Source organism: Pseudomonas sp. RIT-To-2 (assembly GCF_029623465.1).
Classification (GTDB): domain Bacteria; phylum Pseudomonadota; class Gammaproteobacteria; order Pseudomonadales; family Pseudomonadaceae; genus Aquipseudomonas; species Aquipseudomonas silvicola.
Genome location: NZ_JAPYKM010000005.1, coordinates 1 through 54245, shown reverse-complemented (window position 1 = coordinate 54245; position 54245 = coordinate 1). Strand labels below are relative to the sequence as shown.

At 62.3% G+C, this 54245-nt stretch carries 56 protein-coding genes and 1 pseudogene (1 of these 57 running past the window's edge); 33 read left to right on the top strand and 24 right to left on the bottom strand.

Annotation, left to right across the window (positions count from 1 at the left end; genetic code table 11):
* A protein-coding gene (trpB, locus tag QBK88_RS06215) for a tryptophan synthase subunit beta (protein WP_277961365.1) crosses the window boundary here: on the bottom strand, positions 1-1064 show its 5' portion. The gene continues 160 nt to the left of window position 1, outside the view; the window shows 1064 of its 1224 coding nt (coding positions 1-1064); it begins with the start codon at positions 1062-1064; its stop codon lies beyond the left edge, outside the window.
* 112 nt (positions 1065-1176) lie between these two features.
* Between trpB and QBK88_RS06210 the strand changes: the two genes are divergently transcribed.
* Positions 1177-2073 (top strand): LysR family transcriptional regulator, encoded by an 897-nt coding sequence (locus QBK88_RS06210; RefSeq protein WP_277961364.1) that lies wholly within the window; start codon positions 1177-1179, stop codon positions 2071-2073.
* On the opposite strand, the gene QBK88_RS06205 is transcribed toward QBK88_RS06210, so the two are convergent.
* Positions 2070-2393 (bottom strand): DUF883 family protein, encoded by a 324-nt coding sequence (locus QBK88_RS06205; protein ID WP_158153037.1) that lies wholly within the window; start codon positions 2391-2393, stop codon positions 2070-2072. The two genes, QBK88_RS06210 and QBK88_RS06205, sit on opposite strands and share 4 nt — an antisense overlap.
* Positions 2394-2542: 149 nt before the next feature.
* Between QBK88_RS06205 and QBK88_RS06200 the strand changes: the two genes are divergently transcribed.
* The gene (locus QBK88_RS06200; RefSeq protein ID WP_158153038.1) at positions 2543-2758 is read left to right on the top strand and encodes a dodecin; all 216 of its coding nucleotides are present in this window, start codon (positions 2543-2545) and stop codon (positions 2756-2758) included.
* A 120-nt stretch (positions 2759-2878) separates the two neighbouring features.
* Complete coding sequence (locus QBK88_RS06195; RefSeq protein ID WP_158153039.1) at positions 2879-3103, top strand: DUF1161 domain-containing protein; 225 nt, start codon at positions 2879-2881, stop codon at positions 3101-3103.
* A 50-nt stretch (positions 3104-3153) separates the two neighbouring features.
* Here QBK88_RS06195 and QBK88_RS06190 read toward each other — a convergent pair whose 3' ends face one another.
* Positions 3154-4155, bottom strand: coding sequence for an LLM class flavin-dependent oxidoreductase (locus QBK88_RS06190; RefSeq protein ID WP_277961363.1), 1002 nt, complete (start codon positions 4153-4155; stop codon positions 3154-3156).
* Between the two features lie 208 nt (positions 4156-4363).
* Here QBK88_RS06190 and QBK88_RS06185 point away from each other — a divergent pair, with 208 nt between their 5' ends.
* Together QBK88_RS06185 and QBK88_RS06180 are read left to right on the top strand one after the other, a co-directional pair.
* Positions 4364-4792: an OsmC family protein gene (locus QBK88_RS06185; protein WP_158153041.1), complete on the top strand. Its 429-nt coding sequence runs from the start codon at positions 4364-4366 to the stop codon at positions 4790-4792.
* Positions 4793-4915: 123 nt separating this feature from the next.
* Positions 4916-5152, top strand: a complete 237-nt coding sequence (locus QBK88_RS06180; protein ID WP_445764900.1) for a DUF1161 domain-containing protein — start codon at positions 4916-4918, stop codon at positions 5150-5152.
* Here QBK88_RS06180 and QBK88_RS06175 read toward each other — a convergent pair.
* On the bottom strand, positions 5149-5562 hold the full coding sequence (locus tag QBK88_RS06175) for a PA0061/PA0062 family lipoprotein (protein WP_277961362.1): 414 nt from the start codon (positions 5560-5562) through the stop codon (positions 5149-5151). The genes QBK88_RS06180 and QBK88_RS06175 overlap by 4 nt on opposite strands.
* A gap of 129 nt (positions 5563-5691) precedes the next feature.
* Positions 5692-6105, bottom strand: coding sequence for a PA0061/PA0062 family lipoprotein (locus tag QBK88_RS06170; RefSeq protein ID WP_277961361.1), 414 nt, complete (start codon positions 6103-6105; stop codon positions 5692-5694).
* Between the two features lie 59 nt (positions 6106-6164).
* Between QBK88_RS06170 and QBK88_RS06165 the strand changes: the two genes are divergently transcribed.
* Positions 6165-7247: an aminopeptidase gene (locus QBK88_RS06165; protein WP_277961360.1), complete on the top strand. Its 1083-nt coding sequence runs from the start codon at positions 6165-6167 to the stop codon at positions 7245-7247.
* 15 nt (positions 7248-7262) lie between these two features.
* Here QBK88_RS06165 and QBK88_RS06160 read toward each other — a convergent pair whose 3' ends face one another.
* Positions 7263-7910, bottom strand: coding sequence for an HAD family hydrolase (locus QBK88_RS06160; RefSeq protein WP_277961359.1), 648 nt, complete (start codon positions 7908-7910; stop codon positions 7263-7265).
* 14 nt (positions 7911-7924) lie between these two features.
* The gene (locus QBK88_RS06155) at positions 7925-8488 is read right to left on the bottom strand and encodes a gamma carbonic anhydrase family protein (protein ID WP_158153047.1); all 564 of its coding nucleotides are present in this window, start codon (positions 8486-8488) and stop codon (positions 7925-7927) included.
* A gap of 89 nt (positions 8489-8577) precedes the next feature.
* Between QBK88_RS06155 and prlC the strand changes: the two genes are divergently transcribed.
* Positions 8578-10629: an oligopeptidase A gene (gene prlC / locus QBK88_RS06150; RefSeq protein ID WP_277961358.1), complete on the top strand. Its 2052-nt coding sequence runs from the start codon at positions 8578-8580 to the stop codon at positions 10627-10629.
* Positions 10626-10907, top strand: coding sequence for a YheV family putative zinc ribbon protein (locus QBK88_RS06145; RefSeq protein WP_268146666.1), 282 nt, complete (start codon positions 10626-10628; stop codon positions 10905-10907). The genes prlC and QBK88_RS06145 overlap by 4 nt, the downstream gene beginning before the upstream one ends.
* Here the strand turns inward: QBK88_RS06145 and QBK88_RS06140 are convergent.
* Positions 10904-11536, bottom strand: a complete 633-nt coding sequence (locus QBK88_RS06140; RefSeq protein WP_277961357.1) for a phosphatase domain-containing protein — start codon at positions 11534-11536, stop codon at positions 10904-10906. The genes QBK88_RS06145 and QBK88_RS06140 overlap by 4 nt on opposite strands.
* A 320-nt stretch (positions 11537-11856) precedes the next feature.
* On the opposite strand from QBK88_RS06140, the gene QBK88_RS06135 reads away from it, so the two are divergent.
* From QBK88_RS06135 to QBK88_RS06125, 3 genes are read left to right on the top strand one after another with little or no spacing between them, the layout of a single operon-like run.
* On the top strand, positions 11857-12594 hold the full coding sequence (locus tag QBK88_RS06135; protein ID WP_277961356.1) for a gluconate 2-dehydrogenase subunit 3 family protein: 738 nt from the start codon (positions 11857-11859) through the stop codon (positions 12592-12594).
* 2 nt (positions 12595-12596) lie between these two features.
* Positions 12597-14381 carry a GMC family oxidoreductase gene (locus tag QBK88_RS06130; RefSeq protein ID WP_277961355.1) on the top strand — a complete coding sequence of 595 codons (1785 nt, stop codon included), beginning with the start codon at positions 12597-12599 and terminating at the stop codon, positions 14379-14381.
* Between the two features lie 12 nt (positions 14382-14393).
* Positions 14394-15695, top strand: coding sequence for a cytochrome c (locus QBK88_RS06125; RefSeq protein ID WP_277961354.1), 1302 nt, complete (start codon positions 14394-14396; stop codon positions 15693-15695).
* Between the two features lie 50 nt (positions 15696-15745).
* Here the strand turns inward: QBK88_RS06125 and QBK88_RS06120 are convergent, their stop codons facing one another.
* The gene (locus QBK88_RS06120) at positions 15746-16048 is read right to left on the bottom strand and encodes a hypothetical protein (RefSeq protein ID WP_277961353.1); all 303 of its coding nucleotides are present in this window, start codon (positions 16046-16048) and stop codon (positions 15746-15748) included.
* Between the two features lie 155 nt (positions 16049-16203).
* Between QBK88_RS06120 and QBK88_RS06115 the strand changes: the two genes are divergently transcribed.
* Positions 16204-17262, top strand: coding sequence for a PA0069 family radical SAM protein (locus QBK88_RS06115; protein WP_277961352.1), 1059 nt, complete (start codon positions 16204-16206; stop codon positions 17260-17262).
* A 62-nt stretch (positions 17263-17324) separates the two neighbouring features.
* On the opposite strand, the gene QBK88_RS06110 is transcribed toward QBK88_RS06115, so the two are convergent.
* Complete coding sequence (locus QBK88_RS06110) at positions 17325-17624, bottom strand: hypothetical protein (RefSeq protein WP_277961351.1); 300 nt, start codon at positions 17622-17624, stop codon at positions 17325-17327.
* A gap of 598 nt (positions 17625-18222) precedes the next feature.
* On the opposite strand from QBK88_RS06110, the gene QBK88_RS06105 reads away from it, so the two are divergent.
* Both QBK88_RS06105 and QBK88_RS06100 read left to right on the top strand, forming a co-directional pair.
* Positions 18223-18942 carry a carbonic anhydrase gene (locus tag QBK88_RS06105; protein ID WP_158153058.1) on the top strand — a complete coding sequence of 240 codons (720 nt, stop codon included), beginning with the start codon at positions 18223-18225 and terminating at the stop codon, positions 18940-18942.
* Positions 18943-19138: 196 nt separating this feature from the next.
* Positions 19139-20668 carry a SulP family inorganic anion transporter gene (locus QBK88_RS06100; protein WP_277961350.1) on the top strand — a complete coding sequence of 510 codons (1530 nt, stop codon included), beginning with the start codon at positions 19139-19141 and terminating at the stop codon, positions 20666-20668.
* 131 nt (positions 20669-20799) lie between these two features.
* Here the strand turns inward: QBK88_RS06100 and QBK88_RS06095 are convergent, their stop codons facing one another.
* On the bottom strand, positions 20800-21438 hold the full coding sequence (locus tag QBK88_RS06095; protein WP_277961349.1) for a hypothetical protein: 639 nt from the start codon (positions 21436-21438) through the stop codon (positions 20800-20802).
* 319 nt (positions 21439-21757) lie between these two features.
* Between QBK88_RS06095 and coxB the strand changes: the two genes are divergently transcribed.
* Genes coxB through QBK88_RS06075 form a run of 4 tightly spaced genes read left to right on the top strand, consistent with a single transcriptional unit; the run spans position 21758 to position 25977 of the window.
* Positions 21758-22885: a cytochrome c oxidase subunit II gene (gene coxB, locus QBK88_RS06090; RefSeq protein ID WP_277961348.1), complete on the top strand. Its 1128-nt coding sequence runs from the start codon at positions 21758-21760 to the stop codon at positions 22883-22885.
* Positions 22886-22918: 33 nt separating this feature from the next.
* Complete coding sequence (gene ctaD / locus QBK88_RS06085) at positions 22919-24511, top strand: cytochrome c oxidase subunit I (RefSeq protein WP_158153062.1); 1593 nt, start codon at positions 22919-22921, stop codon at positions 24509-24511.
* A complete protein-coding gene (locus QBK88_RS06080) occupies positions 24508-25053 on the top strand; it encodes a cytochrome c oxidase assembly protein (RefSeq protein WP_277961347.1) in 546 nt (181 codons plus the stop codon). The genes ctaD and QBK88_RS06080 overlap by 4 nt, the downstream gene beginning before the upstream one ends.
* 36 nt (positions 25054-25089) lie before the next feature.
* On the top strand, positions 25090-25977 hold the full coding sequence (locus tag QBK88_RS06075) for a cytochrome c oxidase subunit 3 (protein WP_277961346.1): 888 nt from the start codon (positions 25090-25092) through the stop codon (positions 25975-25977).
* Here QBK88_RS06075 and QBK88_RS06070 read toward each other — a convergent pair whose 3' ends face one another.
* Entirely contained in the window at positions 25978-26181 is a 204-nt protein-coding gene (locus QBK88_RS06070) for a twin transmembrane helix small protein (protein ID WP_268146639.1), read from the bottom strand.
* 24 nt (positions 26182-26205) lie between these two features.
* On the opposite strand from QBK88_RS06070, the gene QBK88_RS06065 reads away from it, so the two are divergent.
* From QBK88_RS06065 to QBK88_RS06045, 5 genes are read left to right on the top strand one after another with little or no spacing between them, the layout of a single operon-like run.
* A complete protein-coding gene (locus tag QBK88_RS06065) occupies positions 26206-26961 on the top strand; it encodes an SURF1 family protein (protein WP_277961345.1) in 756 nt (251 codons plus the stop codon).
* Positions 26927-27517, top strand: a complete 591-nt coding sequence (locus tag QBK88_RS06060; RefSeq protein ID WP_277961344.1) for a hypothetical protein — start codon at positions 26927-26929, stop codon at positions 27515-27517. Before QBK88_RS06065 ends, QBK88_RS06060 begins: the two co-directional genes overlap by 35 nt.
* Positions 27518-27530: 13 nt before the next feature.
* Complete coding sequence (locus QBK88_RS06055; protein ID WP_445764899.1) at positions 27531-28580, top strand: COX15/CtaA family protein; 1050 nt, start codon at positions 27531-27533, stop codon at positions 28578-28580.
* 16 nt (positions 28581-28596) lie between these two features.
* Positions 28597-29493 carry a heme o synthase gene (gene cyoE / locus QBK88_RS06050; RefSeq protein WP_158153069.1) on the top strand — a complete coding sequence of 299 codons (897 nt, stop codon included), beginning with the start codon at positions 28597-28599 and terminating at the stop codon, positions 29491-29493.
* The gene (locus tag QBK88_RS06045) at positions 29490-30122 is read left to right on the top strand and encodes an SCO family protein (RefSeq protein WP_277961343.1); all 633 of its coding nucleotides are present in this window, start codon (positions 29490-29492) and stop codon (positions 30120-30122) included. Before cyoE ends, QBK88_RS06045 begins: the two co-directional genes overlap by 4 nt.
* Before the next feature lie 69 nt (positions 30123-30191).
* Here the strand turns inward: QBK88_RS06045 and QBK88_RS06040 are convergent, their stop codons facing one another.
* The 3 genes from QBK88_RS06040 to QBK88_RS06030 all read right to left on the bottom strand — a co-directional run bounded on the left by QBK88_RS06040 (position 30192) and on the right by QBK88_RS06030 (position 32719).
* On the bottom strand, positions 30192-30965 hold the full coding sequence (locus QBK88_RS06040; RefSeq protein ID WP_277961342.1) for a MetQ/NlpA family ABC transporter substrate-binding protein: 774 nt from the start codon (positions 30963-30965) through the stop codon (positions 30192-30194).
* 75 nt (positions 30966-31040) lie between these two features.
* A complete protein-coding gene (locus tag QBK88_RS06035; protein WP_158153072.1) occupies positions 31041-31712 on the bottom strand; it encodes a methionine ABC transporter permease in 672 nt (223 codons plus the stop codon).
* Complete coding sequence (locus QBK88_RS06030; RefSeq protein WP_277961341.1) at positions 31712-32719, bottom strand: methionine ABC transporter ATP-binding protein; 1008 nt, start codon at positions 32717-32719, stop codon at positions 31712-31714. Before QBK88_RS06030 ends, QBK88_RS06035 begins: the two co-directional genes overlap by 1 nt.
* 266 nt (positions 32720-32985) lie before the next feature.
* On the opposite strand from QBK88_RS06030, the gene katE reads away from it, so the two are divergent.
* Positions 32986-35124, top strand: coding sequence for a catalase HPII (gene katE / locus QBK88_RS06025; RefSeq protein ID WP_277961340.1), 2139 nt, complete (start codon positions 32986-32988; stop codon positions 35122-35124).
* Positions 35125-35172: 48 nt separating this feature from the next.
* Here katE and QBK88_RS06020 read toward each other — a convergent pair whose 3' ends face one another.
* The 4 genes from QBK88_RS06020 to zur form a co-directional block, all read right to left on the bottom strand.
* A complete protein-coding gene (locus tag QBK88_RS06020; RefSeq protein WP_277961339.1) occupies positions 35173-35886 on the bottom strand; it encodes a PA5502 family lipoprotein in 714 nt (237 codons plus the stop codon).
* Positions 35887-35972: 86 nt separating this feature from the next.
* Positions 35973-36755 carry a zinc ABC transporter permease subunit ZnuB gene (gene znuB, locus QBK88_RS06015; RefSeq protein WP_268146627.1) on the bottom strand — a complete coding sequence of 261 codons (783 nt, stop codon included), beginning with the start codon at positions 36753-36755 and terminating at the stop codon, positions 35973-35975.
* Positions 36748-37539 carry a zinc ABC transporter ATP-binding protein ZnuC gene (gene znuC, locus QBK88_RS06010; RefSeq protein ID WP_277961338.1) on the bottom strand — a complete coding sequence of 264 codons (792 nt, stop codon included), beginning with the start codon at positions 37537-37539 and terminating at the stop codon, positions 36748-36750. Before znuC ends, znuB begins: the two co-directional genes overlap by 8 nt.
* Entirely contained in the window at positions 37539-38021 is a 483-nt protein-coding gene (gene zur / locus QBK88_RS06005) for a zinc uptake transcriptional repressor Zur (protein ID WP_268146624.1), read from the bottom strand. Before zur ends, znuC begins: the two co-directional genes overlap by 1 nt.
* A 57-nt stretch (positions 38022-38078) precedes the next feature.
* On the opposite strand from zur, the gene QBK88_RS06000 reads away from it, so the two are divergent.
* Positions 38079-39011, top strand: coding sequence for a metal ABC transporter solute-binding protein, Zn/Mn family (locus QBK88_RS06000; RefSeq protein WP_277961337.1), 933 nt, complete (start codon positions 38079-38081; stop codon positions 39009-39011).
* 28 nt (positions 39012-39039) lie between these two features.
* Here QBK88_RS06000 and QBK88_RS05995 read toward each other — a convergent pair whose 3' ends face one another.
* Both QBK88_RS05995 and QBK88_RS05990 read right to left on the bottom strand, forming a co-directional pair.
* On the bottom strand, positions 39040-39990 hold the full coding sequence (locus QBK88_RS05995) for a homoserine kinase (RefSeq protein ID WP_277961336.1): 951 nt from the start codon (positions 39988-39990) through the stop codon (positions 39040-39042).
* Between the two features lie 57 nt (positions 39991-40047).
* Positions 40048-40338 (bottom strand): DUF2782 domain-containing protein, encoded by a 291-nt coding sequence (locus QBK88_RS05990; RefSeq protein WP_277961335.1) that lies wholly within the window; start codon positions 40336-40338, stop codon positions 40048-40050.
* 74 nt (positions 40339-40412) lie between these two features.
* Here QBK88_RS05990 and polA point away from each other — a divergent pair, with 74 nt between their 5' ends.
* Positions 40413-43178 (top strand): DNA polymerase I, encoded by a 2766-nt coding sequence (gene polA, locus QBK88_RS05985; protein ID WP_277961334.1) that lies wholly within the window; start codon positions 40413-40415, stop codon positions 43176-43178.
* Between the two features lie 352 nt (positions 43179-43530).
* On the opposite strand, the gene yihA is transcribed toward polA, so the two are convergent.
* On the bottom strand, positions 43531-44163 hold the full coding sequence (yihA, locus tag QBK88_RS05980; RefSeq protein WP_277961333.1) for a ribosome biogenesis GTP-binding protein YihA/YsxC: 633 nt from the start codon (positions 44161-44163) through the stop codon (positions 43531-43533).
* Between the two features lie 155 nt (positions 44164-44318).
* On the opposite strand from yihA, the pseudogene QBK88_RS30840 reads away from it, so the two are divergent.
* From QBK88_RS30840 to QBK88_RS05950, 7 genes and pseudogenes are all read left to right on the top strand, one after another.
* Positions 44319-44453, top strand: a pseudogene (locus QBK88_RS30840) (hypothetical protein); the annotation flags it as partial.
* Between the two features lie 18 nt (positions 44454-44471).
* Positions 44472-45077 carry a c-type cytochrome gene (locus QBK88_RS05975; protein WP_277961332.1) on the top strand — a complete coding sequence of 202 codons (606 nt, stop codon included), beginning with the start codon at positions 44472-44474 and terminating at the stop codon, positions 45075-45077.
* 156 nt (positions 45078-45233) lie between these two features.
* On the top strand, positions 45234-45884 hold the full coding sequence (locus QBK88_RS05970) for a thiol:disulfide interchange protein DsbA/DsbL (protein ID WP_277961331.1): 651 nt from the start codon (positions 45234-45236) through the stop codon (positions 45882-45884).
* A 14-nt stretch (positions 45885-45898) separates the two neighbouring features.
* On the top strand, positions 45899-46777 hold the full coding sequence (locus tag QBK88_RS05965) for an endonuclease/exonuclease/phosphatase family protein (protein ID WP_277961330.1): 879 nt from the start codon (positions 45899-45901) through the stop codon (positions 46775-46777).
* Positions 46774-48798: a GGDEF domain-containing protein gene (locus tag QBK88_RS05960; protein WP_277961329.1), complete on the top strand. Its 2025-nt coding sequence runs from the start codon at positions 46774-46776 to the stop codon at positions 48796-48798. Before QBK88_RS05965 ends, QBK88_RS05960 begins: the two co-directional genes overlap by 4 nt.
* 103 nt (positions 48799-48901) lie before the next feature.
* The gene (locus tag QBK88_RS05955; RefSeq protein WP_277961328.1) at positions 48902-49678 is read left to right on the top strand and encodes an N-acetylmuramoyl-L-alanine amidase; all 777 of its coding nucleotides are present in this window, start codon (positions 48902-48904) and stop codon (positions 49676-49678) included.
* A gap of 74 nt (positions 49679-49752) precedes the next feature.
* Positions 49753-51372, top strand: coding sequence for an EAL domain-containing protein (locus QBK88_RS05950; protein WP_268146608.1), 1620 nt, complete (start codon positions 49753-49755; stop codon positions 51370-51372).
* A gap of 23 nt (positions 51373-51395) precedes the next feature.
* Here the strand turns inward: QBK88_RS05950 and QBK88_RS05945 are convergent, their stop codons facing one another.
* Together QBK88_RS05945 and QBK88_RS05940 are read right to left on the bottom strand one after the other, a co-directional pair.
* Positions 51396-53180 (bottom strand): KinB sensor domain-containing domain, encoded by a 1785-nt coding sequence (locus QBK88_RS05945; protein WP_277961327.1) that lies wholly within the window; start codon positions 53178-53180, stop codon positions 51396-51398.
* Positions 53177-54245: sigma-54-dependent transcriptional regulator (locus QBK88_RS05940; protein ID WP_277961326.1), on the bottom strand; the 1069-nt coding region annotated here is incomplete at its 5' end. The genes QBK88_RS05945 and QBK88_RS05940, both read right to left, overlap by 4 nt.

Below are 54245 nucleotides of genomic sequence, written 5' to 3'. Positions count from 1 at the left end.
GGGATGATGCCTTCCAGGCGGCAGGTGGTGTGGAACGCGGCCAGGGCTTCGTCATCGGTGATGCTGACGTAGTTGACGCGTTTGATCTCGTGCAACCAGGCGTGCTCGGGGCCGATGCCGGGGTAGTCCAGGCCAGCGGAAATGGAGTGGGCGTCGGTGATCTGGCCGTCGGCGTCCTGCAGCAGGTAGGTACGGTTGCCGTGCAGCACACCCGGTACGCCGCCGTTGAGGCTGGCAGCATGCTTGTCGGTGTCCACGCCGTGGCCAGCCGCTTCCACGCCGAAGATTTCCACGCTGGCGTCGTCCAGGAACGGGTGGAACAGGCCCATGGCGTTGGAGCCACCGCCCACGCAGGCCACGAGGCTGTCGGGCAGGCGCCCTTCCTTGGCATGCAGCTGCTCGCGGGTTTCCTTGCCGATGATCGACTGGAAGTCGCGGACCATGGCGGGGTACGGGTGTGGGCCGGCCACGGTGCCGATCAGGTAGAAAGTGTCCTCGACATTGGTAACCCAGTCGCGCAGCGCTTCGTTCATGGCGTCTTTCAGGGTGCCGGTGCCCGCGGTAACCGGGACGATCTCGGCGCCCAGCAGGCGCATGCGGAACACGTTGGCCTGCTGGCGCTCGATGTCGGTGGCGCCCATGTAGATCACGCACGGCAGGCCGAAGCGCGCGGCCACGGTGGCGGTGGCCACGCCGTGCATGCCGGCGCCGGTCTCGGCGATCAGGCGTTTCTTGCCCATGCGCTTGGCCAGCAACACTTGGCCAATGCAGTTGTTCACTTTGTGCGCGCCGGTATGGTTCAGCTCTTCACGTTTGAAGTAGATCTTGGCGCCGCCACAGTGTTCAGTCAGGCGTTCGGCGAAATACAGCGGGTTCGGGCGGCCGATGTAGTCGCGCTGGAAGTAGGCCAGTTGCTCGAGGAATTCGGGGTCGGCCTTGGCAGCCTCGTATTCGCGGGCCAGGTCCAGCACCAGCGGCATCAGGGTTTCAGCCACGTAGCGGCCGCCGAAGGCGCCAAACAGGCCGTTGGCGTCGGGGCCGCTGCGGAAGTTGGTCTGGGTCATGGGTCGCTCCAGTGAACAGGAATGGGCTTGCTATGAATCTACTGTAACCACGGCACGCGTTGAAAAAAACCGATAAGATTGCTGCAACCTGTCAGGAAAACTCACACGTACCATGAGCCGTGACCTGCCCCCGCTGAACGCCCTGCGCGCGTTCGAAGCTACCGCCCGGTTGAATAGTGTCAGCCGTGCGGCCGAACAATTGCACGTGACCCACGGGGCCATCAGCCGTCAGTTGAAGGTGCTGGAAGAGCACTTGGGGGTCAGCCTGTTCGTCAAGGAAGGGCGCGGCCTCAAACTCACAGATGCAGGCCAGCGCCTGCGTGACGCCAGCGGTGACGCCTTCGAGCGCCTGCGCAGCGCTTGTGCCGAGATCAGCCAGGGCGCCGGCGATGCACCGTTCGTGCTGGGCTGCTCAGGCAGCCTGCTGGCGCGCTGGTTCATTCCCCGATTGGGACGGCTGAACGCCGACCTGCCAGACTTGCGCCTGCACTTGTCCGCCGCTGAGGGCGACCTGGACCCGCGGCGCCCTGGCCTTGACGCTTGGCTGGTGTTCGCCGAACCGCCGTGGCCGGCCGATATGCAGGTGCATGAACTGGCGATCGAGCGCATCGGCCCGGTGCTGAGCCCGCGCTACGCACGCTTCGATAGTCTGGAGGGTGTGGCGGCACAAGGGCTGGTGGGGCAACCGCTGCTGCACACCACCTCGCGGCCACAAGCGTGGCCCAACTGGGCGCGGCACAACGGCATAGATCCCGGCCAATTGAGCTACGGCCAGGGTTTCGAGCATCTTTATTATTTGCTGGAAGCGGCCGTGGCAGGCCTGGGCATTGCGATCGCGCCGGAACCGCTGGTGGTCGACGACGTGCGGGCCGGTCGCCTGGCGGCGCCGTGGGGTTTCAGTGAAACCGCGGCGCGCCTGGCGCTCTGGGTGCCCCGGCGCGCCACGGATGGGCGCGCCCGGCAACTGGCGCACTGGCTCACGACTGAGCTGGCGCGCCAGGCAGATTAGTTGCCGCGCTTGACCAGCAGGTAGCCTGCCAGCAGGCCCAGCACGCCCACGGCGACGCCGGCGGTGGTCCAGGGGTGTTCTTGCGCGTAATCGCGGGTGGCGACGCCGGTCTCGCGGGTTTTCACCTTCACGTCTTCGTAAACGTCGCTGAGCAGGTGGCGCGAGTGTTTCAGGGCGTTTTCAGCGTTGGCGCGCAGGCTTTTCAGGGTTTTGCGCGACTCGTCGGATGCGTCGTCCTTCAAGCTCTCCAGCGATTTGAGCAGACTTTCGATTTCCGCTTCCATGCTTTGCAACGAGGCCTTGCGAAGTGAAGTAGCCATTGGTGTCTCTCCTGCGTGGTGAGTGTGCGTGTAAGTTTCCGACTGCAACGCTTTCGGAAAGTGCAGTGCGTGTGAACTTTTGCTGCCCTAATCGGCACAGAGCTAAAAGGCCACCTACGCTCAAGACCACTATCGAAAGGAGATTCACCATGACTGATCATCGCACCTACAAGCTCATTGAACTGGTTGGTTCTTCGGCGACCAGCATCGAAGAAGCGATCAACAACGCCCTGGCCGAGGCCGGCAAGACCGTCAAGCACCTGGAGTGGTTCGAAGTGCTGGAAACCCGCGGGCACATCGAGAACAACAAGGCGGCGCATTTCCAGGTGACCCTGAAGGTTGGCTTCCGAATCGAAAATAGCTGACAGCGTTTACGGAACGGTCTGACTGGCCGAATTGCCAGTATTCCGCTACAAACAGTGCTGGGGGACGCCCGGTAATGTTACCGGGCGCTTTGCTTCAAATCTGACCAGGGAACGTGACCGATGAAGAGAGTTTTGTTGGCAGCAGGTTTGTTGTGCATGGCAGGTTCGGCGCTGGCGGCGGGAAAGTCGTGCGACGAGCTGAAATCGGAGATTGCCGCGAAAATCGACGCCAAGGGCGCCCACGGCTATTCGCTGGAGGTGGTCGACAAGGGCGCCTCGGCGGATGGCAAGGTTGTCGGCACCTGCGAGGCGGGCAGGAAGGAAATCGTCTACAAGCGCGGCTAAGCGCTGTGTAGTACTGGTTTGTGGGAGCTGGCACGCCAGCTCCCGCAGTTTCAGCCCTTGGCGAGCTGTGCCAGCAGTTCGTAGGAATGCAGCCGGTCGGCGTGTTCGTACAGGTCGCAGGTAAAGATCAACTCATCTGCCTGGGTCTGCTCCAGCAATACATCCAGTTTGGCGCGAATCTTCTGTGGGCTACCGATCATGGCCAGGCCCAGGAAATCGGCGACCGCGGCTTTTTCGTGGGGCAGCCAGCGGCCTTCCATGGTGTCGACTGGCGGTTGCTGCACCAGGCTCTGGCCACGCATCAGGTTGAGAATGCGCTGGTACACAGAGGTGGCCAGGTAATCGGCCTGCTCGTCCGTATCCGCAGCCACCAGTGGCACGCCCAGCATCACGTAAGGCTTGTCGAGTACGTCCGATGGCTTGAAGTGGTTGCGGTATACCCGAATGGCTTCATGCATGTAGCGCGGCGCGAAATGCGAGGCGAAGGCGTAGGGCAAGCCGTACATGCCGGCCAGCTGGGCGCTGAACAGGCTGGAGCCCAGCAGCCAGATCGGCACATGAGTGCCCGTGCCCGGTACGGCGATCACTTTTTGATCAGGGGTGCGCGGGCCCAGGTAGCTCATCAGCTCCAGGACGTCATCGGGGAAGTCGTCGGCGCTGCCCGAACGTTCACGGCGCAGGGCGCGGGCGGTCATCTGGTCTGAGCCCGGCGCGCGGCCCAGGCCCAGGTCGATGCGGCCGGGGTACAGGCTTTCCAGGGTGCCGAACTGTTCGGCGATCACCAGCGGCGCATGGTTGGGCAGCATTACGCCGCCGGAGCCCACACGAATCGTGGACGTGCCACCGGCCAGGTAGCCCAGCAGTACTGAAGTGGCGGAACTGGCGATGCCGTCCATGTTGTGGTGCTCGGCCACCCAAAAGCGGTTGTAGCCGAATTTTTCCAGGTGCTGGGCCAGGTCCAGCGAGTTGCGCAGCGAATGGGCGGGGCCCTTGTCGGCGCGCACGGGCACCAGGTCCAGGGCGGAAATCTTGATATCGGAGAGTCGTTTCATGGGGGGTAGTGTCCTCGGCAGTCGACTGGAAGGCTGGTGCATGCACGCAAGTCCATGGGGTCCGCACCACCCTGCCCTTTAACCAACAATATGGTCATATTGAGAAACTTCAATGCGTGATTGTCAATCCGTGTGAACTTGCAGGCTTGCCAACCCCTCCTAACCTCTGTGACTGCGCGAACCTTCGCGTGCAACCCGAGGAGGCATCATGAAGAAGACAGCATCAGCCGTTTGGCAAGGCGGCCTGAAAGACGGCAAAGGCCAGATTTCTACTGAAAGCGGCGCCCTCAAGAGCAACCCCTACGGCTTCAACACACGGTTCGAAGGCCAGCCAGGAACCAACCCGGAAGAGCTGATAGGCGCGGCTCATGCGGGTTGTTTCTCCATGGCCCTGTCGATGATTCTGGGCGGTGCCAACCTCACCGCTGACCGTATCGACACCATTGCCGAGGTCACCCTGGACAAGGTGGGTGACGGCTTTGAAATCACTGCCGTGCACCTGATCCTGAAAGCCAAGGTGCCGGGCGCCAGCGAAGAGCAGTTCAAGGAATTGGCCAACAAGGCCAAGGAAGGCTGCCCAGTCTCCAAGGTGCTCAAGGGCGCCAAGATCAGCCTGGACGCCACGCTGGTCAGCTAGGAGCAGCGCTGGAACAGCAAAGGGCATTCGTGGTCGAATGCCTGGGTGCCGTTTGTCTGGTCACCCCGCGGGCATTGCCCAGGGTGACCATCCCCCCCTCCTGTGCACCCCAAGGAAGCTATCATGATCAAGCGACTGATATTGACCCTCGCCTGCTGTGCTGCGGCTACCAGCGCTCTGGCTGCGCCCAAGCCCTGCGAAGAACTGAAGGCCGAAATCGAAGCCAAGATCCAGGCCCAGGGCGTCACTTCCTACACCCTCGAAATTGTCAGCAACGACGAAGTCCACGACAAGAACATGGTCGTCGGCTCGTGCGAAGGCGGCAGCAAGAAAATCATCTACCAGAAGAACGACCGTTAAAACAAACAGTTGATGTCGCGGTCCTCGGCCACCACCTTGCGGTTCTGGTCGTACAGCCGTGCGCTAGGGGTAATGCCCAGCGTGCGGGTTTCCAGCAGGTATCGCTGGCCCGGCTGAAAGCCGTCGTAGCGGACGCTGAGGTAGCAAGTGCGTTCGTCCGGCTCGGCCATCATCAGCCGACCCGCGTAAATCTCGAAGTCATACCGCACCATCAGTTCATGGCTGCCCGGGGTCACCTGGAAATAGCGGCCATCGTTCAGCCGTACGCCGTCAAGGCGCTCCGCCATGACTACCTTGCCGCCGAGCATGGTCATGTCAACCCACGCTTGCTGAGGATTTTTCGCCGGCAACGGGGTGGTGCTGCAGCCGGCCAGGGTGGTGAGTACAGCGACAGCAAGGGCGCGGTGCATTGAGGGGCTCCAACGGGGCATAGGCTTCTAGGCTCTGTACGAAATGCATCCCAACGCTGCGTTGAAAACAGGCTCGGCCTTCGCTGGAATACATTTCATACAGACCCTAGCATACCCCTAACCAGCCACTTACGTAGCCTGGCAGCCCGCCGGTTGAGCCTTGCCTACAACGTAGCGCTGCTGATCGTAGAGCTTTGCCCAAGGCTGGAAACCCAGGCTGCCGGCTTCCAGTTGGTAACGCTGGCCGGCGTTGAAATCCTTGAAGGTCAATTTCATTCTGCAGTCGCGCCACAGGGGCTGGGCCACCGGGCCAATGTTGGTGGGTGCCACCGGAAACTGAAAAGTTACCCACAATTCATGGGCGCCGGGCTGCACTTCGAAGTAACGTGGGTCCGCCCAGTCGTGGTTGTCGACCTTCACCGCATGCAGCGAGTTATCCTTGCCCGCCTTGAGGTCGACCCACGCCTGGTGCGGGTCGGGATCGGGCAAGGTGGAACAACCGGCCACGGTCGCCAGACCGCAGACAAGTAACATGGCACGCATGGCAAAACTCCTGATGGCAAGGATGGCCGGCTGGTCCCACAGAAGGATGCCCCCGACAGATGATTGATGTTCTTCTTCTACTGCGCTCACGCTTTGGGTCACTCGACCGCAAAATCGGGGCCTTGGTTCCCGTGTTGGCCGGTTTGCTGCTCAACGGTTGTTCGACCTACTACGGGCAGTTGCTGGATGGCCAGGTGCAATTGCTGCGGGCTCGCGAACCCGTCAGCCAAGTGGTGGCCGACCCGGCCAGGGACGCCAGGCTGCGTGAACAGCTACGCCAGTCCCAGGCCGCCCGAGACTTTGCCAGCAGCCACCTGCACCTTCCGGATAACCGCAGCTACCGGCTGTACGCTGATGTGAAACGCTCATCAGTGGTATGGAATGTGTTTGCCACGCCGGAGTTTTCCCTCGACCCGCAAACCCACTGCTTCCCCATCGCGGGGTGCGTGGCGTATCGCGGGTATTACAGCCTGAGTGGCGCGCGGGGTGAAGCAGCGCTGCAGAAGCAGGCCGGCATGGACGTCTACATCGGCGGCGTGGATGCCTATTCGACCCTGGGCTGGTTCGATGACCCGATCATCAACACCATGATGGACCGGGGTGATGAGCGCCTGGCGACGCTGATCTTCCATGAGCTGGCGCACCAGCGTTTCTATGTGCAGAACGACACCGAGTTCAACGAGTCCTACGCCACCTTCGTCGAACAGGAAGGGACCCGGCAATGGCGCGCCTACCAGGGCTTGCCACCGGCAGATCAAGATATGGCCAAGCAGGTCCATCAGTTCACCCAGCTGGTGCTGGATACCCGGGAGCAACTCAAGGCCATCTACGCCCAGCCACTTGCGCCTGCGGCCATGCGCCAGGCCAAGCAGCAGGCATTCGAGCGGATGCGCGCGCAGTATCGGCAACTGCGAGACAGCCAGTGGGATGGAGACAAGCGCTATGACGCCTGGGTGAACGCACCGATGAACAACGCCAAGCTGTTGCCATTCGGGCTGTATGACCAGTGGGTACCGTCGTTCGCCGCGCTGTTCAGCCAGGTGCACGGCGATTGGCCAAGCTTCTTCAAGGCGGTGGAACGGCTGGGCAAGTTGCCCGCCGATCAGCGCAAAGCCGCGCTGGTGAAGCTGGCGTCGCGCTGATCCCTGGCAGCGGCTTCAGCGCATAAAGGCGCGGTGCAATTCGGCCAAGGTATCGAAGTGGTACGTCGGTGCTTCGGCCTCCAGCTCTTCACGGCTGCCGAAGCCATACCCTACCGCTACCACATCCAGGCCATTGGCCTTGGCGCCGATCAGGTCATGCTTGCGGTCGCCGATCATCAGGGTCTGCGCCGGGTCCAGGCCTTCTTCCTTGAGCAGGTGGGCCAGCAACTCGACCTTGTTGGTGCGGGTACCGTCCAGTTCACTGCCATAGATCACCTTGAAGTGCTTGGCGAAGTCGAAATGCCGGGCAATCTCGCGGGCGAATTCCCACGGTTTCGAGGTGGCCACGTACAGGTGCCGCCCTTGGGCCACCAGGGTTTCCAACAGCTCGATGACGCCTTCGAACACTTCGTTTTCGTACAGGCCGGTGACCTTGAAGCGCTCACGGTAGAAATTCACCGCTTGCCAGGCCTTTGCTTCATCAAAACCGTAGAACTGCATGAACGCCTGCAGCAGGGGCGGGCCAATGAAATGCTCCAGCTTGCGCAGATCGGGTTCGATGATGCCCAGCTTTTCCAGCGCGTACTGGATGGAACGAGTGATGCCTTCCCGTGGGTCGGTGAGCGTGCCGTCCAGGTCGAAGAGGATGTTCTGATAATGCATGGGGGCTTCCGAATTCAGTCGGTGGAGAGCGGGTTGGGGCTGGCGAAACCGGCGTCCAGATGCTGGTCTTTCAGTTTCACGTAGTTGGCGGCGGTGTAGGTGAAAAAACTGCGCTCCTTGTCTGTCAGCGGCCGGGCCTGCTTGACCGGGCTGCCAACGTAGAGAAAGCCGCTTTCCAGGCGCTTGCCCGGTGGCACCAGGCTCCCGGCGCCAATGATGACCTCGTCTTCCACTACTGCGCCGTCCATCACCGTGCTACCCATGCCGATGAGGATACGGCTGCCCACGGTGCAGCCATGCAGCATCACTTTATGGCCGATGGTCACGTCATCGCCGATGATCAGCGGGAAGCCTTCGGGGTTGAAGGGGCCGGCGTGGGTGATGTGCAGTACGCTGGCGTCCTGCACGCTGGTGCGCGCGCCGATGCGGATGCGGTGCATGTCGCCGCGGATCACGGTCATGGGCCAGACCGAGCTGTCCTGGCCTATTTCGACATCGCCGATGACAACTGCCGAACGGTCGACAAAAGCCCGCTCGCCCACGACGGGCGTGTGCTGCTGGAACGTACGAATGGCCACGATAGGCTCCTTCTCTGGCGTTGATAGCTGCGGTGAGCGCCGATTGTAATTAAGATGGGCTGGTGTTTCTTCAGCCAAGGTGTGTAACCGTGAGCGCGACCAACCCGCTACTGCAGTCTTATGACCTGCCACCGTTCTCGGCGATCCGTGCCGAGCACGTACAGCCGGCGATAGAACAGATCCTGGCCGACAACCGTGCGGCGATCGCCAAGATTCTCGAAACCCAGGCGCAGAAGCCTACCTGGGCCGGCCTGGTCCTGGCCATGGATGAACTCAATGACCGCCTGGGCGCGGCCTGGAGCCCGGTCAGCCATCTCAATGCCGTGTGCAACAGCCCGGAACTGCGCCAGGCGTATGAAGCCTGCCTGCCAGCCTTGAGCGCCTACTCCACGGAGATGGGCCAGAACCGCGAGCTGTTCCAGGCCTATGAAGCCCTGGCCAACAGCCCGGAAGCCGCCACCTTCGACGTGGCGCAGAAAACCATTCTGGAACACTCGCTGCGCGACTTCCGCCTGTCGGGTATCGACCTGCCGCCCGAGCAGCAGCAGCGTTACGCCGAAGTGCAAAGCAAACTTTCCGAGTTGGGCAGCAAGTTTTCCAACCAGTTGCTGGACGCTACCCAGGCGTGGACCAAGCACGTCAGCGACGAAGCCGCCCTGGCTGGCCTGACCGACTCGGCCAAGGCGCAGATGGCGGCCGCGGCCAAGGCAAAAGGCCTGGACGGTTGGCTGATTACCCTGGAATTCCCCAGCTACTACGCGGTGATGACCTACGCCCAGGACCGTGCCCTGCGTGAGGAGCTTTACGCCGCCTACTGCACCCGTGCTTCCGATCAGGGCCCGAACGCCGGCCAGAACGACAACGGCCCGGTGATGGAGCAGATTCTCGACCTGCGCCAGGAACTGGCACGGCTATTGGGCTACAGCAGCTTTGCCGAACTGAGCCTGGCCACCAAGATGGCCGAGTCCAGCGACCAGGTGCTGGGTTTCCTGCGCGACCTGGCCAAACGCAGCAAGCCGTTCGCCGCCCAGGACCTGACCCAGCTCAAGGCCTACGCCGCCGAGCAGGGCTGCCCGGACCTGCAGAACTGGGACAGCGGCTTCTATGGCGAGAAATTGCGTGAGCAGCGTTACAGCGTGTCTCAGGAAGCCCTGCGCGCTTATTTCCCCATCGACAAGGTGCTGTCTGGCCTGTTCGCCATTGTCCACCGCCTGTATGGCATCGAAATCGCCGAACAGACCGGTTTCGACACCTGGCACCCGGACGTGCGCCTGTTCGAAATCAAGGAAAACGGCCAGCACGTTGGTCGCTTCTTCTTCGACCTGTACGCCCGCGCCAACAAGCGTGGCGGTGCCTGGATGGACGGCGCCCGTGATCACCGTCGCACCGCTGGCGGCGCCGTGCAGAGCCCGGTGGCGAACCTGGTGTGCAACTTCACCCCGGCCGACGCCGGCAAGCCAGCCCTGCTGACCCATGACGAAGTCACCACCCTGTTCCACGAGTTCGGCCATGGCTTGCACCACCTGCTGACCCGTGTCGAGCACGCTGGCGTGTCAGGCATCAACGGCGTGGCCTGGGACGCGGTCGAGCTGCCGAGCCAGTTCATGGAGAACTGGTGCTGGGAGCCTGAAGGCCTGGCGCTGATTTCCGGCCACTACGAGACTGGCGCTGCCTTGCCTCAGGACCTGCTGGAAAAAATGCTGGCCGCCAAGAACTTCCAATCCGGCCTGATGATGGTGCGTCAGCTGGAGTTCTCCCTGTTCGACTTCGAACTGCACGCCACCCACGGCGATGGCCGTAGCGTGCTGCAGGTGCTCGAAGGCGTGCGTGACGAGGTCACGGTGATGCGCCCACCCGCGTACAACCGCTTCCCCAATAGCTTCGCGCACATCTTCGCCGGCGGCTATGCGGCGGGTTACTACAGCTACAAGTGGGCCGAAGTGCTGTCGGCGGACGCGTTCTCGCGTTTCGAAGAAGAAGGCGTGCTCAACGCCGAGACCGGTCGTGCCTTCCGCGAAGCCATCCTGGCGCGCGGTGGTTCCCAGGCGCCCATGGTGCTGTTCGTCGACTTCCGCGGCCGCGAGCCGTCGATTGATGCACTCTTGCGCCATAGCGGCCTGAGTGAGGACGCGGCAGCATGAGTGACACGCCCGTGGTCAAGACCAAGAAACGCTTCATCGCCGGGGCGGTATGCCCGGCGTGCAGCGAGTCGGACAAGCTGATGATGTGGAGCGAGGACGATGTCCCGCACCGGGAGTGCGTGGCCTGTGGCTACAGCGACACTCTCAATGCACAGGGCCAGTCCATTCCCAGCGAACTGGGAACGCGGGTCAACAAGCAGGCGCCGAAAATCGCCAACCCCAAGGTGCAGACGGTGCAGTTCTTCCCCAACCCGAAGCTGAAGAAGCCCGACGCTTAAATCAGCTGCTTGAACAACCCCTTGACCGCGCAAGCGGCCAGGGGGTTGGTGCTGCAGGCGCCGCTGGCGAGCGCGCTGCGCACCGCTTCGACGTCCACGTCGTGGATATAGTCCAGGCCGTATTTCATCCGCCGGGTGTCGCCAAAGCCACCTTGGGTCATTTCGGCCACGGCGTCCTGCTTGCTCCAACCCTGAACCACCACGCGGTACATCGCCGACACCAGGCCGGTGCGGTCCAGACCGTGCTTGCAGTGGATAAGAACAGGGCCTTTGGCCTCTCCTTCCTGAATGGCGCGTAGCGCCGAAATGACCTCTGCATCATCGACGTGCACGGTGCGCATGGGCAACTGCACCTGGTTGATTTGCGGCGCCTTGAGCCATTGCGCGTCTGGTTCGGGCAAGAAGTTGACCACTGTCTTGATGTGCAGCTGACCGAGTAGCGCCGCCGCCTCTTCGTCCGGCAGGGCACTGCGGTAAAGCGTGGGGCTGATCTGGTACAGGTTGTAATGAGGCTCGACGGACTGTGCCCACTGCGCTGGCCGCGCTGGCACTTGGGGAGCCGCCTGGGTTGGGCCGGCCAACGCGGCGCTCAGGGCCAGGCCGACCAGCAGAAAACGGAAAAAGGACATGGGCAGGGCGCGCCATCGTAACCATAGATGCACTTATTTTCCGTGCCGCAGCGTCAAAGCGCTGTGAGGTGTTCGTAAAAACTTCGTGTAAAGCCCCTGTAAACTCAGGCTGAAACCGGTTACATTTCCGCATCTCGAAGCACCTTTTCGGAGGTGCCAGCGACAACCTGGCGTGCCGCCCAGACTCGATAAAACTAAAAAACGTCGTGATGTTCTTTACTAAGTACGTCGCGATGCCCGCCTGTGCAGCTCGATGAGCCATTCAAAACGATAAGCGGCCCCAAGGCTGCGACAAATCCGTGATCGGATGAGGATCCCCCATGTCTGAGCAAGACCACGACAACCCGCGCCGGGACTTCCTGCGCAAGACCCTGACCCTGATACCCGTAGTCACCGTGGCCAGCACCGGCCTGGGCATGGGGGTGGGTGAGCTGATGGCCGCGCCGCAGAAGCAGCCCGAGGCGGCTGCCAAGCCCGCTCAGGAGTACCAGCCCAGCTACTTCACCGCCGAAGAATGGGCGTTCGTCAATGCCGCCGTGGCGCGGCTGATTCCGGCCGATGACCTTGGCCCGGGTGCGTTTGAAGCCGGCGCACCGGAATTCATCGATCGCCAGATGAACACGCCCTATGCCAGCGGTGCGTTGTGGTACATGCAAGGCCCGTTCGTGACCGATGCGCCCGCCGAAATGGGTTACCAGCTCAAACTGGTGCCCCAGCAAATCTATCGCCTGGGGATCGCGGCTACGGACGCCTGGTGCCAGAAGCAGGCAGGCAAGGCCTTCGCTCAGCTCGACGGTGCTGCCCAGGACAGCGTGCTGAGCAAGCTTGAATCCGGGGATATTCAGTTCGATGACGTACCCTCCAAGGCTTTCTTCGCCTTGTTGATCCAGAACACCAAGGAAGGCTTCTTCAGCGACCCGGTACACGGCGGCAACAAAGGCTTGGTGGGCTGGACCCTGGTGGGCTTCCCCGGCGCGCGCGCCGACTTCATGGACTGGGTTGAACGCAATGAGCAATACCCCTTCCCGGCAGTATCCATTCGCGGCGAGAGGGCTTGAGCATGGCGACAGTATTGAAGAAGGTCGACGCAGTGATCGTCGGTTTTGGCTGGACCGGCGCCATCATGGCCAAGGAGTTGACTGAAGCTGGCCTGACCGTGGTCGCCCTGGAGCGTGGCCCGATGCAGGACACCTACCCAGACGGTAACTACCCGCAGGTGATCGACGAACTGACCTACAGCGTGCGCAAGAAGCTGTTCGTGGATATCTCCAAGGAAACCGTGACCGTCCGGCACAGCGTCAAGGACGTCGCCTTGCCCAACCGTCAGCTGGGCGCGTTCCTGCCTGGCCAGGGCGTGGGCGGTGCTGGCCTGCACTGGTCTGGCGTGCATTTTCGTGTCGACCCTATCGAACTGCGTATGCGCAGCCACTATGAAGAGCGCTACGGCAAGAAATTCATTCCCGAAGACATGACCATCCAGGACTTCGGCGTGACCTACGAAGAGCTGGAGCCGTTCTTCGACTTTTCCGAGAAAGTCTTCGGCACGTCGGGCACGGCCTGGTCGGTGAAAGGCCAGATCGTCGGCGAAGGCAAGGGCGCCAACCCATACGCGCCAGACCGTTCCAACCCGTTTCCGCTGGAGGCGCAGAAGAATACCGTCTCGGCCATGCTGTTCCAGAAGGCCGCCGCCGCGTCAGGTTACAAACCCTATAACCTGCCGTCTGCCAACACCTCGGGGCCTTACACCAACCCTTACGGCGCGCAGATGGGGCCCTGCAACTTCTGCGGGTTTTGCAGCGGGTATGTGTGCTACATGTATTCCAAGGCCTCGCCGAACGTGAACATCCTGCCGGCACTCAGGCAGGAGCCCAAGTTTGAGCTGCGCACCAATGCCCATGTGCTGCGCGTCAACCTGACCGACGACAAGAAGCTGGCCACCGGCGTGAGTTACATCGACGCCCAGGGCCGTGAAGTGGAGCAGCCGGCCGACCTGGTCATTCTGGGTGCTTTCCAGTTCAACAACGTGCGCCTGATGCTGTTGTCAGGTATCGGCAAGCCGTACGACCCGATCAGCGGCGAAGGCGTGGTCGGCAAGAACTTTGCCTACCAGAACATGGCGACCGTGAAAGCCTTCTTCGACAAGGACACCCACACCAACAACTTCATTGGTGCTGGCGGCAACGGGGTGGCTATCGACGACTTCAACGCCGACAACTTCGACCATGGCCCGCACGGCTTCGTTGGGGGGTCGCCGTTCTGGGTCAACCAGGCAGGCAGCCGCCCTATCGCGGGCACCTCCAACCCGCCGGGCACGCCAGCCTGGGGTAGCGCCTGGAAGCGCACCACGGCCGAGTACTACACGCACCAGGTGTCCATGGACGCCCACGGCGCCCACCAGTCCTACCGCGGCAACTACCTGGACCTGGACCCGACCTACAAGGATGCCTACGGCCAGCCGCTGTTGCGCATGACCTTCAACTGGCAGGAAAACGACATCAAGATGAACATGTTCATGGCCGACAAGCTGGCGCATATCGCCAAGGCCATGAACCCCAAATCCATCGCCGTGCTGGGCAAGAAGATGGGCGAGAAATTCAACACCGCCGCCTACCAGACCACCCACCTCAACGGTGGCGCGATCATGGGCACCGATCCCAAGACCAGCGCCCTTAACCGCTACCTGCAAAGCTGGGACGTACACAATGTGTTCGTGCCGGGTGCCTCCGCGTTCCCCCAGGGCCTGGGTTACAACCCCACGGGCCTGGTCGCCGCGCTGACCTACTGGTCGGCCAAGGCTATCCGCGAGCAGTACCTGAAAAACCCCGGCCCGCTGGTGCAGGCTTAAGGAGCGATGACCATGAAAAACCTGTTTCTCGCTTCCCTGGCGCTGGCCAGCCTACCTGTGTGGGCAGCCGAACCTTCTTTCGACCCGGCCCTGGTGCAAAAGGGCGAGTACCTGGCCCGTGCCGGTGACTGCGTGGCCTGCCACACCGCCAAGGGCGGCAAGCCGTTCGCCGGTGGCCTGCCGATGGAAACGCCGATCGGTACCATCTATTCCACCAACATCACCCCGGACAAGACCGGCATCGGCGAATATTCGTTCGAGGACTTCGACCAGGCCGTACGCCATGGCGTAGGCAAGAGCGGCAGCACCTTGTACCCGGCCATGCCCTACCCCTCCTATGCGCGCGTCAGTGACGAAGACATGCAGGCGCTGTACGCCTATTTCATGAAGGGGGTGCAGCCGGTTGGCCAGGAGAACAAGGATGTGGATATTCCCTGGCCGCTGAGCATGCGCTGGCCGCTGGCCATCTGGCGCGGCATGTTCGCGCCCAAGGTCGAGCCGTTCAAGGCCGCGGGCAACGATGAAAGCATCAACCGTGGCGCCTACCTGGTCGAAGGCCTGGGGCACTGTGGTGCCTGCCATACCCCACGCGCCATCACCATGCAGGAAAAGGCCCTCAACCCAGCGGACGGCAAGGAGTTCCTCGCCGGTTCAGCACCGCTTGAAGGCTGGATCGCCAAGAGCCTGCGCGGCGACCACAAGGACGGCCTGGGGAGCTGGAGCGAGGCAGACCTGGTGGCCTTCCTCAAGACCGGCCGCAGTGACCGTACCGCCGTGTTCGGTGGCATGAGCGACGTGGTCGAGCACAGCATGCAGTACATGAGCGACGCTGACCTGACCGCCATTGCCCGTTACCTGAAGTCCTTGCCAGCGGCCAACCCCGACGACAAGCCTCAGGTCTACGACAAGGCCGTGGCCGATGCGTTGTGGAAAGGTGATGACAGCAAGCCGGGCGCCTCGGTGTACATCGACAACTGCGCCGCCTGCCACCGTACCGATGGCAAGGGCTACACCCGCGTGTTCCCGGCCCTGGCGGGCAACCCCGTGCTGCAGACAGCCGATGCCACGTCACTGATCCATATCGTGCTCAAGGGCGGTACCCTGGTCGCCACCAGGACCGCGCCCTCGAACTTCACCATGCCTTCCTACGCCTGGCGCCTGTCGGACCAGGAAGTGGCGGACGTGGTGAACTTCATCCGCACCAGCTGGGGCAACCAGGGGTCGCAGGTATCGGCCAAGGACGTGAAAGCGCTGCGTACCGATGACATGAAGACTACGTCCGGGGACGACCTGGGGCAGGTGAGTTCCAAGTAAAACGTTATCAGGGTCGAAACGATGCAGGTATGGACCTGCATCGTTTCGGCTCAGGCATCCTTATTGATGTATTTCATGTGAATGGCTGCCCTCGCCAGGTTTCTCAACCAGTTTTTATCCTGCTCGGTGGCCTTGCCCTTGTCGGCGCCGTAACCGTCCACGTCGTCGGCCCACCATACGTTCGTATACTCGCCACCCGGTCCAATGCCGATAAAAGAGGATTCGCCGGGCTCAAAATGTTTTTCCCCTAGTTCCGAACCTTCTACCTTCACACCGTATTCGATGATGAAGCGCGAGGTGCCCTTTTCGTCCTTTTCAAAGCTCAAAATCACCACATTGGTTCGGTTTTCCATGGCGCTTCTCCAACTGAGTTGAGGTCAAAAAAATTCTCTACCCATTGGCATTGGGGGGTCTACTGTCAACATTGACAGTGAAGGCGGGATGAACGGCGGTAGGCAAAAAGGCGTTACTGTTTTACTGTACATAAAACCAGTATGGATTTGAAAATATGTCCACGCCCCTGCCCCCGCGCGGCCGCGGCACCGCCACCAACCCCCACAATCGTTACGCGGCCCAGCGTTCGGTCGTCGAGGACGACGGCTGGTATCAGGAAGTCCCGGTCACCCAGGGTACCGAAGTACGCATCGAGACCGCCAAGAGCATCATCACCCGCAACAGCTCCCCCGACTTGCCCTTCGACCGCACCATCAACCCCTACCGTGGTTGCGAGCACGGCTGCATTTATTGTTTCGCCCGGCCCAGCCATGCCTACTGGGACATGTCCCCTGGCCTGGACTTTGAAACCAAGCTCATCGCCAAGAGCAACGCCGTCGCCCTGCTGGAACAGCAACTGTCCAAGCGCGGCTATCAGGTGGCACCGATCAACCTGGGCTCCAACACCGACCCATACCAGCCCATCGAGCGCGAGCACAAACTCACCCGCGGGGTGCTGGAAGTGCTGCTGCGCTACCGCCACCCCGTGACCATCGTCACCAAGGGGTCGCTTATTCTGCGTGACCTGGACCTGCTCAGCGAACTGGCCAGCCTGAACCTGGTGTCGGTGATGATCAGCCTCACCACCCTGGACGACGAACTCAAACGCACCTTGGAACCCCGCGCCGCCGCGCCCAAGGCTCGCCTGCGGGCTATCCGCGTGATGCGCGAAGCCGGCATTCCGGTGGGCGTGCTGTGCGCCCCGATGATCCCCATGATCAACGACATGGAAATGGAAAGCCTGCTGCGTGAAGCCAAGGCTGCGGGCGCCTTGAGCGCCAACTACATCCTGCTCCGCCTGCCGCTGGAAGTGGCGCCGCTGTTCGAGGAGTGGCTCCACCAGCACTACCCTCAGCGCGCTGAACATGTGCTGAGCCTGATACGCCAGAGCCGCGGCGGCGCGCTCTACGACAGCCGCTTTGGCGCCCGTTTTCGAGGTGAAGGGGTGTTCGCGGACTTGCTGGAACAGCGCTTCAAGGCAGGGCTCAGGCGCTTTGGCCTAAGCCGGCGCGGGGAGCATTCGCTCGATTGCACGGCGTTTTGCCCGCCGGGGGGGCAGATGTCGTTGTTGTAAGGCCTGGCAGGTGCTGTAGCCGATATCTGCACGACCACAACACGGTTACACCAAGCAGCGCTTCAACGACGATCAATATCGGGATTTAGCTTGCCCATTGCAGCGATGAAGGCAGCGGCCAACTCAATACATATCTCCCGATCCGCATCATCCTGATCGCCGTCGGAGTCGAGGTCGTCCACGGTATTGCAGCGATCATACAAATGCGTGTGGGGATTGTAGGAAACGGTGACACTGACTTGGGGATCTTCGTCGTCAACTTCCTCACCACCCTCGGCCAGCCCAAAAAACTCGATTAGGACCTGATTAGTCGGGCTTTTCTCATAGTTGACGTAGGACATCGCGATTTTATTTGTGAGCATGATGGACCTCCTGAGTTGTGAGGCACTCGATGGCCTCCAGGAAAAGTATCTTCCGAATCATCGATGCAGGGTACTGACAGATCTGACAGTTGGGGGTCAATGCTCTTTGCCCTTCACGATGTGGTGCGGCATCGAAACGACGTCTAGATCGTTATGTTGTTACCGGGAATTAATGTCGGGTACCACTAACGGTCGGAGCTCACTAGGCTGGGATTTTTCTCGGGCTGGATTGAATAGTGCTAAAAATCGTATCGGTTGAGTGACGCCCCGGCGCTTAGGACGCGGCCTTGCAGTTACTGCGACGGAGCTTTGCACGCCTTGAAAGCCTGTGGAGCACGCGGCATTCATAAGGGCTGCAGAGTCAAAACGCCATCCTTTAGAGAGTCAAATTGATATCATTCCGTAGCTTCCTGAAACATATCAAACCCCCGTTCCAGAGCCCTCCATTCAGTTTGAATTAAGTTTTCATCTCTACCTTCAATCGCAAGTGACCCGATAGTCACTAAGCTGAATGAATCGCCGTGCACAGTCCTATCGTGTAGGGCGTTTTGCCCCGTAAAATAGGAAAATTCCTATAACCGTCTCCCGAGGATGAATCATGACCGACAAGGACTCTTCCCTGACCGAGCCGGCTGTCGAGGCTGAGAGCGCGGACGCTGCGCTGAAGACCATCGTCGATGGCTTCCTGCACTTCCACCACGAAGTGTTTCCACAGCAGCAGGAGCTGTTCAAGAAACTCGCCACTGCCCAGACCCCCAGGGCGATGTTCATCACCTGCGCGGACTCGCGCATCGTGCCCGAACTTATTACCCACAGCTCGCCCGGCGACCTGTTCGTGACCCGCAACGTCGGCAACGTTGTGCCGCCCTATGGGCAAATGAACGGTGGTGTGTCCACGGCCATCGAGTACGCGGTCATGGCTTTGGGTGTGCACCACATCATTGTGTGCGGCCATTCGGACTGCGGTGCCATGCGCGCCGTGCTCAACCCGGCCACGCTGGAAAAGATGCCGACTGTAAAGGCCTGGCTGCGCCATGCCGAAGTTGCCAAGACCGTGGTGCACGACAATTGCAACTGCGCCACGGAAGCCGAAAGCATGCAGGTGCTGACCGAGGAAAACGTCATCGCCCAGCTGCAACACCTGCGTACTCACCCCTCGGTGGCGTCACGCATGGCCAGCGGCCAGTTGTTCATTCATGGCTGGATCTACAGCATCGAGACCAGCGAAATTCGAGCTTATGATGCTGAGCGTGATTGCTTCCTTCCATTGGATGGAACCCTGCCGATACCGAGCGCTACCCCCAAAGGGCGGTTCTAGCGCTCGACCGTGATAAACGAGGCCTTCTGACGGCGCACTGAGTGCGCCGTCTGCCCCGTTGCCGTTATCGAAAACCGTGTTGCTGCCAGCCGGCCCTTTGGGGCCGGTTGCGGGCGGCTGCATGCCTGCGAAAGGCGCGATGGTTTTTGATAACGGTGATTGGGCAGTGGCTGAGGCAATTTTCAGGAGAAACGTAATGAACTTGGCACAGATAAAGGCGGTACTGCCGCGAGAGTTGCTAGCGTCGGTGGTGGTGTTCCTGGTGGCGTTACCCTTGTGCATGGGCATCGCCATCGCTTCGGGCATGCCGCCGGCGAAAGGGTTGATCACCGGCATCATTGGTGGCGTGGTAGTGGGCTTCCTTGCGGGGTCGCCGCTTCAGGTCAGCGGCCCGGCCGCGGGGTTGGCGGTGCTGGTCTTCGAACTGGTGCGCCAGCATGGCATGGCCATGCTGGGGCCGATTCTGCTACTGGCCGGCTTTCTGCAATTGCTGGCGGGGCGTTTCAAGCTGGGCTGCTGGTTCCGGGTGACGGCACCTGCAGTGGTCTATGGCATGTTGGCGGGTATTGGCGTGCTGATCGTGTTGTCCCAGGTGCACGTGATGCTCGATAGCGCGCCAAAGCCCTCTGGCATGGATAACCTGCTGGGCTTCCCGGGCGCCGTGGCCGAGGCACTGCCGGTGATGGGCGGTGGGTTGGGCTGGCAAGCCGGGTTGTTGGGCCTGGGTACGATCGCCGTCATGTACGCGTGGGAAAAGCTACGGCCCCAGCGCCTGCGCTTCGTGCCTGGGGCCCTGTTGGGCGTGGGCCTGGCCACAGTGGTGAGCCTGGCGATGAACCTGTCGGTGAAACGCGTCGAAGTACCGGCGAACCTGGCTGAGGCCATCGACTGGCTGCGCCCGGCGGACTTGCTGAACCTGGCTGACCCTACCTTGCTGATTGCTGCCTTCGCCGTGGCCTTCATCGCCAGCGCCGAGACGCTGCTGTCGGCAGCGGCCGTGGACCGTATGCACAGCGGCGTGCGCTCGGACTTCGACCGTGAACTGTCCGCTCAGGGCGTAGGCAACATGCTGTGCGGTGTGCTGGGCGCCTTGCCGATGACCGGCGTGATTGTGCGCAGCTCCGCGAATGTCCAGGCCGGCGCACAGACGCGTTTTTCGGCGATTTTCCATGGGGTATGGTTGCTGGCTTTCGTAGTGGCACTGTCCAGTGTGCTGCAGAGCATTCCGGTGGCGAGCCTGGCGGGGGTGCTGGTGTACACCGGTTTCAAGCTGGTGGATCTCAAGGCGTTGCGCAGCCTGGGACGTTATGGCCGCATGCCGATGTTCATCTACGGCGCCACGGCGATGGCCATCATCTTCACCGACTTGCTGACCGGCGTACTGCTGGGCTTCGCCCTGACCTTGCTGATGCTGGCGTTGAAGGCCGCACGGTTGAAGATCAACCTGGTACAGCGTGAGGGCAATGAAATGGAATTGCGCCTGACCGGCGCCGCGACCTTCCTCAAAGTGCCGGCCCTGACCCAGGTGCTCGACACCATTCCAGCGGGCAGCACGGTTCACGTACCGCTGGGCGGGTTGCGCTATATCGACCATTCCTGCCTCGAATTGCTCGAGGACTGGGGCCGTGCGAACCGCGCCAGTGGTTCACGGCTGATCATCGAGAGCCGTGGTCTGAAGCGGCGCATCGAGGGGCAGATGCGCACTTCAGCGGGCGTTGGGGCCTGAAAACCATGCACATACCCCTGTAGGACCGGGCGACAGCTCGGGAATCAGGCGCCGCGACCCTCCAGGTACACAGCGTTGCCTGCTTCCGGAGCTTCGCCCGGTCCCACATTGATCCGAGCGCGGCTTGAAGATCAGTTCAGATCCAACGCCAGGCCGAACTGCCGCGACAGGCAAGGCCACTGGCTCCACGCATCGCCGGTTTCCTTGGCCGAAAGTTTGTCGCGGTACTGCTCAACCGATTCCAGTGCAAAGCTGTCTTCATCGAGCATGTTATCCACAGAGTGGTGCACCACCTCATCCAGTTGGTTGGCGAACGCCTCGCCGATCAGTTGGTGGGCGATAAGGTTCGCCACGGTGGTGTCCAGTGGAATCAACGGCTGCTGGAAATGCTTGATGTACAGGTCATTCACTTCCTCTACCAGGCGATGAGCCAGGTAGGCTTCGTCCAGCAGGCAATCCAGGCCAAAGTGTCCGTTCAATTCTTTTGGCGGCTGAATGAAATACTGTTCGGCGATTTTCAGCACCGGCTTGATTTGCGACTCGATGCCGGCCTTGATGGCGACATCGTTTGCGGCGTCGAGCAAATCCGGAACCTGGTCGATGTAGGCGGTCACGAACCGAGTGAGCACACCGTGGCGATCAGCTTCAGGAAGCTGGATCACGGGATGCAGGTGCGGCAACTGTTTTTCCAGCTGCTGGGTCAATTGGCCGGTGTCGGCCTCGTGTTGGTGGGCACGTTGGATCTGCTCACGCAGTGCAGCGGTGTTCATGAAGACTCCAGGAAGCGGCTATCTGAAACGGAAGACCTAGGTTAGCTGGCTTCTGACGCCGCCTCAGACGTATTTGTCATAATTATTTCACCTTTATATGGATCAGCTATATCGAAGTGCCATCATCCACCGCTGGCCCTTGACCTTCATTGCGCGCCCTAGGGCGCTGGCTATACTCGCTCTAGTACCGCGTTGCCTGATGCCCGACTGCAAGCGCAGCAAGGCCCCGGCCGTTGAAGTTCGCTGTCTTGACCGCCGCTCCCTTAGCCGTGGGCTTGCAAAGCCTGGGGTAGAACAAGAACGATAAGGGGAACCCGCGATGATGCGACATCCACATGCCTGGATGGGCCTTGCGCTGTGGTCGCTTTTCACGCCAGCCCATGCGGCCTGGACGACCAATATGGCGCCGGGGGTGACGTACATCAGCAACCAGGTCTTTGACCTGCACATGACCATATTCTGGATCTGCGTGGTCATTGGCATCGCGGTGTTCGGGGTAATGATCTGGTCGATGATCATTCACCGCCGCTCTACCGGTCAGGTCGCCGCCCATTTTCACGAAAGCACCAAGGTCGAGATCCTCTGGACAGTGGTGCCCCTGGTGATTCTCATCGTCATGGCCGTGCCGGCCACCCGTACCCTGATTCGCATGTACGACACCAGCGAACCGGACATGGACATCCAGATCACTGGTTACCAATGGAAGTGGCACTACAAATACCTGGGCCAGGACGTGGAGTTCTTCAGCAATTTGGCCACCCCCCAGGAGCAGATTCATAACCAGGCCCCCAAGGACGAACACTACCTGCTGGAGGTGGATAACCCGCTGGTGCTGCCAACAGGCCGCAAAATACGCTTTCTGGTGACGGGCGCCGACGTCATTCACTCCTGGTGGGTGCCGGCCTTCGCGGTGAAGCGCGACGCCATTCCCGGTTTCGTTAACGAAGCCTGGACGCGCATCGACAAGCCCGGCATCTACCGGGGCCAGTGCAGCGAACTGTGCGGCAAGGACCACGGCTTCATGCCCATCGTGGTAGAGGCCAAGACCCAGGCCGACTTCGACACCTGGATGGGCGAGCGCAAGGCCGAGGCCGCCAAACTCAAGGAGCTGACCAGCAAGGAGTGGACTCTGCAGGAGCTGGTTGACCGGGGAGACAAGGTCTACCACACCACTTGCGTGGCCTGTCACCAGGCCGAAGGTCAGGGCCTGCCGCCGATGTTCCCGTCGCTCAAGGGCTCGCCGATCGCCACCGGGCCGAAGGAAGGCCATCTGAACCGGGTGTTCTTCGGCAAGCCAGGCACGGCCATGGCCGCCTTTGGAAAGCAACTGTCGGAAGTCGATATCGCCGCCGTGGTCACCTACGAACGCAATGCCTGGGGCAACAACAAGGGTGACATGGTCACGCCGCAGGACGTGCTCGCGTTGAAACAGGCCCAAGCCAAATAACCAGGCAAGCTCGCTTGCCGAGGAAGACAGGACATGAGTGCAGTCATCGATGATCATGGCCACGCCGGGGCCGACCACGCCCACGGCCCCGCCAAGGGCCTGATGCGCTGGGTGCTGACCACCAACCACAAGGACATCGGTACGTTGTACCTGTGGTTCAGCTTCTGCATGTTCCTGCTCGGTGGCTCGTTCGCCATGGTGATTCGCGCCGAACTGTTCCAACCGGGTCTGCAGATTGTCGAGCCGGCCTTTTTCAACCAGATGACCACCATGCACGGTCTGGTCATGGTCTTCGGCGCGGTAATGCCGGCGTTCGTCGGGTTGGCCAACTGGATGATTCCGCTGATGATCGGCGCGCCGGACATGGCCCTGCCGCGCATGAACAACTTCAGCTTCTGGCTGCTACCGGCAGCCTTCCTGCTGCTGGTCTCGACACTGTTCAGCCCTGGCGGCGGCCCCAACTTCGGGTGGACCTTCTACGCACCGCTGTCCACTACCTATGCACCGGCCAGCGTGACCTTCTTCATTTTCGCGATCCACCTGATGGGCATCAGTTCGATCATGGGCGCGATCAACATCATCGCCACCATCCTCAACCTGCGCGCACCGGGCATGACGCTGATGAAAATGCCGCTGTTCGTGTGGACCTGGCTGATCACCGCTTTCCTGCTGATCGCGGTAATGCCCGTGCTGGCCGGGTGCGTGACCATGATGCTGATGGACATCCATTTCGGCACCAGCTTCTTCAGCGCCGCTGGTGGAGGTGACCCGGTGTTGTTCCAGCATGTGTTCTGGTTCTTCGGCCACCCCGAGGTGTACATCATGATCCTGCCGGCTTTCGGTGCGATCAGCTCGATCATCCCGGCCTTTTCGCGCAAACCCCTGTTCGGCTACACGTCCATGGTCTACGCCACGGCGAGCATTGCCTTCCTGTCGTTCCTGGTGTGGGCGCACCACATGTTCGTGGTGGGCATCCCACTGGTGGGCGAACTGTTCTTCATGTACGCCACCATGCTTATCGCCGTGCCCACGGGGGTGAAGGTGTTCAACTGGGTGAGCACCATGTGGCAGGGCTCCCTGACGTTCGAAACACCCATGCTGTTCGCCGTGGCCTTTGTGATCCTGTTCAGCATCGGCGGCTTTTCCGGGCTGATGCTGGCCATCGCCCCGGCCGACTTTCAGTACCAGGACACCTACTTCGTGGTGGCGCATTTCCACTATGTGCTGGTACCGGGCGCCATCTTCGGCATTTTCGCCTCGGCGTATTACTGGATGCCCAAATGGACTGGCCACATGTATGACGAAACCCTTGGCAAGCTGCATTTCTGGCTGTCGTTCATCGGCATGAACATGGCTTTCTTCCCCATGCACTTCGTTGGGTTGGCGGGAATGCCGCGGCGAGTGCCGGACTACAATCTGCAATTCGCCAACTTCAACATGGTGTCGTCCATCGGCGCCTTCACCTTTGGCGCCACGCAGATCTTCTTCTTGTTCATTGTCATCAAGACCATCCGCGGTGGCCCCCCTGCCCCGGCCAAACCCTGGGATGGCGCCGAAGGGCTGGAGTGGACCATTCCTTCGCCCGCGCCCTATCACACCTTCACCACGCCACCGGAGGTGGAATGAGCCGCCTGGCCCCCAACCGACGCCTGGTGACACGGCTGCTGCTGGTGGTGGCAGTAATGTTCGCCTTTGGCTTCGCCCTGGTGCCGCTGTACGACGTGATGTGCAAGGCGTTCGGCATCAATGGCAAGACCGCCGGGCAGTACGAGGGCAGCCAGGTGGTCGACCCCAGCCGCGACGTTCGGGTGCAGTTCCTGCCCACCAACAATGCCGACATGGTGTGGGATTTTTACGCCAAGGCGCCGGAGGTGACCGTGCACCCGGGTGCAGTCACCGAAATGATCTTCGTGGCGCACAACCCCACCGACCACCCGATGAGTGCCCAGGCGGTACCCAGCATCGCGCCTTCCGAGGCCGCGGCGTACTTCCACAAGACCGAATGCTTCTGTTTCACCCAGCAAGTACTGGACCCCGGCGAGCGCATCGAAATGCCCGTGCGCTTCATTGTCGACCGCGACCTGCCCAAGGACATCAAGCACCTGACGCTGGCTTACACGCTTTTCGACATCACTGCCCGCCACCCGCCGATCAAGACCGGCAGCTAGGCGCAGGGTTTTGCCGCAACAACGGAGAACAACAACATGGCAACCCACCAGCATTATTACGTTCCGGCGCAGAGCAAATGGCCGATCATCGCCACCGTGGGCCTGTTCACCACGGTGTTTGGCCTGGGCACCTGGTTCAATGACCTGAAGGCCGGCCAGGCCCACTCCCATGGGCCTCTGATCTTTTTCGCGGGCGCTTTGATCATCGCCTTCATGATGTTCGGCTGGTTCGGCGCAGTCATCAAGGAAAGCCGGGCGGGGCTCTACAGCCCCCAGCTGGACCGGTCCTTCCGCTGGGGCATGTCGTGGTTCATCTTTTCCGAGGTGATGTTCTTCGTCGCCTTCTTCGGCGCGCTGTTCTATGTGCGCAACGTGGCTGGGCCGGCGCTGGGCGGCGAAGGGCCCAAGGGTATAGCCCACATGCTATGGCCCAACTTCCAGTTCGCCTGGCCGCTGCTGCACACCCCGGACCCTAAACTGTTCCCGCCGCCCAAGGGGGTGATCGACCCCTGGCACCTGCCGTTGATCAACACGGTATTGCTGGTCAGCTCCAGCGTGACCATCACTATTGCTCACCATGCCCTGAAGCGCGGCCACCGTGGCCCGCTGAAACTGTGGCTAGCCCTGACGATTCTTCTGGGGCTCAGCTTCCTGTTCCTGCAAGCGCACGAATACGTAGAGGCCTATGAAGAGCTGGGGCTGACGTTGGGCTCGGGCATCTACGGCGCCACCTTCTTCATGCTCACGGGCTTCCACGGCGCGCATGTGACGATGGGTACCTTGATCCTCACGGTGATGCTGATCCGCATCCTGCGTGGCCATTTCGATGCCGACCACCAGTTCGGGTTCGAGGCCGCCAGCTGGTACTGGCACTTTGTAGATGTGGTCTGGGTAGGGCTGTTTATTTTCGTCTACGTGCTGTGACTACCACGGGGCTCTGGAGGTCAGCTGGCCGCTGTAGAAACCCCAGGCCACCAGGCCTACCGTCAGGGCCGCGAGGATCACCCGCACCGTCAGGGCTTTCACCAGGCGGTCGGATCGGCCGTCGTCCTTGACCAGAAAGAACAAGCCGCTGAACAGGCTGGCCACCGTGGCCAGCAACATCAGCACAATCGCGGCTTTGAGCATGGCAAGACTCCAAGGGGGCAAGCGATGCAAGCAAGTATAGCGAGGCGCTTTCGCCCCGGCCTGTTGCCCACCCTGGTAGTGCTGGCGCTGCTGCCGGTACTCGTCAGCCTGGGGTTCTGGCAGTTGGGTCGCGCCGAGGAGAAACGTCAGTTGCTGGCCTTGGATGCTCAGCACCGGCTTGCTGACCCGGTTCCCGGTACACAGTTGGAAGGGCTGCAGAACCCGGCCTTCAGGCGGGTTGTTTTACAGGGCAAGTTCGACGCTGATCACAGCCTGATCCTGGATAATCGCCAGCGCGATGGCCATGTCGGCATCGAGTTGCTGCAACCCTTCCGGGACCTGGAGAGCGGGCAATGGCTGCTGGTCAACCGCGGCTGGCTGCCTTGGCAAGACCGGCGCACGCCGCCTCATTTCGATACACCCACCCAGGCCATCAGACTCGTGGCATGGGTTTACGTGCCGCCAGGGGCAACCTATCAGTTGAGCGCCGACCCACCGGGCCAACCATGGCCCCGGCTGGTCACGGCCCTGGACCCCGGTGCGCTGTGGACTGAGCTGGGCCGCCAGGGCTATGGCCATGAAGTGCGTCTGGAGCCCGGCCCGGCGGCCTATCGGTTGGGTTGGCAGGTAGTGTCCATGGGCCCGGAAAAACACGTGGGTTACGCCGTGCAGTGGTTCGCCATGAGCCTGACGCTGCTAGGCCTTTACCTGTACCTAGGCTTGCACAACAAGAAGGAGAAGCCCCATGGGAGCGGCCATCAATCCACCCGGCCTGTCTGACGCAGCAGTGCCCACGCGGCGGCGCGGGCGCCTGCAATTGTTGCTGATTCTGTTGGTGACCGTGGGCCCCATGGTGCTCGCCACGTTCATGTACAAGCTCAACTTCTGGGTACCCGAGGGGCGCAGCTACCATGGCGAACTGATCGCCAACGGTCAGACCCGCGCCGACCTGGGCGTGCAGGCCGACGAAGCCCGCTGGCAGATGCTGGTGACCACTCCGGGCGATTGCGCTGCCGACTGCCAGCAGTTGGTATACCTGGCGCGGCAGATCCAGATCGGCCTGGGGCGTGATGCCTCGCGGGCGAGCCATGCCCTCGCCGCGGCGCAGCCGCTAACCGCCGACTATGAGGCGCGCCTGGCCCGTGAATATCCACGGTTGCAGCGTTACCCGCTGGCCCTGGACAAGTATGCGCCGCTGGTCGGGGGCAAACCGGGGCCGCACCTGTGGATCATCGACCCCCACGGCAACCTGGTGCTGCGCTACGGCGCCCAGGTCAACGGCAAGGACTTGCTCAACGACCTTCGGCAATTGCTGAAGCTGTCCAACATCGGGTAGGAGCCGCCTGACCATGGCCAAACCTGGATATCGCCTCGCGTTGTTGGCCACCGTGCTTGCCCTGCTTGTGGTCTTGCTCGGTGCCTACACCCGCCTCACTCATGCGGGGCTTGGCTGTCCCGACTGGCCCGGTTGCTACGGCTTCATTGCCGTGCCCAGTTCCGAAGCGCAATTGGCCCACGCTCAGGCGCATTTTCCCGAGCACCCGGTGCAAGCACAAAAAGGCTGGAGCGAGATGGTGCACCGCTATTGCGCTGGCAGCCTGGCGCTGCTGGTGGGCCTATTGGGCATGCAGGCCTGGCGTCGCCATGGGCGCGACGGCGAGCCTTTCAGGCTGCCCTTGATATTGCTGGGCGTCATTGTCGCCCAAGCGGCATTCGGCATGTGGACAGTGACGCTCAAGCTGTGGCCCCAAGTGGTCACCACTCACCTGTTGGGTGGGTTTACTACACTGAGCCTGCTGTTGCTGTTGAGCCTGCGGTTGTCCGGGGCATTGGCGCCACTGCCGGGCATATCGTCGAAGTTACGACGGTGGGCGCTGGTGAGCCTGGTGCTGGTGATCGGCCAGATCGCCCTGGGCGGCTGGGTCAGCGCCAATTATGCCGCCATGGCCTGCACCGATTTTCCCCTGTGCCAGGGACGATGGCTGCCTGACGCGGATTTCGCCAACGCCTTCCACCTTACCCAGCACATCGGCCCAAACTACCTGGGCGGGCATTTGGATAGCGAAGCACGCACGGCCATTCACCTCACCCACCGTGCCGGTGCCTGCCTGCTCAGCCTGGTACTGCTTGGCCTGGCCTGGCGCCTGCGTGCCGAGGGCCATGGCCGCCTGGCGCTGGCCGTGGCGGCGGCGCTTGGCCTGCAGGTCATGCTGGGCGTCAGCAATGTGGTGTTGCACCTTCCGCTGGTCGTGGCGGTGGCCCATAACGCCGGGGGGGCCATACTGTTAATGACCCTGGTGGGGGTCAATTACCGCCTTCGCGCCGTGCCTGCCCCCCGTTCAGCGGTTGCGCGCCGCCATTGGCGCCCTCATCTGCCGGTGCTCTGGTCAGGTAAATGAATACAAGGAGAGAGTAATGACGACGGCAACGGGCGACCACGCCCAGGCCGGCTGGCGCGACTACCTGGAGCTGACGAAACCCAAGGTGGTCGTGCTGATGCTGATGACGTCCCTGGTGGGTATGTTCCTGGCCACCCGCGCGGGTGTGCCGTGGACCGTACTGGTGTTTGGCAACCTGGGCATCGCCCTGTGTGCCGGCGGCGCCGCGGTGATCAACCATGTGGTGGACCGGCGCATCGATGCGCTGATGGCCCGCACCCACAAGCGCCCGGTGGCCGAGGGTCGTGTGGGCCCTGCGGCGGCATTGGCATTTGCCGCGGTGCTGGCGGTGGGCGGCATGGTCATATTGCTGGTGTTCACCAACCCACTGTGTGCCTGGCTTACCCTGGCCTCGTTGTTGGGCTACGCGGTCATCTACACAGGCTTTCTCAAGCGTGCCACGCCGCAGAACATCGTCATCGGCGGCCTGGCTGGCGCCGCGCCGCCACTGCTCGGCTGGGTGGCGGTCACCGGCCACATGGGGCCGGAGCCCCTGCTGCTGGTGCTGATCATTTTCGCCTGGACCCCGCCGCACTTCTGGGCGCTGGCCATTCATAGGCGGGAAGAGTACGCCCGCGCTGAAATTCCCATGCTGCCGGTCACTCACGGCGTGTACTACACCAAGGTGCACATCCTGCTGTACACCGGGATCATGCTGGTGGCCACGTTACTGCCCTACCTGATCCGCATGAGCGGCCTGCTCTACCTGGTGTGCGCGTTGGCGCTGGGCGCGCGCTTCCTGCAATGGGCTGTGGTGTTGTACCGTGGCAGCCATCCGCATGCGGCCATGAGCCTGTTCAAGTACTCCATCTGGTACCTGTTGCTGCTGTTCGTCGCCCTGCTTGTCGACCACTACCTGTTGCTGAGCCTATGACCCGCGTACAGAAAACCGTCTTCATCCTGGCCGCCGTCGTCGCGGTGATCATCGGCCTGACCGTGCACCGCGTGCTGCAGGACAACCGCGAAGGCGCCAACACTGCCTTCATCGACGCCGGCATCATCCTGCTGCCCGAACACCGCAGCGTCCCCGCGGTGACCATGACCGATCAGGACGGCAAGCCAGTGCAGCTAGACGAACTGAAGGGCAAGTGGTCGATGCTGTTCTTCGGTTACACCTTTTGTCCGGATATTTGCCCCACCACCCTGGCGCAGTTGCGCCAGGTCAAAAGCGAACTCGCCCCAGCAGTAGCGGCGCGCTTGCAGGTGGTGCTGGTCAGCGTCGACCCGAACCGGGACACACCGCCGCAACTCAAGCAGTACCTGGGTTACTTCGACAAGGATTTTCGTGGTTTCACCGGCGATGGTGACAGCCTGCAGAAACTGGCCAATGGCTTGAGCATGCCCTATATCCCGGCGGACACCAGCCAGCCGAACTACATCGTGCAGCACAGCGGCAACCTGGCGTTGCTGGGGCCGGATGGTACGCAGAGGGGGTTTGTGCGGGCACCCTTGAACGGGCAGAAACTGGTGGCGCAGTTGCCAGCGCTGGTGCAGCGCGATTGACTGCAGCGCTTTGACGCGGCCTGGCGGCCGCTGCGGGGGTATAGCAGCGACCGGAGGCGGCGTCGGAGGTTAGAACGCAGGCAGGATGGCGCCCTTGTATTTGTCCTGGATGAACGCCTTCACCTCAGGGCTGTGCAGCGCCGCCGCCAGTTTCTGCATGGCTGGCGAGTCCTTGTTGTCCGGGCGCGCTACCAGGATGTTCACGTAAGGCGAGTCATTGCCTTCGATGGCCAGGGCGTCCTTGGACGGGTCCAGCTTGGCTTCCAACGCATAGTTGGTGTTGATCAGCGCCAGGTCGACCTGGGTCAGCACGCGGGGCAGGGTGGCGGCTTCCAGTTCGCGGATTTTCAGGTCCTTGCTGTTCTCGACGATGTCCTTGGGCGTGGACAGGATGTCATTGGCGTCCTTGAGTTTGATCAGGCCGACCTTTTGCAGCAGCAACAGTGCGCGGCCGCCGTTGGTCGCGTCGTTGGGGATGACCACGTTGGCACCACCCGGAATGTCGGCGAGCTTCTTCCACTTGCTGGAGTACGCGCCCAGCGGCTCCAGGTGCACGCCGGTCACGGCCACCAGGTTGGTGCCCTTGCCCTTGTTGAACTCATCCAGGTACGGCTGGTGCTGGAAGAAGTTGGCGTCCAGGCGCTTCTCGGCCACCTGTACGTTCGGCTGGATGTAGTCGGTGAACACCTTCACGTTCAGGTCCACGCCTTCCTTGGCCAGTTGCGGCTTCACGAATTCGAGGATTTCGGCGTGGGGCACGGCGGTGGCGGCCACGGTCAGGGTGTCGTTGGCGTGGGCCGACAGGGCGGCCACGGCGGCGAAGGCCGCCAGCAGTCTTTTCATTCTGAGCTCCTTGTGGGGGCCCGGCGGGCCCCGGTGCCGTGGCGTCGCCACGGTCCATCAATTTGTTATAGAGACTTACTTGCGGGAGAAGTGCACCACCAGCTTGTCGCCGATGGTTTGCAGCACTTGAACCAGCACCACCAGGATTACCACGGTGACGATCATCACATCAGTCTGGAAACGCTGGTAGCCGAAACGGATCGCCAGGTCACCCAGGCCGCCAGCGCCGACCACGCCAGCCATGGCCGTGTAGGACACCAGTGTAATCGCTGTGACGGTAATCGCCGCGATGATGCCCGGCAGGGCTTCGGGCAGCAGGGCGTTCATGATGATCTGCCGTGGGGTGGCGCCCATGGACTGGGTGGCCTCGATGATGCCGCGGTCCACCTCACGCAGGGCGGTTTCCACCAGGCGCGCGAAGAATGGCGTGGTACCGATGACCAAGGGTGGAATGGCACCGGCCACACCGAGCGAGGTACCGGTGATCAGTACGGTGACCGGAATCAGCACGATCAGCAAAATGATGAACGGCAGCGAGCGCAGCACGTTCACGCAGAACGCCAGCAGCGCATACAGGCCCTTGTTCTCGAACAGTTGGCGCGGGCCGCAGATGAACAGCAGCACGCCCAGTGGCAAGCCCAGCAGCACGGTGAAGATCAGCGAAGCGCCGAGCATGACCATGGTGTCGTTGGTGGCTTCGAGAATCTCGGACCAGTCGACGTTGGCGAAGTAGTTGAGGAAGTCCATTAGCGCAGCACCTCCATATGAACGTCTGCAGAGGTGAAGCGGGCAAAGGCAGCGTCCATGTCGCCACCGGTGATGGCCAGGGTCAGTTGCCCGTAAGGCGTGTCTTTGATGCGGTCGATGCGGCCAGCCAGAATGCTGTAGTCCACGCCGGTCTCGCGGGCAACGGTGCCCAGCAACGGCGCGTAGGTGGACTCACCCTGGAAGGTCAGGCGCACGATGCGGCCTGGCACATGAGCGAAGTCGGCACGCTGGTCATTCTCGTCCACCTCTTCGTCTTCCTGGACAAAGCGCTTGGTGGTCGGGTGTTGCGGGTGAAGGAACACATCGGCTACCGCGCCCTGCTCCACGATGACGCCTGCGTCCATCACCGCGACCTGGTCGCAGACCCGGCGGATCACGTCCATCTCGTGGGTGATCAGGACGATGGTCAGTTTCAGCTCGCGGTTGATCTCGGCCAGCAGTTGCAGTACCGATGCCGTGGTCTGCGGGTCGAGGGCACTGGTGGCCTCGTCGCACAGCAGCACCTTGGGGTTGGTCGACAAAGCGCGGGCGATGCCCACGCGCTGTTTCTGGCCCCCTGACAGCTGCGCCGGATATTTCCTGGCATGGTCAGACAGGCCGACCCGCTCCAGCAGCGCAGCGACACGCTTGTTGATTTCCGCGCTGCTCAACTCACCGGCCAGGCGCAGCGGCAACGCGACGTTGTCGGCCACGGTCTTGGACGCCAGCAAATTGAAGTGCTGGAAGATCATGCCGACCTGCTGGCGGAAACGCCGCAGGCTGTTGGCGTCGAACGCGGTGACGTCTTCGCCGTCAACAATGATCTTGCCACCGGTAGGTGCTTCAAGACGGTTGATGAGGCGCAGCAGGGTGCTTTTGCCCGCACCGGAATGGCCAATCAGGCCGAATACCTGACCGTTCTCGACGCTCAGGTTGGTGGGGTGCAGCGCGGGGATTTCCCTACCGTTGACGCGGTAGGTTTTATGGACATTTTGGAACTCGATCACGTAGCGAACCTTGTGGGGCGCATGGAATGGGGATCAGCGGTTAGCCGGTCGCGCATTTTAGCGTGTCCGTATAGAGAGACTTAGCATTTATTTCGTAAACATCCTTTCATTTGGCAATAAGACGATCAAAGGTCTCCAAATAAACGGAACGGCGGCATGAGGCATCAGTCATTACCTAGGTATCGCCATTATCCCTACCCGTGACGGGGATTTTCGCCAAGCGGACCGCACGCAAGGTGCGGCTGCAGATGAGGAGTCCAGGACAGATGAAGAAGACCAAGCCTACCAACGGTAAAAGCCAGCTGGCCGGTACCGACACCCCTGACCGCGCCAATACCAACGCCAAGCTCGACAGCCTGGAAGCGTTTCGCAGTGATGCCACCGAGCAGGCGCTACGTACCAACCAGGGCGTGAAAATCAGCGACAATCAGAACACCCTGAAAGTGGGTGCCCGCGGGCCTTCGCTGCTCGAAGACTTCATCATGCGCGAGAAGATCACGCATTTTGACCATGAGCGTATCCCGGAGCGCATCGTCCACGCCCGCGGCACCGGTGCCCACGGCTACTTCCAGACGTATGAAGCCCATGCCGACCTGACCAAGGCGGGCTTCCTGCAGGATCCGGCCAAGCAGACGCCGGTATTCGTGCGTTTCTCCACGGTGCAAGGGCCACGCGGCTCCGGTGATACTGTCCGCGACGTTCGCGGCTTTGCGGTCAAGTTCTACACCGATGAAGGCAATTTCGACCTGGTTGGCAACAACATGCCGGTGTTTTTCATTCAGGATGCCATCAAGTTTCCGGACTTTGTGCACGCGGTGAAGCCCGAGCCGCACAACGAGATCCCTACCGGCGGTTCGGCCCACGACACCTTCTGGGACTTCGTCTCGCTGGTGCCCGAGTCGGCGCACATGGTGATCTGGACCATGTCCGACCGCGCCATTCCGAAAAGCCTGCGCACCATGCAAGGCTTCGGCATCCACACCTTCCGGCTGATCAACGCCGAAGGTAAGTCGACCTTCGTCAAGTTCCACTGGAAACCCAAGGCGGGCGTGTGCTCGCTGGTGTGGGACGAAGCGCAGAAGCTGGCGGGCAAGGACACCGACTACCACCGCCGTGACCTGTGGGAAGCTATCGAGACTGGCGACTACCCCGAATGGGAACTGGGTGTGCAGATCGTCGCCGAAGAAGATGAGCACAAGTTCGAGTTCGACTTGCTCGACCCCACCAAGATCATTCCGGAAGAGCTGGTACCGGTGACACCGCTGGGCAAGATGGTGCTCAACCGCAACCCGGACAACTATTTCGCCGAGACCGAGCAGGTCGCGTTCTGCCCTGGCCACATCGTGCCCGGCATCGACTTCTCCAACGACCCCCTGCTCCAGGGGCGGCTGTTTTCCTATACCGACACACAGATCAGCCGCCTGGGCGGACCGAACTTCCACGAGATCCCGATCAACCGCCCCGTGGCGCCTAACCACAACGGCCAGCGCGACGCCCAGCACCGCACCACCATCGACAAGGGCCGGGCTTCCTACGAGCCCAACTCCATTGATGGTGGCTGGCCGAAAGAAACCCCGGCCGCGGCTCAGGACGGTGGTTTCGAGACCTATCCGGAACGCATCGAGGCACACAAGGTGCGCCAGCGCAGCGAGTCGTTCGCCGACCACTTCTCCCAGGCGCGGCTGTTCTTCCACAGCCTCAGCAAGCCCGAGCAGGAGCACGTCATCGCGGCCTACAGCTTTGAGCTGGGCAAGGTGGAGCGTGAGCACATCCGCGCCCGTCAGGTGAACGAGATCCTGGCCAACATCGACCTGGATCTGGCCAGCCGCGTGGCAGCCAACCTTGGCCTGCCGGCGCCAAAGGCCGGTACCGTGCAAGTACCGGAGCTGTCGCTGAAGGAGTCCCCGGCGCTCAGCCAGTTGAACTTGCTGGCCGGCGATATCAAAGGCCGCAAGGTGGCCGTGCTGGTGGCTGATGGCGTTGATGGCGCCCAGGTGGACGCGCTGAAGAAGGCGCTGGAGGCCGAGTGGGCCCACGCCAAGATCCTGGGGCCAACCTCGGCACCGGTGAAAACGGCGGACGGCAAGACCCTCGCCGTCGATGCATCGGCCGAAGGGCTGCCATCGGTGGCGTTCGACGCGGTGTGGGTGCCGGGTGGCAAGGCGTCGGTGCAGGCCTTGAGCGGCAACGGCGTGGCGCTGCACTACTTGCTTGAAGCTTACAAGCACCTCAAGGCTATCGGTGTGAACAGCGAGGCCAAGAGCCTGATCGATGCACTCAAGCTGGATGTGGATGCAGGGTTGATCGTGGGTGACGACGCCACTTCGCACAAGGCGTTCTTCGCAGCGATCGCCAAGCACCGCGTATGGGACCGCGAGCCGAAGGCCAAGGCTATCCCTGCCTGAAGCAGCGCCTGCGCAACGTTTGCAGGACCGGGCTTCCCGGTCCTGCAATTATTGCTTGCGTGGGGTCAGCACCATCTGCGCAGGCTGGTTGCGCACGATCTTGTGCTCGAGCCTCCATTCAAAGCCTGGCTTGAGCTTGTTGACCCGTTTGGTCAGCAACGTCTGCAGCCACGGCCAGTCCTGGGTACGTGGCACCACAACGATCACATCACACTGGTAATTCACCACGTCGGTGGCAATGTCATCCAGTTGGCGCTGCAAAGCCCTGCTTTCGGTGATGTTCAACGCCACCGGCGTGCTTTCGGCTGTCGGGTCGATGACCTTGGCCGCCGGCTTGGCTTCTGCTGCCTGCAACGCGGCCTCGGCCTTGTCCAGTTCGGCCTTGCGGGCCTGGCGGATCGGGCCATTGGCGCCACCCGTCAAGGCCGGGGCCTTGGGCATCAGCGCACGGGCACGGGCCAGGGCGGTGGCCGCGGCGTTGACGTCACCTTTCTGCAGCACGATCTGGCTGCGCTGCAGGTAGGCCTCGGCCAACTGGCGCTGGTAAGGCTCCAGACGCGGGTCGTCGGGGCTCTGCTTCTGCAGGGTGCCCAACTGGTCTTCGGCAGTGGCCAGTTCGCCGCTGTCGATATTCTGTTGCAACTGCAGAAAGGCATCCGGCACCGCAGGTGGCGCGGCAGGTTCCGGTGCATGGCTCTGGCAAGCGCCCAAGATGAGCGAAAATGCGACAAGGAGCAGATAACGGGAGGCGAACGGCTTCATTCCTGCGACTCTCTATTTGCGCAAAAAGCGGCCAAGTCTACACCCTGGCGGGTGACACGAGAATAACCTGTGACAGATCACCACCCTCAACGACGGGGCAGTGCAAAGCTCATCAGGAACAGTGTAGCGGCGCAGACGACGATCGACGGGCCGGCCGGCGTGTCCTTGAACCACGACAGGGCCAGGCCGCCGCACACCGCGATAACCCCCAGGATACTGGCCCCCAGGGCCATCTGCTCAGGGGATTTGGCGTGGCGCTGGGCCGCAGCCGCGGGAATGATCAGCAACGAGGTGATCAATAACACGCCGACGATCTTCATGGCCACGGCAATGACAATGGCGATCAACAGCATCAGGGTCATGCGCAGGCCCGCGACCGGCAAGCCTTCGACACGGGCCAGTTCCTCGTGCACCGTCACCGCCAGCAATGGCCGCCACAAGGCAAGCACCAGCGCCATGACCGCCGCGCTGCCACCCAGGATCCAGGCAAGGTCGGTGGGGCTGATGGCCAGCAGGTCACCGAACAGGTAGCTCATCAGGTCGATGCGCACGTCGTGCATGAAACTCAGCACCACCAGGCCCAGGGACAGTGTGCTGGGTGCCAGGATGCCCAGCAATGTATCTGAAGCCAGTGGCTGGCGCTGTTGCAGGGTCACCAGCAAAATCGCCAGCAGCAGGCAGCCGACGGTCACTGCCAGCGCCGGGCTGACGTCCAGCACGAAGCCCAGGGCCACGCCGAGCAGCGCGGCATGGGACAGAGTATCGCCGAAATAGGCCATGCGCCGCCACACCACGAAGGACCCCAGGGGGCCGGCTACCACCGCCAGGGACAAGCCGGCGAGCAAGGCGTAAAGCAGAAAATCAGCCATGCTTGCAGCTGTCTCCATGTACGTGGGGGGGATGGGAATGTTCAGCGTTTTCCGCGACCACTTCGCCATGCAGGCCATGGGCATGGTCGTGGTGGTGGTGATATACCGCCAGGCTCGGTGCGTGGTCGCCGAACAGCTCGACGAACGCCGGGTCGCCACTGACCTGCTCGGGGTGGCCGGAACAGCACACATGGTGGTTCAGGCACACCACCTGGTCGGTGGTGCTCATCACCAGGTGCAGGTCGTGGGAAACCATCAATACGCCACAGCCGTGGCGGTCGCGCAGGCGAGTGATCAGGGCATATAGCTCAGCCTGGCCGGCCACATCGACGCCCTGCACCGGCTCGTCCAGCACCAGCAGTTCAGGTTCGCGCAACAGCGCGCGAGCCAGCAGCACGCGCTGCATTTCGCCGCCGGAGATGGCCTGCACCGGGCTGTCGATGACTTGCTCGGCACCTACTTCGGCCAGGGCTGCCATCGCCCGCGGGCGGTCGACACCTGGCACCAGGCGCAGGAAGCGCAGTACCGACAGCGGCAGGGTCGGGTCCACATGCAGCTTTTGCGGCATGTAGCCAATGCGCAGTTTCGGTTTGCGCCACACCAGGCCGCTATCAGGCTTGAGCAAGCCCAGCACGGACCGCACCAGGGTGGTCTTGCCGGCGCCGTTGGGGCCGATCAGGGTGACGATTTCGCCGCTGCGCACGCTCAGCTGGATGTTGTCCAGCACGTTCTGGCCGGCAAAAGTGACCGTCACCTGGTCCAGGCGGATCAGGGCATCGCTCATCAGGCGGCCTGGCAGGCCGAGCAAAGGCCGACCACTTCCACTGTCTGGCCTTCGACCTTGAAGCCAACGTCTGCGGCGCTCTGGACGATGGCCTGGCTGATGGCCGGTTGCTCCAGCTCCAGGGCCACATGGCATTCACGGCAGATCAGGAACTGGCCCTGGTGCGCGTGCTCGGGGTGGTTGCAACCGATGAAGGCGTTGAGCGAGGCAATGCGGTGCACCAGGCCATTTTCCAACAGGAAATCCAGCGCGCGATACACCGTGGGAGGTGCGGCGCGGCGGCCGTCCTGGTCGCTGAGCACGGCAAGGATATCGTAGGCGCCCAGCGGCTTGTGGCTTTGCCATACCAGTTCCAGCACGCGGCGGCGCAGGGCAGTCAGGCGCAGGCCCATGCGTGCGCACAGGGCATCGGCTTCCGACAGTGCGCTGTGTACGCAGTGGGAATGGTCGTGGGGGCGGTTGGCCAGCGGAGTAGTGGGCATGGGCGACGACGATATCAGCAAGAGACGTTATTATATTACCTGTTCTCACCGAGTCGAGTGGTCATTGTGTCCCGGAAATTTGCTCATTTTGTCGCTTTTTGCCTCGCCGCCATCGTGATACCAGCCGCTCAGGCCGAGGTTCGCGTGCTCACCAGCATCAAGCCCCTGCAGCTGATTGCCGCAGCGGTACAGGATGGCGTTGGCAGCCCTGAGGTATTGCTGCCACCCGGCGCTTCGCCGCACCACTACGCCTTGCGCCCTTCTGACGTGCGCCGCGTGGGTGATGCCGATTTGCTGTACTGGATCGGCCCTGACATGGAGGCGTTCCTGCCCAAGGTTGTGAAGACCCGCAGCAAGCCGACCGTGACTGTCCAGGACCTGGCCGGGCTGAAATTGCGCCACTTCACCGCCGACAGCCAGTCCCATGAAGAGGCCGACCCGGACGAGCACGACCATGACCACCGCCCTGGCAGCCTGGATTCGCACCTGTGGTTGTCGACCTTCAATGCCCGAGTGATCGCCGCGCGCATGGCCGCCGACCTGGCCAAGGCCGACCCGGCCAACGCACCACGTTACGCTGGCAACCTGCAGGCGTTTGATGGCCGCCTGGACGCGCTGGATGCACGTTTGAAAACACGCCTGGCGGGCATTGCCGGCAAGCCGTTCTTCGTGTTCCACGAGGGCTTCGATTATTTCGAAGACGAGTTTGGCGTCAAGCATGCCGGGGTATTCAGCGTTGCCGCCGAAGTGCAGCCGGGTGCCCAGCACGTTGCGGCCATGCGCGCTCGGCTGCAGGAAGCCGGCAAGTCCTGCGTGTTCAGCGAGCCACCTGCCCGCCCGCGCCTGGCCGAAACCCTGACCGCCGGCCTACCGGTGCGCCTGGCCGAACTGGACGGCCTGGGCGGCTTCGCCGACGCCACGCCACAAGGCTACGAGCAACTGATGGAAAAGCTGGGCAACGACCTCGCCGGCTGCCTGGAACAGCTCTGAGCCCAAGGCTGCGTCCCAGGCGCCGCTGTCACAACGCGAACGGCAGCGCCAGGCTGACCTTCTGGCGCAACGCCAGGCGGCGTTCGAACTCGGCTGGGTCGTGGATCAGCACGTCCATGCCGGCGAACGCCTGGGCTGCCACCAGCCGTGACAGCCAGAAGCGCACGCACGCCACTCGCAGCATCACCGGCCACAGTTCTGCCTCGGCCGCCGTGAACGGCCGGAGCGCCGCATAGGCACCCAGCATCGCCCGCGCCCGCGGCGCGTCCAGTGCCCCGGCTTCGTCCGAGCACCAGTCATTCAGGCTGATGGCCAGGTCGTACAGCATCGGGCCCGAGCAGGCGTTGTAGAAGTCGATCACACCGGTCAGGTGTGTGCCCTCGAACATCGCGTTATCGCGGAACAGGTCGGCGTGCAGGTTGGCTCGCGGCAGGGCCAGGATCTGCGCCTTGTGCGCGCCGATCTCGTCCAGCGCCGCGCGCAGCAGCGCAGCGGCGTCGCTGCCCAGTTGGCCGATCTGGCGTTCGCCTTCTTCCAGCATCCAATCCAGGCCGCGGTCGGTCTTGCGTTCCAGCACGTGGTCGCGGGTGGCCAGGTGAATATGGCTGATCAGCTCGCCCATCTGCACGCAGTGCTGGTTGTTGGGTTCCTTGATGTGCTTGCCCGGCAGCCGAGGTTGCAGCAGCGCCGGCTTGCCTGCCAGCTCGCGCAGGGCCACGCCGTCGGTGGTACGCAGGGCGTACGGAACGGGCAGGTCGGCTTCGTGCAGCACGTCCAGCAGTTCGACGAAATAGGGCAGGTCCTGCATGGAACCGCGTTCTACCAGTGTCAGGACAAACTCGCCCTGTTCCAGGCTGATGAAGAAATTGCTGTTCTCGGTTCCGGCGGCAATTCCCTGGAAATCGCGCAGACGGCCCAGGCCATAGGGTGCGAGAAAGGTTTCAAGCTCAGGCCGCGACAGGGGTGTAAACACTGACATGAAAAGTTGCCCATACTGGCACCCCTGCGGGGGTGCCCGGTTGAAGTTAAGGTTGAGTCATTTCCATTCGAAGATCTTCCATGCCGGAATCAGCATGTCCGGCTGATCGGACCGAATGTAATTGGCATCGGTGCCGTCGGCGCGAACCAGAAAATACGGTTTGCCGTGTTTCGGGGTGACCTTGATTGCATACAGGAAACCATTCTGCCGGTATTCCTGGATAGTTTTGTCGCCTTCCTGGCGAATGGTGACATCCGGATCACCCGTGGGTGCATCGTCCGCGGCCATCACGGCCATCGGACAGGCAACCAGCAGGGTGGCCAGCAACAAGCGTTTTGCAGTGCGCATGATAACCTTGTCCCTTTGTCGTCAATGTTCCGGACATTCTAGCGCCGGACCCGCCGAAAAGGTTGATTCTGCTCATGAGCAAAGCTCCTCTCGTCCTGGTGGACGGTTCTTCCTACCTGTACCGGGCGTTCCATGCGCTGCCGCCGCTGACTACTTCGCGGGGGATGCCGACCGGCGCGGTGAAGGGCGTGTTGAACATGCTCAAAAGCCTGCGCCGCCAATACCCGGACAGCCCGTTCGCCGTTGTTTTCGATGCCAAGGGCGGCACGTTCCGCGACGAAATGTTCGCTGACTACAAGGCCAACCGCCCCAGCATGCCCGACGACCTGCGCGTGCAGGTAGAGCCGCTGCACGCCAGCGTGCGTGCCCTGGGTTACCCGCTGCTGTGCGTGGACAACGTCGAGGCCGACGATGTCATCGGCACCTTGGCCCGCAGCAGCGCCGCGGCCGACCGCCCGGTGATCATTTCCACCGGTGACAAGGACATGGCCCAACTGGTCGATGGCCACGTGACCTTGGTGAACACCATGACCGGCAGCGTCATGGACATCGAAGGTGTGAAGGAAAAGTTCGGCGTGGGGCCGGAGCACATCATCGACTACCTGGCGCTGATGGGCGACAAAGTCGATAACATCCCCGGCGTTCCCGGTGTGGGTGAAAAAACCGCCGTGGGCCTGCTGGTGGGTATCGGCGGCGGCCTGAAGGAGTTGTACGAGAACCTCGACAAGGTCCCGGCCCTGCCTATCCGTGGGGCCAAGAACCTGCCCGCCAAGCTCGAAGAGCACAAGGACATGGCCTTTCTGTCCTACCAGTTGGCAACCATCAAGATCGACGTGCCATTGGACGTGGAAGTCGAAGCGCTGGTGTGCGGCGAGCCGGACCGCGAAGCGCTGATCGAGTTGTACACTGAACTGGAATTCAAGAGCTGGATCGACGAAGTCCAGCGTGACGCCAAGCGCGCCGGCCAGGAAGTGGTGCCCGACGCCGCGCCGGTGGCGGCGGTCGAAACCCGCTACGAAACCATCCTCGACCAGGCACGATTCGACCACTGGCTAGCGAAGCTGGCCAAGGCCGAGCTGTTTGCCTTCGACACCGAGACTACCGGCCTGGACGCACAGAAAGCGCAACTGGTGGGCCTCTCGTTCGCCGTGGAGCCCCACGAAGCGGCCTACTTGCCGCTGACCCATTCCTACATGGGCGCGCCCGCGCAACTGGACCGCGATACCGTGTTGCTGGCCCTCAAACCGCTGCTGGAAGACCCGGCCAAGCTGAAGGTGGGGCAGAACGCCAAGTACGACATCAACATCCTGGCCAACTGCGCCATCGGCGGCGACCCGGCCCAGGGCATCACGGTGCGCGGCGTGAAGTTCGATACCATGCTCGAATCCTACGTGCTGGACTCCACCGCCACCCGTCATGACATGGACAGCCTGTCGGCCAAATACCTGGGCCATAGCACCATTACCTTCGAACAGATCGCAGGCAAGGGCGCCAAGCAGCTCACCTTCGACCAGATCCCACTGGAGCAGGCCGGCCCCTACGCGGCTGAAGATGCCGATGTCACCCTGCGCCTGCACCAGCTGTTCCAGGCCAAATTGGCTGCCGCGCCAAGCCTGATCAGCGTAGTGGACGATATTGAAATGCCGCTGGTGCCGGTGCTGGCCAAGATCGAGCGCCAAGGCGCGCTGGTCGACGCGGACCTGCTGGGCGTGCAGAGCGTCGAATTGGGTAACAAGCTGGCCGAGTTGGAACGCCAGGCTTACGAAATCGCCGGCGAGGAATTCAACCTTGGCTCGCCCAAGCAGCTTGGCGTGATTCTCTACGACAAGCTGGGCATGCCTATACTCAACAAGACTGCCAAGGGCCAGGCCTCTACCGCCGAAGCTGTGCTGGCGGAGCTGGCCGACCAGGACTTCCCGCTGCCCAAGGTGCTGATGCAGTACCGCTCCCTGAGCAAGCTGAAAAGTACCTACACCGATCGCCTGCCTGAACAGATCAACCCGCGCACTGGCCGGATCCACACCTCCTACCACCAGGCGGTGGCAGCCACCGGGCGCCTGTCGTCCAGCGACCCGAACCTGCAGAACATCCCGATTCGCACCGCTGAAGGCCGACGCATTCGCCAGGCGTTCGTCGCGCCCAACGGGTACAAGCTGCTGGCCGCGGACTATTCGCAGATCGAACTGCGCATCATGGCCCACTTGGCCAAGGATGAAGGGCTGCTGCACGCTTTCCAGAACAACCTCGACGTGCACCGTGCCACGGCTGCCGAGGTATTTGGCGTGGAGCTTGATCAGGTCACCATCGACCAGCGCCGCAGCGCCAAGGCGATCAACTTCGGCCTGATCTATGGCATGAGTGCTTTCGGCCTGGCCAAGCAGATTGGTGTCGACAACAAGCAGGCCAAGGAATACATCGACCGCTACTTCGCTCGCTACCCCGGTGTGCTTGCCTACATGGAGCGCACCCGCACCCAGGCGGCCGAACAGGGCTATGTGGAAACGCTGTTCGGTCGTCGTCTGTACCTGGCCGACATCAACGCCAAGAACCCGGCCTTGCGCAAAGGCGCCGAGCGCACCGCGATCAACGCGCCCATGCAGGGTACCGCTGCCGATATCATCAAGCGCGCCATGGTGGCAGTGGACAGCTGGCTGAGCGAATCGGGCATCGATGCCCGCGTCATTCTGCAGGTACACGATGAACTGGTCCTGGAAGTGCGTGAGGGCCTGGTGGAGCAGGTCAGCCAGCAGATCCGCCCGCACATGAGCGGCGCAGCTGAACTGGACGTGCCGTTGCTGGTGGAAGTGGGGGTAGGCAACAACTGGGACGAGGCGCACTGATACCTGCAAATGCGCGCTACCCGTGACGCGGCCTTGCGCCGCGTCAAAGGCACGTTTACGGCAGCATAACGACTAAGCCGCGCCTGGTTAGCAGAATTAGTTTCAAGGGCGGGGGAACTAAACCCGTCAACCACGACTCAGAGTACCTGAATGGCTGGTGAAGCCGTTCGATGCTCCTATGTTGTGTTAAGTGTTGGCAGATATCCGGACCCCGCCCTAGCGGTTCGGAACTTGAACCCCGAACTTCCCCCTCCCCATACGAAGTCCGGGGTTTTTTTTGCCCGAAATTCGGCACCGGCCCTTACGCCGTGCCCTTGCGAGACCGAGCTTCGCTCGGTCCTGCAAGATTGCCTCACGCTTCTACTTTGTCCGGCAATTCCATCCAGCGCGCCAACACGGCGTAGGCCTCCTCGAGGCCCAGGCGCTTGGGCGCCGAGAACAGCTGGATGGTCACCGACTCGCCCCAGCCCTTGCGAATTTCCGACTGCACCTTGAGCAGCGTGTTCTTCGCCGCCCCGTAGGTAAGTTTGTCGGCCTTGGTCAGCAGGATGTGCATCGGCATGTGGCTGGCCACCGACCAGTCCAGCATCAACTGGTCGAAGTCGGTCATGGGGTGGCGAATGTCCATCATCAGGATCAGCCCCTTGAGGCTCTCGCGGCTGCCCAGGTACGCCTCCAGGTGGCGCTGCCAGTGCTGCTTGAGCGGAATCGGCACCTTGGCATACCCGTAACCGGGCAAGTCCACCAGGCGGCGCTCTTCGTCCAGCTGGAAGAAGTTCAACAGCTGCGTACGCCCCGGGGTCTTGGATGTGCGCGCCAGGCTGGCGTGGGTCAGGGTGTTCAGGGCGCTGGACTTGCCGGCGTTGGAGCGGCCGGCGAAGGCTACTTCAAAGCCCTCATCGTCGGGGCACTGGTCGACCTTGGCGGCGCTGAGCGAGAAGGTAGCCTGTTGGCACAGACCGAGGATGGGGTTTTTGACTTGCATGTGATTTCCGGTGTGGGCGACGCCGGGCAAGGGCCCTGGCATGCGGTTCGTTTCCGTTGAGGCAACGTCGGTAGTATATAATGCCGTAGATTCAGTGTGCGTTTTGTGCTGGCTCAGGAACAAGCGCCAGGACGAAATGCCTGCATGGTGCTAGCGTCACTTATATAACTCAGGGTTTCAAGGCTATGCCGCCGCGTGGATTGTGCACGGACAGCAGTGCTGAAGACTACAAAGCCGTCATCCGCCTGGATGAGCGGCCCAGGCCTGCGGCACAGATCTATCACCCTTAGCCGTAGTTGGATTAGCTGATGAGAAGAATAATAGTGAGTCTGCTGTTGACAGTAGGAATCACAGGCGCGGCCCAGGCGGCGGGTGATCCGGCCGCGGGGCAGGCCAAGGCAGCGGTCTGTGGGGCCTGCCACGGCCCGGACGGCAACAGCATGGCGCCCATTTTCCCGAAGCTGGCGGGCCAGGGCGAGCGCTACCTGAACAAGCAATTGCACGACATCAAGTCCGGTGCACGGCAGGTGCCGGAAATGACCGGCCTGCTGACCAACCTCAATGACCAGGACCTGGCTGATCTCGCCGCCTACTTCAACAGCCAGCACGGAAGTGTAGGCGCCGCCGACGATAAAGTGGTGGCCAGGGGCGAAGCCCTGTTTCGCGGTGGCAAGCTGGACGCCGGGATGCCAGCCTGTACCGGTTGCCATTCCCCCAACGGCGCCGGCAACGCCATGGCCGGCTTTCCTCACTTGAGCGGCCAGCATGCTCAATACGTGACCAAGCAGCTCACGGATTTTCGCGAGGGCAACCGCACCAACGACGGCGACACCATGGTCATGCGCAGCATCGCCGCCAAGCTCAGCAACAAGGACATCGAGGCCATCGCCTCCTATGTGCAGGGTTTGCACTGACACCGTTGTCGCGTCTTGAAATGAAACAAATGAAATGGGCGACGTTGGTCGCCCTTTTTCATGAAGTCTGCCGTTACACTAGCGAACTGAACCCTGTGGCGGCGTGTCTCAACGCGCGTCGTCGCAAGGCGATCCCCTTTTGCTCAGGAGTAAAGCATGCGTAATCTGATCCTCGGCGCCGCTCTGGTCGCTGCCACGCTGTTCGGCATCACCGCCCAGGCCGCTGACGCCCCGCTGGAAGCGGGTAAGCAGTACGTCGTACTGGACAATCCGGTACCGGTTTCCCAGCCTGGCAAGATCGAAGTCGTCGAAATGTTCTGGTATGGCTGCCCTCACTGCTACGCCTTTGAGCCTACCATCAACCCATGGATCGAGAAGTTGCCAGCCGACGTGCACTTCGTGCGCGTGCCTGCCATGTTCGGCGGCCCGTGGGACCTGCATGGCCAGCTGTTCATCACCCTGGACATGATGGGCGTGGAGCACAAGGTTCACTCGGCCGTGTTCGATGCCATCCAGAAGCAGGGCAAGCGTCTGACCGACCCGAAAGACATGGCTGACTTCGTGGCCACCCAGGGCGTAGACAAGGACAAGTTCCTCGAGACCTACAATTCCTTCGCCGTGCAGGGCAAGGTCAAGCAGTACAAGGACCTGGCCATCGCCTACGGCGTGCAGGGCGTACCGACCATGATCGTCAACGGCAAGTACCGTTTTGACCTCGGCACCGCTGGCGGCCCTGAAGAAACGCTGAAAGTGGCCGATGCACTGATTGCCAAAGAACGCGCAGCCGGCAAGAGTGCTGCCAACTAACCTCAGGTGACCCCGTGCGCCGCTGGAGAACCGAACGTGTCGTTGGCCTGCGAGACCCGCAGGTCAACGAGCATCACCTGCAGACCAGCGGCCTCCCCGAGGATGGCCGGCTGCGGCTGCTCAGTTTCAATATCCAGGTAGGCATCAGCACCGGGCGCTACCACCATTACCTGACCCGTAGCTGGCAGCACTTGCTGCCGCACACGGGCCGGGCCGGCAACCTGCAGAAGATCGGCAAGCTGTTGGCCGACTTCGACCTCGTGGCCCTGCAGGAAGTGGACGGTGGCAGCCACCGCTCCGGCTACGTCAACCAGGTGGAACACCTGGCCCAACTGGGCGGGTTCCCTTACTGGTACCAGCAACTCAACCGCAACCTTGGCCGCCTGGCCCAGCACAGCAACGGCATCCTCAGCCGCTTGCGCCCCTGGAGCCTGGAAGACCACCCCCTGCCCGGACCTGCTGGCCGCGGGGCTATTCTCGCGCGTTTTGGCGAAGGGCCCGAGGCGCTGGTGGTGGTGATGATGCACCTGGCACTGGGCACCCGCGCCCGTGCCCGGCAACTGGCCTATATTCGCGAGCTGATTGGCGGCTACCGCCATCAGATCCTCATGGGTGACATGAACACCCATGCCAATGACCTGCTGTTGAACTCGCCGTTGCGCGACCTGGGCCTGCTGGCGCCCCAGGCCGAAGCGACGTTTCCCAGCTGGCGGCCACAGCGCTGCCTTGATCATATTCTGCTCAGCCCAGGCCTGACCCTCGAACGCGTTCAGGTACTGGACCTGCCGATTTCCGACCACTTGCCCGTGGCGGTAGAGATCCGCTTGCCCGATTCCCTTGTGGCCGACTCGTTGCCGGCCCTCAGCCCCTCACCTCGCAGACCCCTGGCATGACCGACGACGCCCAGCGCTGGAAAGAAAAGTACCTCAAGAGTATTGAACAGCAGGAAAAACTGGAGCGCCGCTGGAATGCGCGGTTGGACTTGCTGCGCCGCGGCCTGGTGCGCAGCACCCTGGCGGCCGAAGGCACGGACAAGGCCGTGGACGCCTGCATGAAGGAGATGCGCGAGGTGGTGCGCACCGACGACATGGACGCCGGCCTTGCCGCCTTGATCCCGCGTCTGGAAAAGGCGGTGCTCGATTCCGAACAGCGCCGCGAGACACGCGTGGCCCAGATCAGCACGGCGCTGACCGCGCTGGTCGACCAGTTGCAGAAATTGCCGCTAGCCCGTGATGTCAGCAAGCCGCTGAAAAAATATGCCAAGCAGCTGGAAGACCGCGCCGGCCAGGCGCGCGAGATTCCGCTGCTGCTCAGTGAGCTGAGTGGCCTGCAGGAACAGGCCCTGGCTGGCCTGGAGCCGCAGGCCGAAGCCCAGCGCCCCGGCCTGCTGCAACGCCTGTTCGGTGGCCGGGAGGCGGAAGCCGAGCCGGCAGAGCCGGAGCATCCAGCCCACACGTCCCCCGCCCCAGCGCTGGCGCCTGTGGCAGCCTCCGAACAGGCACCTGCCCTGGCAGAGCCGGTAGTTGCTCTGGCCCCCGCTGCCGTGGCCGAGCCGTCCGCCACGGTCGAGCTTGTTCCGCCAGCGGTGCCCGAGCGGGCCCCTGAACCTGAGCCGCAGCCAGAGGCAGCACCAGCACCAGCACTGGCACCGGTGGCGGCGAGCCCGGCGCACCCGGAACCTGTACAGATCCAGCCCTTTCAGCCACCGGTTCTGCCAGCCGAGCCTGCCCAAGCGCCTGCTACCGCCCTGCCGGTGTTCATCGACAGCCTGCCGCTACCCTTGGTCATGGCCGAAGCCATTGCCGCCATCGACCCTGAAGAGCCCGGGGAAGCGTTGCTCTATGCCTTGCCGCCCTCACCCGAGCCGTCCTACAGTTCGGTTGCGGCCCATATCGAAGACACCCTGCTGGGCCTGCTCAACGACCTGACATTGCCCGAGCGCCACCGCCCTCAGGCAGAGGCCATGCGCGACCGGCTCGAACACGGCCTGAACTGGTACGAGTTGCTACCGATCCTGGACGACCTGGCTACCCTGATGCTGGCTATCAATGACAGTGGCCAGCATGATTTCGAGCTGTACCTCAAACAGCTCAACGAGCGCCTCGACACCTTCCAGAGCCACCTGCAAGCCGCCAGCGAAGGCCATGCCGACAGCGCCTCGGCAGCCCGCGACCTGGACAGCCAGTTGCGCGAACAGGTGGGCGGCCTGCAGAGCAGCGTGCAAGGCGCCACCGACGTAGCCAGCCTCAAGCAGATCCTGGAGCAGCGCCTGGAAGGCCTGATCGGCACCATTGATTCGCACCAGCAGCAGCGCGACCAGCGCGAGCAGGAAATCGCCACGCGCCTGCAGAGCCTTGCCGAACGGGTGGCGAGCATGGAAGGCGAAGCACTGGAATATCGCGAGCACCTCGAGGAGCAGCGGCAAAAGGCCTTGATCGACCCGCTCACCGGCCTGGCCAACCGCGCTGCGTGGTCAGAGCGCCTGGAACAGGCGGTCGTCCAGCGCGAAGGCGATGGCAGTGAGTTGCTGCTGGCGATGCTCGACCTGGACCATTTCAAGTCCATCAATGACAGTTATGGGCACCTGGCAGGCGACAAGGTGCTGAAGATCATCGCCAACGAGCTGCGCAAACGCCTGCGCCCCGTGGATTTTCTGGCGCGGTTTGGTGGGGAGGAGTTCGTATTGCTCATTCCCGCCACGCCGATGGCCGAAGCCGTGCGGTTGGTTGAGACCCTGCGTGCGGCGGTCGAGGCCTGCCCGTTTCACTTCAAGGGGCAGCGCGTGACTATCACCATTTCCATCGGCCTGGCGGCTTTCCGCGGTAGCGAGCGCAGTGAGCTGGTCCTCAAGCGCGCCGACGACGCCCTGTATCGCGCCAAGGACGCCGGCCGCAACCGCGTCATCAGCGCATGAGAGCAGGGGCCGGCGTGGTGGTCCGTCCCGTCAGCGCACTCAGGGATCAGGATGGTGTGTGTTATACTATTGCATTACTGCCCACCAAGTTGCCTTCCAATCTATGAAACTCCTCGGCTGTGCCCTGCTGTTGCTCGCGTTGGCGGGCTGCTCCACCGGTCTGAGCATCGACCGCAGTCATCCTTCGGTCAACCATGACAGCCGAATCCAGTTCGTGGTGCTGCATTACACCTCAGCCTCGGACGAACGTTCGCTGGCATTGCTGACCCATGGTCAGGTCAGCGCTCACTACCTGGTGGGCCTGAACCCACCGAAGGTCTACCAGTTGGTCGATGAAAGCCAGCGGGCCTGGCACGCCGGCGAGAGTGAGTGGGACGGCCGAACCTGGCTCAACTCAAGCTCCATCGGCATCGAGATCGTCAACCCGGGGTTCACCGACTCCCCCAATGGCCGTTTGTGGTACCCGTATACCGAAGCGCAGATCAAGGCCGTCGAGGCCCTGCTCAAGGACATTGTCAAGCGGTACAACATCGAGCCCCGTCACATCATCGGCCACAGTGACATCGCCCCTCTGCGCAAACAGGACCCGGGCCCGCTGTTCCCGTGGAAGCGCCTGGCAGACGAAGGGCTGGGCATCTGGCCCGATGCGGCGACCGTGGCACGCAACAAGCCGCGTTTCGAGGTCAACCCGCCGAGCATGACCTGGTACCAGCAGGAACTTGCGCGCCTGGGTTACTCCGTCGAGCAGACCGGCGAGTTGGATGTCACCACCCGTCATGTGATCGCGGCCTTCCAGATGCACTTTCGGCCGGCGCGTTTCGATGGCCAGCCCGATGCTGAAACCGCCGCCATCCTTCAAGCGCTGAACAGCCAGCGCTAAGCGCCTCTGCCCAACGGGCAGGCTAAATCCCTGCCAGTTGCTATACCTCTTGGTAAGCAACTGGATCTGTGCCCATGTCCCCCGCCTTCGTGCGTTTTCGCAGCGCTTTGTATCGTCCCTGGCTATTGGCGACAGTAGCTGCGTTGGCGTGCGCGGCATTGCTGCTCAGCGCCAGCCTGGGGCTGATCATGCACCAGGTTCAGCAAACCGAAATCGAGCAGATGAATGCCCGTGGCGAACGTTTTCTCGACCGCCTGGAGCAGATATTCGGCCAGTTGCGCGAAAGCGTCGATGACCTCGATGAGCAGAGTGTGCGGGGCTGCAGCCCGCAGATGCTCGCCGTGTTGCAGCAGGTTGGTTTCGATAACCGCTTCGTCTACGACGCCGCTTACAGCGATGGTCAGGAACACTGTTCCAGCCGCCCCAGCGAGCAGAATGCCGATGCGCTGCGGGCCCCCGACATCAAGGGCCCTACCTACAGTTACTGGCTGAACACCAGCACCCAGCCGGACGACAACCTGGCTGCCCTGCGCCTGGCCCGTGGCCCGTTCACAGTGTCCACTTCCCGCGGCCACCTGACCGACGTGGTGGACCTGGCCCCGGGCGGCAGCCTGCTGGTGGTGCTGGACAAGGGCACCCGTGCGGTCCCCGTGCTGGGCCCGGTGCAGGCCTGGCCGCCCAGCGCCGATTGGCCACCGCCCGCGCAGCAGCCGCTGGTGGTTACCCATGACTCGCTGATCTACCGCATGTTCACCAAGTCCCCGGATTACCAGCTGGTATTGATCTCGCCGCGTACCAGCGTGCTGCCGAAGATGAACCAGGCGCTGTGGGCGCTGTTCCCCGCCAGCCTGCTGCTGTCCTGGTGCGTGGGCTGGATCGTGTTGCAGCAGGTGCGCGAGCGCCGGTCCATGAGCGCCGAGCTTCAGGGTGCGCTGCGCCGCGGCGAACTGAAGGTGTTGTACCAACCCATCTTCGACCTCAACAGCCGACGATGCGTGGGTGCGGAGGCGCTGGTGCGGTGGCGCCGCCCGGATGGCACCCTGACCAGCCCGGACCTGTTCATTCCCATGGCTGAAAATACCGGCCAGATTCGCGAAATCACGGATTTTGTCCTGCAGCAACTGTTGGAGCAGCTGGGTCAGCTCCTTCGTGCCAACCCCCACTTGTACATTTCCGTGAACCTGGCGGCCTGCGACGTCATGGTGCCACGCATTGGCCGCGTGGTCGCGCGGCTTCTGGACCAGTACAGGGTAGCGGCGAACCAGATTGCCTTCGAAGTCACCGAACGCGGTTTGATCGATGTGGTTGTCGCCCGGGACAACCTGCAGGCCCTGCGTGATGTGGGCCACCAGGTGCTGATCGATGATTTCGGCACCGGTTATTGCAGCCTGGCGTACCTGCAGACATTGCCCGTGGACTGCCTGAAGATCGACAAGGCCTTCATCGACGCGTTGGGCCATGACGCCGCCAGCAGCGGCGTGGCCCCCCATATCATCCGAATGGCCCATGCCCTGCAATTGCGGGTGATTGCCGAGGGCATCGAGTTCGAGGCCCAGGCGTTGCTGCTCAGCAGCGAAGGGGTGAACTACGGGCAGGGCTGGCTGTTCGCTCACCCGCTCAATGCTCGGCAGTTCAGTGAATTGGTGACGCGCGGGCGGCGCCTTGTAGGCCGCCGCCTCGATGACGAGGCCTGAGCAAAGCGAAGGCCCGGTTCAGTTCACAGCGGCAAGGTCATATAGAACTGGGTACCCTGCCCCGGCCGTGAGTACACGCCCATGCGCCCGCCGTGCAGCTGCACGATTTCCTTGCACAACGCCAACCCCAGACCGGCACCACCTTTCTTGCGGCCCACCTGCACGAAAGGCTCGAAAATCCGCCCCTGCTGGCCGTAGGCAATGCCTTCACCATTGTCTTCAACGCTGATGATGACCCGCTCGGCGTGGCGCCGGGCTTGCAGGCGGATGCGACCGTTGTGCGGTGTGTGGCGCAGCGCGTTGTCCAGCAGGTTGTCGAGCACGCGGTCCAGCTGCGCCTGGTCGGCGTGCAGGCGCGGCAGGGCATCCTGTTGTTCGATGACCACCTGAATATCGTTCTGGTGAGCCTGCTCGTCAAAGCGTTCACGTGCCCGGTACAACAGGTCGTCGATGGCGCAAGGGGCCAGGGTGAGCTTTTGCAGGCCATTCTGATAGCGGGAAAAATTCAGCAGATCGTTGATCAGTTGCATCAACCGCTGCATTTCTTCCTTCACCGTGTCGAACAGGTCGGCTTCGCGCGAGTCCGGGGCGAAGTGCACCCGTTCCTGCAGCAACCCGAAGGCCATGTGCATGCCGGTGACCGGGGTGCGCAGTTCATGGGAAGCGCGTAGCACGAACTCGCTGCGCACCCGTTCGAATGCCCGTTGCTCGGTGACATCGTGCAGCACCATCACCGCACCCAGAATGTGGCCTTCAGTGTGGGTCACGGGTGTCAGGCTGTAGGCCAGCAGCCGGGTTTCGCCGTCGAGGTCGAAGCTCAGGTCTTCCAGCGCCCGCTCCAGGCTGCCGCCACGCAGGATCAAGGCCAGCTGCTCGTCCAGCTCGGGGCGCTGCAACGCCTCGCCCAGGCCCATGCCTACCCGGTCGTCCTCCCAGCCCAATTGCCGCTGGGCCACGGGGTTGAGGTGTTCCAGGCGGCCCTGGCGGTCGATCATCAGCAACCCGTCGTCGATACTGTCGAGCACCGCCTGCAAACGCTGCTGGCCGGCCAGCAGTTCGTCCACGTTGGTCTCCTGGTGCTTGCGCAGTACCTCGGCCATGGTGCCGAAACGCTGGGTCAGCTGGGTGAGCTCGGCGGCGCTGGATTGCGGCAATTGCACCTCGAAATTGCCCTGACTGATGTTGTCGGCGGCGGTGGCCAGCGCCTCGATGGGTTCGCCAAAGCGTCGGGCGATACTGTGGGCGGTGAAAAAGCCGATCAGCAGCACCGCCAGCCCCACCAGGCCCAACAGCGCAGATACCAGCACAGCGCGCTGGTGGGTGGTTTCCTGGGCAGCGTTGATATTGTCCAGCGCCTTTTTATGGGCGTCGATCAGGCCGTTTCGCAGCACGTTGAAGGCGTTGCTCAAGGGCGGGTTGTCGCTGATATTGCCCAGTGACGGACTGCCTCGGTAAACCGCCAGGAATTTCTGATAGTCACTGGCCGTCTGGGCAAAGCCAGGCGGGTCATCGTGGCCCTGCTCATGAGCGAGGCCCTGGCTGATCAGGTCCTGGAACTCCTGCTGGGCTTCATCCAGCGCCGCCTTGTCCGGATGGTCGTTGAGCAGCATCACCAATTGGTCGCCCAGGTTCTGGCGCAACTTGAGCCCCAGGTCCAGGGAGACAAAGTTGTGATGGATGGTGCCTTCCTGCGTCTTGACCAGTTGCATCACGCTGACCAACCCCAGCGCCAGCCCCAGCAGGGCCACGGTGATCAGCGCCGAGAAGCTGAGAAACAGCCGGGTCCGCAACTTCATCGGCAACCTCACAGGTTGTACTGTTTGCGTTTGCGGTACAGCGTGGACGCGTCGATGCCCAAGGTCTTGGCCGCCTGGTCCAGCGTATCGCTGGTGGCCAGCACGGCGCCGATGTGGGCTTTTTCCAGTTCGTCCAGGCTCAACGCAGCGCCAATGCGTGGGGCATTGTTGACGGGTTGCTCGGCCATGCCCAGGTGGCTCACCTCTACCCGCTCCTGGGCGCAGATGATGCTGGCGCGTTCCACCACGTTGCGCAATTCGCGGATATTGCCGGGCCAGCGGTAATTCAGCAGCGCAGCGCGGGCTTCCTCGCTGAAGGCCCGGGCGGGGCGCGCGTATTCCTTGACGAAGCGGGCCAGGAAGCGGTCGGCCAGAATCAGGATGTCCTCGCTGCGCTCGCGCAGGGGCGGCAGGTGCAAGGTGATGACATTGAGGCGGTACAGCAGGTCTTCGCGGAAGCGACCCTCGCGCACCATGTCTTCCAGGTTGAGGTTGGTGGCCGCCAGGATGCGCACGTCCGCTCGACGGGTAACCGGGTCACCGACCCGCTCGTATTCCTTGTCCTGAATGAAGCGCAGCAGCTTGGGTTGCAGTGTCAGGGGGAAATCGCCGATCTCATCGAGGAACAGTGTGCCGCCGTCTGCCTGGTTGACCCGCCCCAGGGTGCTTTCGCTGGCGCCGGTGAACGCTCCACGGCTGTGGCCGAACAGTTCACTTTCCATCAGTTCGGCGGTCAGCGAAGGGCAGTTGATGGTCACGCAGGCTTTCTTGGAGCGTTTGCTCCAACCGTGAATGGCACGGGCCAGCTCGCCTTTACCGGTACCCGACTCGCCCAGGATAAGAATGTTGGCGTCGGTGCTCGCCACCTGGCGTGCGGTTTCCAGCACCACCATCATGGCCGGGCTGTGAGAGTCCAGGCCGTCCTTGGGCTTGCGTACTTCGCCTTCCAGCGCTTCCAGGCGCGCTGAAAGCTGGCGTACCTCCAGCTGTTTGGCCGTGGCCAGGCGCAATTGGTCAGGGCTGCAGGGTTTTACCAGGTAATCGGCGGCGCCGGCCTGAATGGCATCCACGGCGGTA

What these genes read in the sequence shown, in the direction of transcription:
- katE (WP_277961340.1), top strand. Translation starts at nt 32,986, where the DNA reads ATGAAGAAGACCAAGCCTACCAACGGTAAAAGCCAGCTGGCCGGTACC.
- QBK88_RS06095 (WP_277961349.1), bottom strand. Translation starts at nt 21,438, where the DNA reads ATGAACACCGCTGCACTGCGTGAGCAGATCCAACGTGCCCACCAACAC.
- QBK88_RS06200 (WP_158153038.1), top strand. Translation starts at nt 2,543, where the DNA reads ATGACTGATCATCGCACCTACAAGCTCATTGAACTGGTTGGTTCTTCG.
- QBK88_RS06080 (WP_277961347.1), top strand. Translation starts at nt 24,508, where the DNA reads ATGAGCCGCCTGGCCCCCAACCGACGCCTGGTGACACGGCTGCTGCTG.
- znuC (WP_277961338.1), bottom strand. Translation starts at nt 37,539, where the DNA reads ATGAGCGATGCCCTGATCCGCCTGGACCAGGTGACGGTCACTTTTGCC.
- QBK88_RS06145 (WP_268146666.1), top strand. Translation starts at nt 10,626, where the DNA reads ATGAGTGACACGCCCGTGGTCAAGACCAAGAAACGCTTCATCGCCGGG.
- QBK88_RS06205 (WP_158153037.1), bottom strand. Translation starts at nt 2,393, where the DNA reads ATGGCTACTTCACTTCGCAAGGCCTCGTTGCAAAGCATGGAAGCGGAA.
- QBK88_RS06140 (WP_277961357.1), bottom strand. Translation starts at nt 11,536, where the DNA reads ATGTCCTTTTTCCGTTTTCTGCTGGTCGGCCTGGCCCTGAGCGCCGCG.
- QBK88_RS06185 (WP_158153041.1), top strand. Translation starts at nt 4,364, where the DNA reads ATGAAGAAGACAGCATCAGCCGTTTGGCAAGGCGGCCTGAAAGACGGC.
- QBK88_RS06075 (WP_277961346.1), top strand. Translation starts at nt 25,090, where the DNA reads ATGGCAACCCACCAGCATTATTACGTTCCGGCGCAGAGCAAATGGCCG.
- QBK88_RS06035 (WP_158153072.1), bottom strand. Translation starts at nt 31,712, where the DNA reads ATGGACTTCCTCAACTACTTCGCCAACGTCGACTGGTCCGAGATTCTC.
- QBK88_RS05975 (WP_277961332.1), top strand. Translation starts at nt 44,472, where the DNA reads ATGAGAAGAATAATAGTGAGTCTGCTGTTGACAGTAGGAATCACAGGC.
- QBK88_RS05995 (WP_277961336.1), bottom strand. Translation starts at nt 39,990, where the DNA reads ATGTCAGTGTTTACACCCCTGTCGCGGCCTGAGCTTGAAACCTTTCTC.
- QBK88_RS06100 (WP_277961350.1), top strand. Translation starts at nt 19,139, where the DNA reads ATGAACTTGGCACAGATAAAGGCGGTACTGCCGCGAGAGTTGCTAGCG.
- QBK88_RS06055 (WP_445764899.1), top strand. Translation starts at nt 27,531, where the DNA reads ATGGCCAAACCTGGATATCGCCTCGCGTTGTTGGCCACCGTGCTTGCC.
- ctaD (WP_158153062.1), top strand. Translation starts at nt 22,919, where the DNA reads ATGAGTGCAGTCATCGATGATCATGGCCACGCCGGGGCCGACCACGCC.
- QBK88_RS06110 (WP_277961351.1), bottom strand. Translation starts at nt 17,624, where the DNA reads ATGCTCACAAATAAAATCGCGATGTCCTACGTCAACTATGAGAAAAGC.
- QBK88_RS05950 (WP_268146608.1), top strand. Translation starts at nt 49,753, where the DNA reads ATGTCCCCCGCCTTCGTGCGTTTTCGCAGCGCTTTGTATCGTCCCTGG.
- QBK88_RS05960 (WP_277961329.1), top strand. Translation starts at nt 46,774, where the DNA reads ATGACCGACGACGCCCAGCGCTGGAAAGAAAAGTACCTCAAGAGTATT.
- QBK88_RS06040 (WP_277961342.1), bottom strand. Translation starts at nt 30,965, where the DNA reads ATGAAAAGACTGCTGGCGGCCTTCGCCGCCGTGGCCGCCCTGTCGGCC.
- QBK88_RS06125 (WP_277961354.1), top strand. Translation starts at nt 14,394, where the DNA reads ATGAAAAACCTGTTTCTCGCTTCCCTGGCGCTGGCCAGCCTACCTGTG.
- QBK88_RS06020 (WP_277961339.1), bottom strand. Translation starts at nt 35,886, where the DNA reads ATGAAGCCGTTCGCCTCCCGTTATCTGCTCCTTGTCGCATTTTCGCTC.
- coxB (WP_277961348.1), top strand. Translation starts at nt 21,758, where the DNA reads ATGATGCGACATCCACATGCCTGGATGGGCCTTGCGCTGTGGTCGCTT.
- QBK88_RS05990 (WP_277961335.1), bottom strand. Translation starts at nt 40,338, where the DNA reads ATGCGCACTGCAAAACGCTTGTTGCTGGCCACCCTGCTGGTTGCCTGT.
- yihA (WP_277961333.1), bottom strand. Translation starts at nt 44,163, where the DNA reads ATGCAAGTCAAAAACCCCATCCTCGGTCTGTGCCAACAGGCTACCTTC.
- QBK88_RS06060 (WP_277961344.1), top strand. Translation starts at nt 26,927, where the DNA reads ATGGGAGCGGCCATCAATCCACCCGGCCTGTCTGACGCAGCAGTGCCC.
- QBK88_RS06045 (WP_277961343.1), top strand. Translation starts at nt 29,490, where the DNA reads ATGACCCGCGTACAGAAAACCGTCTTCATCCTGGCCGCCGTCGTCGCG.
- QBK88_RS06170 (WP_277961361.1), bottom strand. Translation starts at nt 6,105, where the DNA reads ATGCGTGCCATGTTACTTGTCTGCGGTCTGGCGACCGTGGCCGGTTGT.
- zur (WP_268146624.1), bottom strand. Translation starts at nt 38,021, where the DNA reads ATGCCCACTACTCCGCTGGCCAACCGCCCCCACGACCATTCCCACTGC.
- QBK88_RS06070 (WP_268146639.1), bottom strand. Translation starts at nt 26,181, where the DNA reads ATGCTCAAAGCCGCGATTGTGCTGATGTTGCTGGCCACGGTGGCCAGC.
- QBK88_RS06190 (WP_277961363.1), bottom strand. Translation starts at nt 4,155, where the DNA reads ATGAAACGACTCTCCGATATCAAGATTTCCGCCCTGGACCTGGTGCCC.
- polA (WP_277961334.1), top strand. Translation starts at nt 40,413, where the DNA reads ATGAGCAAAGCTCCTCTCGTCCTGGTGGACGGTTCTTCCTACCTGTAC.
- QBK88_RS05955 (WP_277961328.1), top strand. Translation starts at nt 48,902, where the DNA reads ATGAAACTCCTCGGCTGTGCCCTGCTGTTGCTCGCGTTGGCGGGCTGC.
- QBK88_RS06195 (WP_158153039.1), top strand. Translation starts at nt 2,879, where the DNA reads ATGAAGAGAGTTTTGTTGGCAGCAGGTTTGTTGTGCATGGCAGGTTCG.
- QBK88_RS06210 (WP_277961364.1), top strand. Translation starts at nt 1,177, where the DNA reads ATGAGCCGTGACCTGCCCCCGCTGAACGCCCTGCGCGCGTTCGAAGCT.
- QBK88_RS06165 (WP_277961360.1), top strand. Translation starts at nt 6,165, where the DNA reads ATGATTGATGTTCTTCTTCTACTGCGCTCACGCTTTGGGTCACTCGAC.
- QBK88_RS06135 (WP_277961356.1), top strand. Translation starts at nt 11,857, where the DNA reads ATGTCTGAGCAAGACCACGACAACCCGCGCCGGGACTTCCTGCGCAAG.
- QBK88_RS06115 (WP_277961352.1), top strand. Translation starts at nt 16,204, where the DNA reads ATGTCCACGCCCCTGCCCCCGCGCGGCCGCGGCACCGCCACCAACCCC.
- QBK88_RS06180 (WP_445764900.1), top strand. Translation starts at nt 4,916, where the DNA reads ATGATCAAGCGACTGATATTGACCCTCGCCTGCTGTGCTGCGGCTACC.
- znuB (WP_268146627.1), bottom strand. Translation starts at nt 36,755, where the DNA reads ATGGCTGATTTTCTGCTTTACGCCTTGCTCGCCGGCTTGTCCCTGGCG.
- cyoE (WP_158153069.1), top strand. Translation starts at nt 28,597, where the DNA reads ATGACGACGGCAACGGGCGACCACGCCCAGGCCGGCTGGCGCGACTAC.
- QBK88_RS06130 (WP_277961355.1), top strand. Translation starts at nt 12,597, where the DNA reads ATGGCGACAGTATTGAAGAAGGTCGACGCAGTGATCGTCGGTTTTGGC.
- QBK88_RS06175 (WP_277961362.1), bottom strand. Translation starts at nt 5,562, where the DNA reads ATGCACCGCGCCCTTGCTGTCGCTGTACTCACCACCCTGGCCGGCTGC.
- QBK88_RS06120 (WP_277961353.1), bottom strand. Translation starts at nt 16,048, where the DNA reads ATGGAAAACCGAACCAATGTGGTGATTTTGAGCTTTGAAAAGGACGAA.
- QBK88_RS06160 (WP_277961359.1), bottom strand. Translation starts at nt 7,910, where the DNA reads ATGCATTATCAGAACATCCTCTTCGACCTGGACGGCACGCTCACCGAC.
- QBK88_RS05970 (WP_277961331.1), top strand. Translation starts at nt 45,234, where the DNA reads ATGCGTAATCTGATCCTCGGCGCCGCTCTGGTCGCTGCCACGCTGTTC.
- QBK88_RS06065 (WP_277961345.1), top strand. Translation starts at nt 26,206, where the DNA reads ATGCAAGCAAGTATAGCGAGGCGCTTTCGCCCCGGCCTGTTGCCCACC.
- QBK88_RS06105 (WP_158153058.1), top strand. Translation starts at nt 18,223, where the DNA reads ATGACCGACAAGGACTCTTCCCTGACCGAGCCGGCTGTCGAGGCTGAG.